This is a genomic window from Streptomyces sp. NPDC104096, from assembly GCF_055584385.1.
The window spans coordinates 113,115-160,006 of record NZ_JBVJMD010000014.1 but is presented as its reverse complement, the minus strand read 5'-3'; the positions used below and the strand labels follow the sequence as shown (position 1 = coordinate 160,006).

General features: G+C 72.4%; 40 protein-coding genes, 1 tRNA gene and 1 pseudogene (1 of these 42 only partly in view). 23 read left to right on the top strand and 19 right to left on the bottom strand.

Features of this window, described 5'->3' with window-relative positions:
- Positions 1-412: 412 nt before the first annotated feature.
- Positions 413-1,360: a RecB family exonuclease gene (locus tag ACZ60B_RS17705; protein ID WP_469387893.1), complete on the top strand. Its 948-nt coding sequence runs from the start codon at positions 413-415 to the stop codon at positions 1,358-1,360.
- A 14-nt stretch (positions 1,361-1,374) separates the two neighbouring features.
- Positions 1,375-2,046: a response regulator gene (locus ACZ60B_RS17700; RefSeq protein ID WP_469387891.1), complete on the top strand. Its 672-nt coding sequence runs from the start codon at positions 1,375-1,377 to the stop codon at positions 2,044-2,046.
- Between the two features lie 237 nt (positions 2,047-2,283).
- Here the strand turns inward: ACZ60B_RS17700 and ACZ60B_RS17695 are convergent, their stop codons facing one another.
- From ACZ60B_RS17695 to metH, 3 genes are all read right to left on the bottom strand, one after another.
- The gene (locus tag ACZ60B_RS17695) at positions 2,284-3,885 is read right to left on the bottom strand and encodes an ABC transporter substrate-binding protein (RefSeq protein WP_469387890.1); all 1,602 of its coding nucleotides are present in this window, start codon (positions 3,883-3,885) and stop codon (positions 2,284-2,286) included.
- Positions 3,886-4,328: 443 nt separating this feature from the next.
- On the bottom strand, positions 4,329-5,030 hold the full coding sequence (locus ACZ60B_RS17690; protein ID WP_469387888.1) for an HAD family hydrolase: 702 nt from the start codon (positions 5,028-5,030) through the stop codon (positions 4,329-4,331).
- A gap of 174 nt (positions 5,031-5,204) precedes the next feature.
- On the bottom strand, positions 5,205-8,717 hold the full coding sequence (gene metH, locus ACZ60B_RS17685; protein ID WP_469387887.1) for a methionine synthase: 3,513 nt from the start codon (positions 8,715-8,717) through the stop codon (positions 5,205-5,207).
- A gap of 295 nt (positions 8,718-9,012) precedes the next feature.
- Between metH and ACZ60B_RS17680 the strand changes: the two genes are divergently transcribed.
- From ACZ60B_RS17680 to ACZ60B_RS17655, 6 genes are all read left to right on the top strand, one after another.
- Positions 9,013-9,777: an IclR family transcriptional regulator gene (locus tag ACZ60B_RS17680; protein WP_469387885.1), complete on the top strand. Its 765-nt coding sequence runs from the start codon at positions 9,013-9,015 to the stop codon at positions 9,775-9,777.
- A gap of 574 nt (positions 9,778-10,351) precedes the next feature.
- A complete protein-coding gene (locus ACZ60B_RS17675; protein WP_469387882.1) occupies positions 10,352-11,146 on the top strand; it encodes an MIP/aquaporin family protein in 795 nt (264 codons plus the stop codon).
- Between the two features lie 126 nt (positions 11,147-11,272).
- A complete protein-coding gene (gene glpK, locus ACZ60B_RS17670; RefSeq protein ID WP_469387880.1) occupies positions 11,273-12,811 on the top strand; it encodes a glycerol kinase GlpK in 1,539 nt (512 codons plus the stop codon).
- Positions 12,812-12,820: 9 nt separating this feature from the next.
- Positions 12,821-14,437 (top strand): glycerol-3-phosphate dehydrogenase/oxidase, encoded by a 1,617-nt coding sequence (locus ACZ60B_RS17665; RefSeq protein WP_469387878.1) that lies wholly within the window; start codon positions 12,821-12,823, stop codon positions 14,435-14,437.
- 249 nt (positions 14,438-14,686) lie between these two features.
- Entirely contained in the window at positions 14,687-15,358 is a 672-nt protein-coding gene (locus ACZ60B_RS17660) for a FadR/GntR family transcriptional regulator (protein WP_469387876.1), read from the top strand.
- A 175-nt stretch (positions 15,359-15,533) separates the two neighbouring features.
- On the top strand, positions 15,534-16,529 hold the full coding sequence (locus tag ACZ60B_RS17655; protein ID WP_469387874.1) for a PAC2 family protein: 996 nt from the start codon (positions 15,534-15,536) through the stop codon (positions 16,527-16,529).
- An 89-nt stretch (positions 16,530-16,618) separates the two neighbouring features.
- On the opposite strand, the gene mshC is transcribed toward ACZ60B_RS17655, so the two are convergent.
- The 4 genes from mshC to ACZ60B_RS17635 form a co-directional block, all read right to left on the bottom strand.
- Positions 16,619-17,848: a cysteine--1-D-myo-inosityl 2-amino-2-deoxy-alpha-D-glucopyranoside ligase gene (mshC, locus tag ACZ60B_RS17650; RefSeq protein WP_469387873.1), complete on the bottom strand. Its 1,230-nt coding sequence runs from the start codon at positions 17,846-17,848 to the stop codon at positions 16,619-16,621.
- A gap of 225 nt (positions 17,849-18,073) precedes the next feature.
- Positions 18,074-18,904 carry an SCO1664 family protein gene (locus ACZ60B_RS17645; RefSeq protein WP_469387871.1) on the bottom strand — a complete coding sequence of 277 codons (831 nt, stop codon included), beginning with the start codon at positions 18,902-18,904 and terminating at the stop codon, positions 18,074-18,076.
- Complete coding sequence (locus tag ACZ60B_RS17640) at positions 18,868-19,458, bottom strand: DUF3090 domain-containing protein (protein ID WP_351618333.1); 591 nt, start codon at positions 19,456-19,458, stop codon at positions 18,868-18,870. The genes ACZ60B_RS17645 and ACZ60B_RS17640 overlap by 37 nt, the downstream gene beginning before the upstream one ends.
- 87 nt (positions 19,459-19,545) lie before the next feature.
- Positions 19,546-20,232 carry a histidine phosphatase family protein gene (locus ACZ60B_RS17635; RefSeq protein ID WP_469387869.1) on the bottom strand — a complete coding sequence of 229 codons (687 nt, stop codon included), beginning with the start codon at positions 20,230-20,232 and terminating at the stop codon, positions 19,546-19,548.
- A gap of 62 nt (positions 20,233-20,294) precedes the next feature.
- Here ACZ60B_RS17635 and ACZ60B_RS17630 point away from each other — a divergent pair, with 62 nt between their 5' ends.
- Complete coding sequence (locus tag ACZ60B_RS17630; protein ID WP_469387867.1) at positions 20,295-21,290, top strand: magnesium and cobalt transport protein CorA; 996 nt, start codon at positions 20,295-20,297, stop codon at positions 21,288-21,290.
- Here the strand turns inward: ACZ60B_RS17630 and ACZ60B_RS17625 are convergent.
- A complete protein-coding gene (locus ACZ60B_RS17625; RefSeq protein WP_469387865.1) occupies positions 21,268-22,044 on the bottom strand; it encodes a ferritin-like domain-containing protein in 777 nt (258 codons plus the stop codon). The two genes, ACZ60B_RS17630 and ACZ60B_RS17625, sit on opposite strands and share 23 nt — an antisense overlap.
- Before the next feature lie 276 nt (positions 22,045-22,320).
- Positions 22,321-23,376 (bottom strand): LLM class F420-dependent oxidoreductase, encoded by a 1,056-nt coding sequence (locus ACZ60B_RS17620; protein WP_152892662.1) that lies wholly within the window; start codon positions 23,374-23,376, stop codon positions 22,321-22,323.
- Positions 23,377-23,637: 261 nt separating this feature from the next.
- On the opposite strand from ACZ60B_RS17620, the gene ACZ60B_RS17615 reads away from it, so the two are divergent.
- Both ACZ60B_RS17615 and ACZ60B_RS17610 read left to right on the top strand, forming a co-directional pair.
- Entirely contained in the window at positions 23,638-24,621 is a 984-nt protein-coding gene (locus tag ACZ60B_RS17615) for an aldo/keto reductase (RefSeq protein WP_469387863.1), read from the top strand.
- Complete coding sequence (locus ACZ60B_RS17610) at positions 24,618-26,960, top strand: helix-hairpin-helix domain-containing protein (protein ID WP_469387861.1); 2,343 nt, start codon at positions 24,618-24,620, stop codon at positions 26,958-26,960. The genes ACZ60B_RS17615 and ACZ60B_RS17610 overlap by 4 nt, the downstream gene beginning before the upstream one ends.
- 132 nt (positions 26,961-27,092) lie before the next feature.
- On the opposite strand, the gene ACZ60B_RS17605 is transcribed toward ACZ60B_RS17610, so the two are convergent.
- Positions 27,093-27,836 (bottom strand): hypothetical protein, encoded by a 744-nt coding sequence (locus ACZ60B_RS17605; protein WP_469387859.1) that lies wholly within the window; start codon positions 27,834-27,836, stop codon positions 27,093-27,095.
- 47 nt (positions 27,837-27,883) lie between these two features.
- Here ACZ60B_RS17605 and ACZ60B_RS17600 point away from each other — a divergent pair, with 47 nt between their 5' ends.
- On the top strand, positions 27,884-28,072 hold the full coding sequence (locus ACZ60B_RS17600) for a DUF5703 family protein (protein WP_152892666.1): 189 nt from the start codon (positions 27,884-27,886) through the stop codon (positions 28,070-28,072).
- Positions 28,073-28,165: 93 nt separating this feature from the next.
- Here ACZ60B_RS17600 and ACZ60B_RS17595 read toward each other — a convergent pair whose 3' ends face one another.
- The 3 genes from ACZ60B_RS17595 to ACZ60B_RS17585 all read right to left on the bottom strand — a co-directional run bounded on the left by ACZ60B_RS17595 (position 28,166) and on the right by ACZ60B_RS17585 (position 31,015).
- Positions 28,166-29,188, bottom strand: a complete 1,023-nt coding sequence (locus ACZ60B_RS17595) for a chaplin (RefSeq protein WP_469387857.1) — start codon at positions 29,186-29,188, stop codon at positions 28,166-28,168.
- Positions 29,189-29,299: 111 nt separating this feature from the next.
- Complete coding sequence (chpH, locus tag ACZ60B_RS17590; protein WP_469387855.1) at positions 29,300-29,533, bottom strand: chaplin ChpH; 234 nt, start codon at positions 29,531-29,533, stop codon at positions 29,300-29,302.
- A gap of 156 nt (positions 29,534-29,689) precedes the next feature.
- Positions 29,690-31,015, bottom strand: coding sequence for a M20/M25/M40 family metallo-hydrolase (locus ACZ60B_RS17585; RefSeq protein ID WP_469387853.1), 1,326 nt, complete (start codon positions 31,013-31,015; stop codon positions 29,690-29,692).
- 201 nt (positions 31,016-31,216) lie between these two features.
- Between ACZ60B_RS17585 and ACZ60B_RS17580 the strand changes: the two genes are divergently transcribed.
- The 5 genes from ACZ60B_RS17580 (at position 31,217) to ACZ60B_RS17560 (ending at position 38,073) form a co-directional block, all read left to right on the top strand.
- Positions 31,217-31,304 (top strand) — tRNA-Leu (locus tag ACZ60B_RS17580).
- 221 nt (positions 31,305-31,525) lie between these two features.
- Complete coding sequence (locus ACZ60B_RS17575) at positions 31,526-31,954, top strand: DUF3291 domain-containing protein (protein WP_469387851.1); 429 nt, start codon at positions 31,526-31,528, stop codon at positions 31,952-31,954.
- A gap of 296 nt (positions 31,955-32,250) precedes the next feature.
- Positions 32,251-36,123: a Pls/PosA family non-ribosomal peptide synthetase gene (locus ACZ60B_RS17570; protein WP_469387849.1), complete on the top strand. Its 3,873-nt coding sequence runs from the start codon at positions 32,251-32,253 to the stop codon at positions 36,121-36,123.
- Between the two features lie 76 nt (positions 36,124-36,199).
- Positions 36,200-37,561 carry a M1 family metallopeptidase gene (locus tag ACZ60B_RS17565; protein WP_469387847.1) on the top strand — a complete coding sequence of 454 codons (1,362 nt, stop codon included), beginning with the start codon at positions 36,200-36,202 and terminating at the stop codon, positions 37,559-37,561.
- 89 nt (positions 37,562-37,650) lie between these two features.
- A complete protein-coding gene (locus ACZ60B_RS17560) occupies positions 37,651-38,073 on the top strand; it encodes a YchJ family protein (RefSeq protein ID WP_469387845.1) in 423 nt (140 codons plus the stop codon).
- Between the two features lie 124 nt (positions 38,074-38,197).
- Here ACZ60B_RS17560 and ACZ60B_RS17555 read toward each other — a convergent pair whose 3' ends face one another.
- Positions 38,198-38,899 (bottom strand): FadR/GntR family transcriptional regulator, encoded by a 702-nt coding sequence (locus ACZ60B_RS17555; protein WP_469387843.1) that lies wholly within the window; start codon positions 38,897-38,899, stop codon positions 38,198-38,200.
- A 130-nt stretch (positions 38,900-39,029) separates the two neighbouring features.
- Here ACZ60B_RS17555 and ACZ60B_RS17550 point away from each other — a divergent pair, with 130 nt between their 5' ends.
- Both ACZ60B_RS17550 and ACZ60B_RS17545 read left to right on the top strand, forming a co-directional pair.
- Positions 39,030-39,575 carry a gluconokinase gene (locus tag ACZ60B_RS17550; RefSeq protein WP_469387841.1) on the top strand — a complete coding sequence of 182 codons (546 nt, stop codon included), beginning with the start codon at positions 39,030-39,032 and terminating at the stop codon, positions 39,573-39,575.
- Positions 39,576-39,617: 42 nt separating this feature from the next.
- Positions 39,618-41,015, top strand: a complete 1,398-nt coding sequence (locus tag ACZ60B_RS17545) for a GntT/GntP/DsdX family permease (protein WP_469387839.1) — start codon at positions 39,618-39,620, stop codon at positions 41,013-41,015.
- 157 nt (positions 41,016-41,172) lie between these two features.
- On the opposite strand, the gene ACZ60B_RS17540 is transcribed toward ACZ60B_RS17545, so the two are convergent.
- The 3 genes from ACZ60B_RS17540 to ACZ60B_RS17530 all read right to left on the bottom strand — a co-directional run bounded on the left by ACZ60B_RS17540 (position 41,173) and on the right by ACZ60B_RS17530 (position 43,537).
- Positions 41,173-41,796: a cytochrome b/b6 domain-containing protein gene (locus ACZ60B_RS17540; RefSeq protein ID WP_469387837.1), complete on the bottom strand. Its 624-nt coding sequence runs from the start codon at positions 41,794-41,796 to the stop codon at positions 41,173-41,175.
- A complete protein-coding gene (locus ACZ60B_RS17535) occupies positions 41,780-42,529 on the bottom strand; it encodes a molybdopterin-dependent oxidoreductase (RefSeq protein WP_469387835.1) in 750 nt (249 codons plus the stop codon). The genes ACZ60B_RS17540 and ACZ60B_RS17535 overlap by 17 nt, the downstream gene beginning before the upstream one ends.
- Before the next feature lie 105 nt (positions 42,530-42,634).
- A complete protein-coding gene (locus ACZ60B_RS17530; protein WP_469387902.1) occupies positions 42,635-43,537 on the bottom strand; it encodes a tetratricopeptide repeat protein in 903 nt (300 codons plus the stop codon).
- A gap of 732 nt (positions 43,538-44,269) precedes the next feature.
- Here ACZ60B_RS17530 and ACZ60B_RS17525 point away from each other — a divergent pair.
- The 4 genes from ACZ60B_RS17525 (at position 44,270) to ACZ60B_RS17510 (ending at position 46,558) form a co-directional block, all read left to right on the top strand.
- Positions 44,270-45,163, top strand: a complete 894-nt coding sequence (locus ACZ60B_RS17525; protein WP_469387833.1) for a DMT family transporter — start codon at positions 44,270-44,272, stop codon at positions 45,161-45,163.
- A 41-nt stretch (positions 45,164-45,204) separates the two neighbouring features.
- Positions 45,205-45,720, top strand: coding sequence for an NUDIX hydrolase (locus ACZ60B_RS17520; protein ID WP_469387831.1), 516 nt, complete (start codon positions 45,205-45,207; stop codon positions 45,718-45,720).
- Between the two features lie 107 nt (positions 45,721-45,827).
- The gene (locus ACZ60B_RS17515; RefSeq protein WP_469387829.1) at positions 45,828-46,220 is read left to right on the top strand and encodes a YidH family protein; all 393 of its coding nucleotides are present in this window, start codon (positions 45,828-45,830) and stop codon (positions 46,218-46,220) included.
- Entirely contained in the window at positions 46,217-46,558 is a 342-nt protein-coding gene (locus ACZ60B_RS17510; protein WP_469387827.1) for a DUF202 domain-containing protein, read from the top strand. Before ACZ60B_RS17515 ends, ACZ60B_RS17510 begins: the two co-directional genes overlap by 4 nt.
- 23 nt (positions 46,559-46,581) lie before the next feature.
- On the opposite strand, the pseudogene ACZ60B_RS17505 reads toward ACZ60B_RS17510, so the two are convergent.
- Both ACZ60B_RS17505 and ACZ60B_RS17500 read right to left on the bottom strand, forming a co-directional pair.
- A pseudogene (locus tag ACZ60B_RS17505) lies at positions 46,582-46,785 on the bottom strand (zinc-binding dehydrogenase); the annotation flags it as partial.
- 48 nt (positions 46,786-46,833) lie between these two features.
- A protein-coding gene (locus ACZ60B_RS17500) for an RNA-guided endonuclease InsQ/TnpB family protein (RefSeq protein WP_469387825.1) crosses the window boundary here: on the bottom strand, positions 46,834-46,892 show its 3' end. 1,165 nt of this gene lie beyond the right edge of the window; the window shows 59 of its 1,224 coding nt (coding positions 1,166-1,224); its start codon lies beyond the right edge, outside the window — the gene reads right to left on this strand; its stop codon occupies positions 46,834-46,836.

Below are 46,892 nucleotides of genomic sequence, written 5' to 3'. Positions count from 1 at the left end.
GGGGGCGGGGGGGGGGGGGGGGGGGGGGCGCCGGGGGCCGGGGGGCCGGGGGCCGGGGGGGGGGCGGGGGGGGGGGGGGGCGCCGGGACCGGTGGGTTCCGGTCCGGTGGTCCGCTCGCGTGGGGTGGGGTCCGGGTGTGCGGAACCGCCTGCCGGGGCCGGGTGGCCCGGGTGGCGCTCGGCCGGTTCGTCGTTGCCCGACCGCGGCTGCCCGCTCCCGCCGCTCTCGTCCACGATGTCCCCTCGTTCGAAGCGTCTTCCGCGCCTGCCGGACGGAAGGTCTGTGGTCGATGGTATGCGGCCGTGGTGACGCGTTCGGCCCCGGCACCCCCCGTGTTTGCCCGGTCGCCCGTCGCGGCGGTCGCGGCGGTGGCTGGGTCGTTGTCGGTGGCTGGCCGTATGGTCTGTGGGCATGGAGACGAGTGCGCAGGGCGCCGGGCCGTCCGACGGCGGTGGTACGGCAGGGCATGACCCGCAGGCCGGGGTCGTGGGGGCGTCGGTGCCCGGGGCGCGGCCGCCCGCGTCGCTGTCTCCGTCGCGTGCGAGTGACTTCATGCAGTGTCCGTTGTTGTACCGGTTCCGGGTGATCGACCGGTTGCCGGAGCGGCCGAGTGAGGCGGCGACGCGGGGCACGCTGGTGCACGCGGTGCTTGAGCGGTTGTTCGACGCGCCGGCCGTGGAGCGGACGGCGCCGCGGGCGAGGTCGTTGGTGCCGGGTCAGTGGGAGCGGTTGCGGGAGAGCCGTCCCGAGGTGGCGGAGCTGTTCGCGGACGATCCGGGGGGCGAGCGGCTGGCGCGCTGGCTGGGTGAGGCGGAGCGGCTGGTGGAGCGCTGGTTCACGTTGGAGGATCCGACGCGGCTGGAGCCGGCCGAGCGGGAGTTGTTCGTCGAGGCGGAGCTGGAGTCGGGGCTGACGCTGCGGGGGATCATCGACCGGGTGGATGTGGCGCCCACGGGTGAGGTGCGCATCGTGGACTACAAGACGGGCAAGGCGCCGCGGCCGGAGTATGCCGAGGGCGCGTTGTTCCAGATGAAGTTCTACGCGCTGGTGGTGTGGCGGCTGAAGAGGGTGCTGCCGAGGCGGTTGCAGCTGGTGTACCTCGGCAGCGGTGATGTGGTCACCTACGATCCGGTGCCCGCGGATCTGGAGCGGGTGGAGCGCAAGCTGTTGGCGCTGTGGGAGGCGATCCGGCTGGCGACGGAGACGGGTGAGTGGCGGCCGCGGCCGACGAAGTTGTGCGGTTGGTGCGATCACCAGGCGCATTGTCCGGAGTTCGGGGGTACGCCTCCGCCGTATCCGCTGCCGGTGAGGGCGGAGGCGTCCGGGGACGGGGAGCAGGGCAGAATGGGGCCGGACTAGCGAAGGAGATCTACGTGGCCATCCGCGTCCTACTGGTCGACGACCAGCCGCTGCTGCGTACGGGCTTCCGGATGATTCTGGAGGCGGAACAGGACATCGCGGTGGTCGGCGAGGCGGGCGACGGTCTGCAGGCGCTCGATCAGGTGCGGGCCCTGCAGCCCGATGTGGTGTTGATGGACATCCGTATGCCGCGGATGGACGGTGTGGAGGCGACGCGGCAGATCACGGGTCCGGGGCGGGACGGTCCGGCGAAGGTGCTGGTGCTGACGACGTTCGATCTCGACGAGTACGTGGTGGAGGCGTTGCGGGCGGGTGCCAGCGGGTTTCTGCTGAAGGACGCGCCGGCGAACGAGTTGGTGCAGGCGATCCGGGTGGTGGCGGGTGGTGAGGCGATGCTCGCGCCGAGTATCACGCGGCGGCTGCTGGACAAGTACGCCACGCATCTGCCGTCCGGGGACGAGCCGGTGCCGAACACGCTGCACACGTTGACCGACCGTGAGGTCGAGGTGCTGAAGCTGGTGGCGCGGGGGTTGTCGAACGCGGAGATCGCGGCGGATCTGTTCGTCAGTGAGACGACGGTCAAGACGCATGTCGGTCATGTGCTGACGAAGCTGGGTCTGCGTGACCGGGTGCAGGCGGCGGTGTACGCGTACGAGAGCGGGTTGGTGCGTCCCGGCGCGCAGTAGGGACGGTCTGTCGGGCCGTGTGACGTACGGATGGAAGGGCGCCCCTTGTGCGGGGGCGCCCTTTCGTCGTGTGCGGTCGGTACTCGCCGATGCCGGTGTCGGCGGGGAAAGCCGGTGGCCGGTCCTGCCGCGGGGGCAGGACCGGCCACTGGTCGCGCGGGTCCACGTGCTGCTGACGTGTCGTTGTTCGTTCTGCTCCCGGGGCCGGTCAGGGCCTCGGGTTCCCGGGGGTGGGCGTCAGCTGCCGGCGCCTCGGCCGAGCTCCCAGAGCTGGAGCGTCGAGGAGGAGTTCAGGGCGTACGCGGTGCCCGTGACGTCGTCGCGGGCGACGACGTACTGCTTGCCCTGCCAGAGCGGCAGCACCGGGACGTCCCGGGCCACGATGTCCTGGATGTCGTTCAGGCTGGAGGCGGCGGTGAGCCGGTCGGCCTGGCGGCGGGACTCCGGGATCAGCTCGTTGATGATCTGGCTGTTGGAGTACGGCGACTTGAGGAAGTTGTCCTTGTCGACGAACGGGGCGAGGAAGTTGTCCGCGTCGGGGAAGTCGGGGAACCAACCCATGCCGTAGACGTCGTACTTGCCCTTGCGCTCGGCCGGGACGTAGGACTCCCAGGGGGTGCCCTTGATGTCGATCTTGAACAGGCCGCTGTTGTTGAGCTGCTTCTGTATGACCTCGAACTCCTGCTTGGTGACCGCGCCGTAGTGGTCGGTCGTGTAGTTCAGGGTCAGGCTCACCGGGGTGGTGACGCCGGCCTTGCTCAGCAGGGAGGCGGCCTTGGCGACGCTCGGGTCGCCGTACTTGTTGAAGAACGCGTTGGAGTGGCCGGTCACGCTGGCCGGGACCAGCGAGTACAGCGACTCGGCCTGGGAGCCGTAGACCTTGGAGACGATCTCGCTGCGGTTGATGAGCTGGGCCATCGCCTCGCGGACGGCCTTGTCCTTCACCGACGGGGCGTCGGTGTTGAAGCCGAGGTAGCGGATCTCGAGTCCGGGCAGTTCCACGACGTCGATGTCGCCGCCGGCGTTGGTGTACTTCTTGACCTGCGCCGGGGTCAGACCACGGGAGATGATGTCGACGTCGCCCTTGTCGAGCGCGGCGCCGAGGGCGTCGGAGTCGTCGTAGGAGACCATCTCGGCCTTGTCGTTGTTCACCTTGAGCGACCCCTTGTAGTTGGGGTTCTTGGTGAAGACGGCCTTGACCATCTTGTCGCCCTGGACCTCGGCCTTGAGGGTGTAGGGGCCGGAGCCGTCCACCTCGAAGCCGTCGCGCAGCTTGTCCTTCTGGTAGTCGTCGGGGTTCACGATGCCCGCGACCGGGGTGGACAGCTTGAACGGGAAGGTCGCGTCGGCGGTCTTCAGGTGGAAGATCACCTGGTCGTCGCCCTGCGTCTCGACGGTGTCGATGGTCGACAGCAGCGCGAAGACGCCCGAGTCGGACTTGATGGCGCGGGCGCGGTCGATGGAGTACTTCACATCTGCCGCGGTGACGGAGTCGCCGTTGGAGAACTTCAGGTCGCTGCGGAGCTTGCAGGCGTACCGCTCGTTGCCGGTGTCGGTGAAGCTGCAGCTCTCGGCGGCCTCGGGGACCGGGTCGCCGTCGCCCTTCGGCTGGACCATCAGCGTCTGCACGGTCTGGCGCAGGATGTTCCAGGTGCCGACGTCGTAGGCGTAGGCCGGGTCGAGCGGCGCGGGCGCGTCCTTCGTCGCGGTGAAACTGTCCGTGGTGCCGACGACGATGGCGTCGCCGCCGCTGCTCCCGCTGTCGGACCCGCCGCAGGCGGCGAGCACGGGCGCGATGAGACCGATCACGGCCGGCAGCACCAAAGTCTTGCGGTTCATGCTCGGGTTTCTCCAGCTGTTCAAGTCCGTGCACCCGGCATGCAGGGGTGTTGCGACGGGTCACGGGGGTAGGCCGATGTTTCGCGATGAGATTAGTCCGGACCGGCGGGACGGTTCACAGGCGGAGGAGCGCAGCTCCATCACGGAGTGAAACCGGGCGCGGACACACCGAAAACCCGACAGTGGAAGGATTAGTGCACGGTCTCCCCAATCAGGACACAAAGGCGCTTCGGCGCTGGGGAAAGCGGGGGGATCTGCACACGCCGCCCTACCTGTCGACCCCGTTCGGGGTGGCGAATGTCACACAGTCGACTGTTCGGGGTCGGGTAGGGATACGCGCCCGGCCGGGCGCGTGTCGCCGGCCGGTCTCCTGGCGCGTCGTGGAGGTGTCTTCCGTCCGGATTCCGGGTCCGGCGGCGGGGGTCGGCCCACCGGGTGACGGTTCAGACCGCGTGTGTCACCAGGCCCCGCAGGAAGGCCAGGTCGACTTCTTCGAGGGAGCCCACGACGGTGCGGCGAGCGGCGGGGGCGATGGGGGCGATCGACGGCACGGCCACGACATGGCAGCCCGCGGCTTCGGCCGCCGCGACGCCGGTCGCGGTGTCCTCGACGACCGCGCAGCGGGCGGGGTCGACGCCGAGTCCGGCGGCGGCGAGGAGATAGGGGTCGGGGTGGGGCTTGGTGCGGACCACCTCGTCGCCGGCGACGCTCAGGGCGAAGTGCTGGGGGCCGAGCGAGGTCAGGACGCGGTCGATGATGCGTCGGTGCGAGGCGGACACCAGGGCGGTGGGGATCTCGTACTCGGACAGTTCGGCCAGCAGCCGGGCGGCTCCCGGCATCAGCGGCAGGGTCTCGGCGATCCTGGCCTCGAACCCGCTGTTCAGCAGGAGGGTGAGTTCGGCGAGGGCGATGTTCGCGCCGGTGGCCTCGATGAGGAACCCGGCGCTGCGGGTCATCGGGCCGCCCACCACGACATGGCGCCAGGAGTCGTCGAGGGCGTGACCGAGGCCGGCGAAGACCTCGACCTCGACGTCCCACCAGAAGCCCTCGGTGTCCACGAGGGTGCCGTCCATGTCCAGGAGCACCGCCTGGAGGGCTGATCCTTCGGCCGTTCGGGTTCCGAGTGCGGGGACCGTACTGGTCATCCACGTACCTCCTTGAAGGGACGACCAGGCCGGTTCCCTCACGGGGAACCGGCCTGGAGTGGACCGACCAGTGTACGACTTGTCCGATCAATGTGCGTCGCGGTGTTCACGGCCGGGCGCGTCGCGGGTCCTCCCGCCCTGCCGCCGCAGGTCGTCGCGGCAGGGCGTCGCAGGTCAGCGGGCGTTGAAGTACGTCGCCTCCGGGTGGTGGATGACGATGGCGTCGGTGGACTGCTCGGGGTGGAGCTGGAACTCCTCCGAGAGGTGGACGCCGATCCGCTCCGGCTGGAGGAGGTCGGCGATCTTGGCGCGGTCCTCCAGGTCGGGGCAGGCGCCGTAGCCGAGCGAGAAGCGGGCGCCCCGGTACTTCAGGGCGAACATGTCCTCGACCCGGTCCGGGTCCTCTCCGGCGAAGCCCAGCTCGGAGCGGACGCGGGCGTGCCAGTACTCGGCGAGCGCCTCGGCGAGCTGTACGGACAGGCCGTGCAGCTCGAGGTAGTCGCGGTAGGAGTCGGCGGCGAACAGCTTGGCCGTCTCCTCGCCGATGCGGGAGCCGACGGTGACGACCTGGAGTCCGACGACGTCGGTCTCCCCCGACTCCTCCGGGCGGAAGTAGTCCGCCAGGCACAGGCGGCGGCCGCGGCGCTGGCGGGGGAAGGTGAAGCGGGTGCGTTCGTTGCCCTGTTCGTCCAGCAGGATCAGGTCGTCGTCCTTGGACACGCAGGGGAAGTAGCCGTAGACCACGGCGGCTTCCAGCAGGTTGTCGGTCTGGAGCCGGTCCAGCAGTCCGCGCAGTCGCGGCCGGCCCTCGGTCTCGACGAGTTCGTCGTACGTGGGGCCGTCGCCGGTGCGGGCCTGCTTCAGGCCCCACTGGCCCTTGAACAGGGCGCCCTCGTCGAGCCAGCTCGCGTACTCCTTGAGCTGGATGCCCTTGACGACCCGGGTGCCCCAGAACGGCGGGGTGGGGATCGGGTTGTCGGTGGCCACGTCGGAGCGCACGTGCCCTTCCTCGGGGTGCTCCTCGACCTGTACCGCGGGCGTCGCCCTGACCCTGCGCTGCTTGAGCTCCGGCAGCTTCGCGCCCGGCACTCCGCGCTTGACGCCGACCAGGGCGTCCATCAGGCGCAGGCCCTCGAAGGCGTCGCGGGCGTAGCGGACCTCGCCCTCGTAGATCTCGTGCAGGTCCTGCTCGACGTAGGCGCGGGTGAGGGCGGCGCCGCCGAGGATGACCGGGAAGTCGGCGGCCAGGCCGCGCTGGTTGAGCTCCTCCAGGTTCTCCTTCATGATCACGGTGGACTTCACCAGCAGGCCCGACATGCCGATGACGTCGGCCCGGTGCTCCTCCGCGGCCTCCAGGATCGCGGACACCGGCTGCTTGATGCCGAGGTTGACGACGTTGTAGCCGTTGTTCGACAGGATGATGTCGACCAGGTTCTTGCCGATGTCGTGGACGTCGCCGCGCACGGTGGCCAGCACGATGGTGCCCTTGCCCTCGGTGTCCGACTTCTCCATGTGCGGTTCGAGGTGGGCGACGGCGGCCTTCATCACCTCGGCGGACTGGAGGACGAACGGCAGTTGCATCTGGCCCGAGCCGAACAGCTCGCCGACGACCTTCATGCCGTCGAGCAGGGTCTCGTTGACGATGTCGAGGGCGGGGCGTTCGGCCAGGGCGAGGTCCAGGTCGGCTTCCAGGCCGTTGCGTTCGCCGTCGATGATCCGCCGCTTGAGGCGCTCCTCCAGCGGCAGTGCCGCCAGTTCCTCCGCCCGGCCGGCCTTGAGCGACTTGGCCGTGGCGCCCTCGAAGAGCTGCATGAGCTTCTGGAGCGGGTCGTAGCCCTCGCGGCGCCGGTCGTGGATGAGGTCGAGGGCGGTCTGCACCTGCTCGTCGTCGAAGCGGGCGATCGGCAGGATCTTGCTGGCGTGCACGATCGCCGAGTCCAGTCCGGCCTTGACGCACTCGTCGAGGAAGACCGAGTTGAGCAGGATGCGGGCGGCCGGGTTGAGGCCGAAGGAGATGTTCGACAGACCCAGCGTGGTCTGCACGTCGGGGTGGCGGCGCTTGAGCTCGCGGATCGCCTCGATGGTGGCGATGCCGTCGCCGCGGGACTCCTCCTGGCCCGTACAGATGGTGAAGGTCAGGGTGTCGATCAGGATGTCCGACTCGTGGATGCCCCAGTTCCCGGTGAGGTCCTCGATCAGCCGTTCGGCGATCTCGACCTTCTTCTCGGGGGTACGGGCCTGGCCCTCCTCGTCGATGGTCAGCGCGATCAGCGCGGCGCCGTGCTCCTGGGCGAGCTTGGTGACCTTGGCGAAGCGGGACTCGGGGCCGTCGCCGTCCTCGTAGTTCACGGAGTTGATGACCGCGCGGCCACCGAGCTTCTCCAGGCCGGCCCGGATGACCTCCACCTCGGTGGAGTCCAGGACGATCGGCAGCGTGGAGGCGGTGGCGAAACGGCCGGCCAGTTCCTCCATGTCGGCGACACCGTCGCGGCCCACGTAGTCGACGCACAGGTCGAGCATGTGCGCGCCCTCGCGGATCTGGTCGCGGGCCATCTCCACGCAGTCGTCCCAGCGGCCCTCCAGCATCGCCTCGCGGAACTTCTTCGAGCCGTTGGCGTTCGTCCGCTCGCCGATCGCCAGGTAGGAGGTGTCCTGACGGAAGGGGACGGTCTGGTAGAGGGAGGCGGCGCCCGGCTCCGGGCGCGGCCGGCGCTCGCCCGGGGCGAGGCCGCGGACGCGCTCGACGACCTGGCGCAGGTGCTCGGGGGTGGTGCCGCAGCAGCCGCCGACGAGCGAGAGGCCGTACTCGCGTACGAAGGTCTCCTGGGCGTCGGCGAGCTCGGGCGCGCTCAGCGGGTAGTGGGCGCCGTCCTTGCCGAGGACCGGCAGGCCCGCGTTGGGCATGCAGGCGAGCGGGATGCGGGAGGTGCGGGCGAGGTAGCGCAGGTGCTCGCTCATCTCGGCCGGGCCGGTGGCGCAGTTCAGACCGATCATGTCGATGCCGAGCGGTTCCAGCGCGGTGAGGGCGGCGCCGATCTCCGAGCCCAGCAGCATGGTGCCGGTGGTCTCGACGGTCACCGAGACGATCAGCGGCAGGTCGAGGCCGAGGGCGTCGAGCGCGCGGCGGGTGCCGAGGACCGCGGACTTGGTCTGGAGCAGGTCCTGGGTGGTCTCGACGAGCAGTGCGTCGGCGCCGCCCGCGAGCAGTCCCTCGGCGTTGCGCTGGTAGGCGTCGCGCAGGGTGGTGTAGGGGGCGTGGCCCAGGGTGGGCAGCTTGGTGCCGGGGCCCATGGAGCCCAGGATCCAGCGCTGTCGGCCGTCGCGGGCGGTGAAGTCGTCCGCGACCTCGCGGGCGACGCGGGCGCCCGCCTCGGACAGCTCGTACACGCGGTCGGCGATGTCGTACTCGCCGAGCGCGGAGTGGTTGGCTCCGAACGTGTTCGTCTCGACGCAGTCCACGCCCACGGAGAAGTAGGCCTCATGGACCGAACGGACGATGTCGGGCCGGGTCACATTGAGGATCTCGTTGCAGCCCTCGAGGTTCTGGAAGTCCTCGAGTGTGGGCTCCTGGGCCTGGAGCATGGTGCCCATGGCTCCGTCGGCGACCACCACACGGGTGGCGAGGGCCTCTCGGAGCGCGGACACGCGGGTCCGGCTGTCGGCAAGGGTCGGCGGCACAGAGGCCATGAAGGGGCTCCCTTTTGGTGCGACGGCTGTCGGCTTTGCGCCGCCCGGGGAGTACCGGGAAGGGTCCCTGGGCGGGCGCACCCCGTCAGGGTATCCGGGACCGGGGGCTTATGGTCGGGGCGTCCACGAGGCGGACGAGGACGGCGCGCGGGTCTCTGCCGGGGGACGCGTGGCGCAACAGGTACCGACGGACCATTGGCGGGACGTCCACCTGGACCGGTAGTGTTCGGCATTGCCGAACGTTGGCAGTTTAAGGCCGCGCATTGTCGGTCATGGGGACGGAGGCAGGACGGCGATGGCACGGAACATCCAGTCGCTCGAACGGGCGGCCGCGATGCTGCGGCTGCTCGCGGGCGGCGAGCGGCGGCTCGGCCTGTCGGACATCGCCTCGGCGCTCGGCCTCGCCAAGGGCACCGCGCACGGCATTCTGCGCACCCTTCAGCTGGAGGGTTTCGTGGAGCAGGAGGACACCTCCGGGCGTTACCAGCTGGGCGCCGAGCTGCTGCGGCTGGGCACCACGTATCTCGACGTGCACGAACTGCGCGCCCGGGCCCTGGTGTGGACGGACGACCTGGCGCGTTCCAGCGGGGAGAGCGTGCACCTGGGGGTCCTGCACCAGCAGGGCGTGCTGATCGTGCATCACGTCTTCCGGCCGGACGACAGCCGGCAGGTGCTGGAGATCGGGGCCATGCAGCCCCTGCACTCCACCGCGCTCGGCAAGGTGCTGTCGGCGTACGACCCGGTGGCGCACAGCGAGGTCATGGAAGCCGACCGCAAGCCGTTCACGGACCGGACCGTGTGCGAGTCGGCGGCGTTCGAGCAGGTCCTCGACCTCACGCGGGCGCGGGGGTACGCGGCCGACGTCGAGGAGACCTGGGAGGGCGTCGCGTCGATCGCCGCGCCCATCCACGACCGGCGGCGCATGCCGGTCGGCGCGGTCTGCATCACCGGGGCCGTGGAGCGGCTCGGCCGGGACGGGGAGTTGCGTCCCGAGCTGATCGCGGCGGTGCGGGACTGCGCCCGCGCGGTGTCGCGGGACCTGGGCGCCGCCCGCTTCTAGCGGCCTGCCCGGCGGATCGGCCCGCTTCCGGGGCGTGTTTCGAAAGTCCCGTCCGCCCGGCGACGCCCGGCGCGCACGCTCGCCGCGTTGCCGGGATCATGCCGCAGACGCGGGGTCGGTACGGCACCGCCGCTTTCCTGCGACTCGATCCGCCGGACAGGCCCTGAGCCGGCGCGGCCCCGCGCACCTTCGGCCTCACGGACCGGACCGCCCGGTGGCGCTCCGGTCCTCGCCATGTCCCAAGGTGTACAAAGTGGGACAAACGCCAGGTCGTGTGCGCGTCGTGGCCGCATCGCCGTCGCCCGGCCCGCCGGCCCCCGGCCAGGCCCGCCATCCCCCGCCCATCAGTGACGATCGCGAATAACGATCGCGCTTTCGACAACAGAACCCTTGACGCACGCGTGACGCCGGAGCAAGACTCCCGTCCACCGGTCGACATTGTCGAACACCTGACGGCAATACGCGCTAAGGTGTGGCAACGTCCACGGCCGGCATCGCTCTCACCCCCGAGGGCGTCGAACTCCCGGCGGGACCCGGGATTCGGCTTCCTGGACGAAGGACAAAGGAGTCGCGGGTGTCCAGCTCCGACATCTTCATCGGCGAGACCATCGGTACCGCCATACTCATCCTGCTCGGCGGTGGCGTCTGCGCCGCCGTCACGCTGAAGGCCTCCAAGGCCCGCAACGCCGGCTGGCTCGCCATCACCTTCGGGTGGGGCTTCGCCGTTCTCACGGCCGTCTACACCTCCGGCCCGCTGTCCGGCGCGCATCTCAACCCGGCGGTCACGCTCGCACTCGCGATCAAGGACGGCGACTGGAGCAACGTTCCGGTCTACTGGGGCGGCCAGCTCCTGGGCGCCATGATCGGCGCGACGCTGGTCTGGGTCGCCTACTACGGCCAGTTCCAGGCGCACCTGACGGACGAGGAGATCGTCGGCGACCTCGGCGGGCAGCCCGCCGAGGTGAAGTCCGTCGAGGCCCGGGAGAGAGGCGCCGGCCCGGTGCTGGGCGTCTTCTCCACCGGTCCCGAGATCCGTGTGGTCTGGCAGAACCTGGCCACGGAGATCATCGGCACCTTCGTGCTCGTCATCGCCGTCCTCACCCAGGGCCTGAACGACGCGGGCAACGGCCTCGGCACGCTGGGCGCGCTGATCACCGCCCTCGTCGTCGTCTCGATCGGTCTGTCCCTCGGCGGCCCGACCGGCTACGCGATCAACCCGGCCCGTGACCTCGGACCGCGCATCGTGCACGCGCTCCTGCCGCTGCCCAACAAGGGCGGCTCCGACTGGCGCTACGCCTGGATACCGGTGGCCGGCCCGCTGATCGGCGGGGCGATCGCCGCGGGCATATACAACGTCGCCTTCGCCTGAGAACGCCGGTCCTCCGGACTCCCGCTCCGTGCACCGCACGCACCGGGAGTCCGGGCCCGAAGCACCGAACCTCACCGCACGCGCCGTACGTACCGCCCCCAACCACGGAACTCCCAGGAGCAGACAGTGACCGACGCGCACACCGCCGGCCCGTTCATCGCCGCCATCGACCAGGGCACCACCTCCAGCCGCTGCATCGTCTTCGACCGCGACGGCCGGATCGTCTCCGTCGACCAGAAGGAGCACGAGCAGATCTTCCCCAAGCCGGGCTGGGTGGAGCACGACGCCACCGAGATCTGGACCAACGTCGAGGAGGTCGTCGCCGGAGCCATCGCGAAGGCCGGCATCACCCGCGACGACATCAAGGCCATCGGCATCACCAACCAGCGCGAGACCACGCTGCTGTGGGACAAGAACACCGGTGAGCCCGTCCACAACGCCCTCGTCTGGCAGGACACCCGCACCGACGCGCTCTGCAAGGAGCTCGGCCGCAACGTCGGCCAGGACCGCTTCCGCCGCGAGACCGGCCTGCCGCTCGCGTCGTACTTCGCCGGCCCCAAGGCGCGCTGGCTGCTCGACAACGTCGAGGGCCTGCGCGAGCGCGCCGAGGCGGGCGACATCCTCTTCGGCACCATGGACACCTGGGTCATCTGGAACCTGACCGGCGGTGCGAACGGCGGCAAGCACGTCACCGACGTCACCAACGCCTCGCGCACCATGCTGATGAACCTGCACACCCTGGAGTGGGACGAGAAGATCGCCGAGTCCATCGGCGTCCCGCTGTCGATGCTGCCCGAGATCCGCTCCTCCGCCGAGGTGTACGGCGAGGTCACCGGCGGCCGGCTGGGCGAGCTGCTCGGCGGCATCCCGGTCGCCTCCGCGCTCGGCGACCAGCAGGCGGCCCTGTTCGGCCAGACCTGCTTCTCCGAGGGCGAGGCCAAGTCCACGTACGGCACCGGCACGTTCATGCTGATGAACACCGGCGAGAAGATCATCAACTCCTACTCGGGCCTGCTGACCACGGTCGGCTACCGCATCGGCGACCAGAAGCCGGTGTACGCCCTGGAGGGTTCGATCGCCGTCACCGGTTCGCTGGTGCAGTGGATGCGCGACCAGATGGGCCTGATCTCCACCGCCGCCGAGATCGAGACGCTCGCGCTGACCGTCGAGGACAACGGCGGCGCCTACTTCGTGCCGGCCTTCTCCGGCCTGTTCGCCCCGTACTGGCGCTCCGACGCCCGCGGTGTGATCGCCGGTCTGACCCGGTACGTCACCAAGGCGCACCTCGCGCGCGCCGTCCTGGAGGCCACGGCCTGGCAGACCCGTGAGATCACCGACGCCATGACGAAGGACTCGGGCGTCGAGCTCTCGGCCCTCAAGGTCGACGGCGGCATGACCTCCAACAACCTGCTGATGCAGACCCTCTCGGACTTCCTGGACGCCCCCGTGGTGCGTCCGATGGTCGCCGAGACGACCTGCCTCGGCGCCGCCTACGCCGCCGGTCTCGCCGTCGGCTTCTGGAACAACACCGACGACCTGCGCGCCAACTGGCGCCGGGCCGCCGAATGGACCCCCCGCATGGACGCGGAGCACCGCGACCGTGAGTACAAGAGCTGGCTCAAGGCCGTCGAGCGGACCATGGGCTGGCTCGAGGACGAGGAGTAAGAACCACCGATGACCAGTCAGCCCACCCTGCAGTCCGTGCCTGCCCTCGGTACGCGCCCGGCCGCCGGCTCGAACCCGAGTCGTGCCGAGACCCGAGAGCAGCTCTCCAAGGCGTCGTACGACCTCCTCGTGATCGGCGGCGGCATCCTGGGCATCTCCACCGCCTGGCACGCCGCGCAGTCCGGTCTGCGGGTGGCTCTGGTCGACTCCGGCGACTTCGCCGGTGCCACCTCCTCCGCCTCCTCCAAGCTGCTCCACGGCGGTCTGCGCTACCTCCAGACCGGCGCGGTGAAACTGGTGGCGGAGAACCACTTCGAGCGCCGTGCGGTCTCCCGCCAGGTGGCCCCCCACCTGGCGAACCCGCTCACGTTCTACCTCCCCGTGTACAAGGGCGGGCCGCACGGCGCGGCGAAGCTCGGGGCGGGCGTCTTCGCCTACTCCGCGCTCTCCGCGTTCGGTGACGGCGTCGGTCACCTGCTCAGCCCGGCCAAGGCCGCGCAGGACGTGCCCGAGCTGCGCACCGACAACCTCAAGGCCGTCGCCGTCTACGGCGACGACCAGATGAACGACTCCCGGATGGCGTTGATGACGGTCCGCGCGGCCGTCGAGTCGGGCGCCGTCGTCCTCAACCACGCCGAGGTCACCGGACTGCGCTTCACCCGGGGCCGGGTGACGGGCGCCGAGCTGCGCGACCGCCTCTCCGGTGACGAGTTCGGCGTGAACGCGCGGCTGGTGCTGAACGCGACCGGCCCGTGGGTGGACCACCTGCGCCGGATGGAGGACGCCGGCGCCGCGCCGTCGATACGGCTGTCGAAGGGCGCGCATCTGGTCCTGAAGCGGACCGCGCCGTGGAAGGCCGCGCTGGCCACCCCCATCGACAAGTACCGCATCACCTTCGCCCTGCCCTGGGAGGACATGCTGCTGCTGGGCACGACCGACGAGGAGTACGAGGGCGACCCGGCGGACGTCGCGGTCAACGACAAGGACACGGCCCAGATCCTCGACGAGGCCGCGTTCTCCATCCGGGACCAGCAGCTCGACCGTGACCTCATCACGTACGCCTTCGCCGGTCTGCGGGTGCTGCCAGGCGGCCCCGGCGACACCGCCAAGGCCAAGCGCGAGACGGTGGTGACCGAGGGCCGGGGCGGGATGCTGTCCGTCGCGGGCGGCAAGTGGACCACCTTCCGGCACATCGGCCGTACGGTTATGCGCAAGCTCCAGGAACTGCCGGGGCATCCGCTCGGCGACGACTTCGAGCCGGTCGCCGCGCTGCCGAAGAAGCTGCCGCTGCCGGGGGTCGCGAACCCGCGCGCGGTCGCCCACCGGCTGCTCACCGACCGTCCGGCGCCGGGGCCGCGGATGGCGGCGGACACCGCCCGGCACCTGGCCACCCACTACGGTTCGCTGGCCTTCGACATCGCCCGGCTGGCGAACGAGGACCCGCGGCTGGGCGAGCGCGTCCACCAGGACGCGCCGGAGATCTGGGCGCAGGTCGTCTACGCCCGGGACCACGAGTGGGCCCAGACGCCGGACGACGTGCTGCGCCGTCGTACGACGCTGACGATCCGGGGTCTGGCCACGGACGAGGTCCGGGCGAAGGTCCAGGACGTGCTCGACGGGCAGTAGGCCCGGCGCCGGCCCCGCCTGACCGGGTCCTGCGCCGGGTCCTGCGCCCGCCGCCGGGAGGGGGGCGGCTCCACGTCACCGGAGCCGCCCCTCTCGACGTCTCCGCCCGGGCGCAGGCGTTCTCGGGCGCGGACCGGGCTCGACGGGCGGGCCGTGATCGGCGACTTGGCCGCGTCGGGCGGGCCGGGCCTCCATAATGCCCCTGAGACATCGGATGTCTCGGATGCCTGAGCGACAGGGGGCCCTCCCATGGCAGTCACCGACGAGGCGATCGAGAAGATCAAGGACATGATCGTCTCCGGTGCGCTGCGCCCGGGCGACCGCCTGCCGAAGGAGAGCGAACTCGCCGCCGGGCTGGGGCTGTCGCGCAACTCGCTGCGGGAGGCGGTGCGCGCGCTGTCGCTGATCCGGATCCTGGACGTACGGCAGGGCGACGGCACCTATGTGACCAGTCTGGACCCGCAGTTGCTGCTGGAGGCGATGAGTTTCGTCGTCGACTTCCACCGCGACGACACGGTGCTGGAGTTCCTCTCCGTGCGCCGCATCCTGGAGCCGGCCGCCACGGCGATGGCGGCCTCGCGGATCGGCGAGCGGCAACTGGACGCGCTCTCGGCCCGGTTGGACGCGCTCGGCGCGGCGCCCTCGGTGGAGGAACTCGTCGCCTGCGACCTGGAGTTCCACCGGGACATCGTGCGCAGCGCGGGCAACTCGGTGCTGTGCTCGCTGCTCGACGGGCTGTCAGGGCCCACCACCCGGGCCCGGATCTGGCGCGGGCTGACCCAGGAGGACGCGGTCGCCCGCACGCTGCGCGAGCACCGGGCGATCCTGGCCGCGCTGCGCGACCGGGACGCGGAGGCGGCGCGTTCCTGGGCGACGGTGCACATCGCGAGTGTGGAGCAGTGGCTGCGCAGCACGCTGTGAATCTCCTGTGGATCCGGGGTGCGGGAGGTGGGCGGCCGTCGCCCGTCGAGGGTGTTCGGGGGTGGTGATCGGGGCAGTGATCCGTTCACTCCCCCGTGCAAGGGGGCTGCGGGCGCCCCCGCCGCACGCCGTAAGGTTGGGACGTACGCGAGGGCACGTCGGAAGGAGGCGCTGGGTGATCGAGCTCGAGGGGGTTCCCGAGCTGATCGACCCGGTCATGGTGGCCGCGTTCGAGGGCTGGAACGATGCCGGCGACGCCGCTTCCACCGCGGTCGCGCATCTGGAGAGGGAGTGGAAGGGCGAGGTGTTCGCGGCGCTCGACGCCGAGGACTACTACGACTTCCAGGTGAACCGGCCCACGGTGTGGATGGATGCCGGCGTGCGCAAGATCACTTGGCCGACGACGAGGCTGTCGGTGGTCCGGGTCGGCGGCGAGAAGCCGCGCGACCTGGTGCTGGTCCGCGGCATCGAACCGTCCATGCGCTGGCGCTCGTTCTGCAACGAGCTGCTCGGCTTCGCGCACGAGCTGGGCGTGGAGCTGGTGGTGATCCTGGGCGCCCTGCTCGGCGACACCCCGCACACGCGTCCGGTCCCGATCAGCGGGACCACGTCCGACCCGGATCTGGCGCAGCGCATGGACCTGGAGGAGACCAAGTACGAGGGCCCGACGGGCATCGTCGGCGTCCTGCAGGAGGCGTGCACGCACGCCGGTGTGCCGGCGGTGTCGCTGTGGGCGGCCGTCCCGCACTACGTGTCGCAGCCGCCCAACCCGAAGGCCACGATGGCTCTCCTCAACCGGCTGGAGGACCTCATCGACGTGCGCATCCCGCTGGGCGAACTGCCCGAGGACGCGCGCGCCTGGCAGGTGGGGGTGGACCAGCTGGCCGCCGAGGACAGCGAGGTCGCCGAGTACGTGCAGACGCTGGAGGAGGCCCGGGACACCGCGGAGCTGCCGGAGGCGTCCGGCGAGGCGATCGCCCGTGAGTTCGAGCGGTATCTGCGGCGGCGGGACGGCGGCGGACCGCCCGGGGCACCCGGGGGGCACGCCACGGAGGGCGGCGACGGGCCGTCGTCGCCGGGTTCCTATCTGCGCGACAGCCCCAGTGAGCGGACCCGGCCGCCGAAGCCCCCGAAGCCGAGCGCGGACGACGAGGATTCGTCGGAGGACTGACCGCGCGGGCCTCGACCGCGTACGCAAGAGGGGCGCTTCCTCCGCGGGGAGGAAGCGCCCCTCTCGTGCGTCCGGTAGGTCCGCGACCGCTACAGGGCGACGCCCAGCAGCGCGTCGACGGCCCGGGACACCAGACCGGGGGCGCTGATGTCCGTACCGCCCCGCTCCTGCTGCGCGGCGGCCCAGCGGTCCACGGCCAGCAGCGCGGCCGGGGCGTCGAGGTCGTTCGCGAGGGCCTCGCGGATCTCCTCGACGAGGGTGTCCGCGGGCGGTCCGTCGGGACGGGACACGGCGGCGCGCCAGCGTCCGAGCCGTGCCTCGGCGGCCGGCAGCACCTCGTCGGTCCACTCCCAGTCGCGGCGGTAGTGGTGGGCGAGGAGGGCGAGGCGGATGGCGGCCGGGTCGACGCCGTCGCGCCGCAGGCGCGAGACGAAGACGAGGTTGCCCCGCGACTTCGACATCTTCTCGCCGTCCAGGGCGACCATGCCGGCGTGGACGTACGCCTTGGCCATGGGGAACTCGCCGGTCAGCACCTGGGCGTGCGAGGCGCCCATCTCGTGGTGCGGGAAGACGAGGTCGGAGCCGCCGCCCTGGACGTCGAAGCCCATGCCTAGGTGATCGAGGGCGATGGCGACGCACTCGATGTGCCAGCCGGGCCGCCCGCGCCCCAGCGAACCGCCGTCCCAGCTCGGCTCGCCGTCCCGGGCGGCCATCCACAGCATCGGGTCGAGGGGGTTCTTCTTGCCGGACCGGTCGGGGTCGCCGCCGCGTTCGGCGGACAGCAGCCGCATGGCGGCGGCGTCGAGGTGGGACACCTTGCCGAAGTCGGGGTCGGACTCCACGGAGAAGTAGACGTCGCCTTCGAGCTCGTAGGCGGCGCCCTGGTCCCGCAGCCGCTCGACGAGCGGCACGATGCCGGGTATCGCCTCGACGGCGCCTATGTAGTGCCGCGGCGGGAGCATCCGCAGCGCGGTCATGTCCTCGCGGAAGAGCGACGTCTCCTGTTCGGCGAGGGCGACCCAGTCGACGCCGTCCCGCTGCGCGCGCTCCAGCAGCGGATCGTCGACGTCGGTGACGTTCTGGACGTAGTGAACCTGCCGCTTGGTGTCGAGCCACACGCGCTGCACCAGGTCGAACGCGTTGTAGGTCGCCGCGTGACCCATGTGGGTGGCGTCGTAGGGCGTGATGCCGCAGACGTAGATACGGGCGACGGGACCGGGGGCGAGGGTGACCGAGCCGCCGGTCGCGGAGTCGTGGATCCTCAGGTCGCGGCCCTGACCAGGCAGGGCGGGGACCTCGGAAGCGGGCCAGGCATGCATGTCATGAGCCTAACCGGACGGAAGTTCCGCATACGAACCGGAGCGGGCCGTATGGCCGGGAAGGCGTCCTTGCGCGCCCGCGGCCCGGTGTGCTTGAGCGCCCGTCTGTGCTCAAGCACACATCCGGGCCGCCCGTACCGGCGGACCGGGCGGCTCGGGAGGGGCCGGGGCGGCAGGAGCCGGGGCGGGACGCCCGGCAGGGGGCCGGGGCCGCCCGGCCGGGGGTCAGACCGGGGGCCAGGGGATGGCCGGCCACTCGCCGCTCGGCTCCGGGTGGGTCCCGGAACGCAGCAGCGCGTCGACCCGCGCCCGGGTGGCGTCGACCTCGGCGGCGGTGAGCAGCTCGGCGAGCCGGACCGCGAGCGCGCCGTCCGGCTCCAGGGCCGCTCCGAGCCCCTTGAGCGCCGTCACGGCCTCCCCGGTCAGCGGCTCCCCCGCCCAGCCCCACAGCAGCGTCCGCAGCTTGTTCTCGACGTTGAAGGTGACCCCGTGGTCGATGCCGTAGAGGCGCTCGTCCGCCGTGGGCAGCAGATGGCCGCCCTTGCGGTCCGCGTTGTTGATCACGGCGTCCAGGACGGCGAGGCGGCGCAGCCGTTCGTCGTCGGCGTGCACCAGCAGCGCGGTCCTGCCCTCACCGACCTCGGCGAAGCCGATCGCCTTCCAGCCGGGGGCGGGCTCCTCCTCGTCCACCAGGGCGAGCAGTTCCGCGTCCGGGAGCGCCTCGATCCACAGCTGGCACATCCCCTCGCCGTACGGCCCGTCCCGCAGCACGGTGGGCGGTACGAGACCCCAGCCGGTCGCCTCGGAGACCTCGTAGGCCGCCACCTCGCGCTCGGCGAGCGTGCCGTCGGGGAAGTCCCACAGGGGCCGCTCCCCGGCGACGGGCTTGTAGACGCAGGCCGCTTCCCGGCCGTCGTACGTCACCGTGCAGTACAGCGCCGCGTTGGACGCGTCGCGAATGCGTCCGCGCACGGTCAGCTCGCCGCGCGCGAGCAGCTCGGCGGGCGTCACCTCGGTGCTCACGCCCCGCGGCGGTATCCGTTCTGGCGCGGACATACGTGTCCTTCCGGGTCGAGCGGCAGGCTGCACAGCGGGCAGGGCGGCCGGCCTGCGTTGACGACGTCGAGGGCTCGTTTGGCGAAGGCCCGCGCCTGCGCGCCGGTCAGCCGGACCCGCAGCATCGGGGGCCCGTTCTCCTCGTCCTGGAGGAGCCGCTCCTCGGCCTCGGCGAGGTCCTCGTCGGACTCGGCGTCGAGTTCCACCAGGGCCTGCGCCTCGACGATCATGCGCTGTTCCTCGCCGTCCCAGGCCAGCGCCATGGTGCCGACCCGGAACTCCTCCTCGACCGGGGTGTCGAGAGGGGCGGTGTCGGAGATCTCGGTGGGCGCCATGGCGGGCACGGCGGCGCTGCCGCCGCTACGGCGTACGACCTCGTCGAGCAGTTCGTCCATGCGCTCGGCGAGTGCCGCGACCTGGGTCTTCTCCAGGGCCACGCTGGTCACCCGGGATCCGGCGGTGGCCTGGAGGAAGAACGTACGGCGCCCGGGCAGACCGACCGTGCCGGCCACGAAGCGCTCCGGCGGGTCGTAGAGGTACACCTGACGGGACACGTCCTGTCTCCATTGGATTCGTGAGTGCGTGAACGTCCGTGCGTGAACGTGACTGCGTGAACCGCTTCACCCTACTGCGGCCGACGATCACGGTGCGCCCGCGCCGCCGCCGACCGGGGCTTCGCCGCCGGCCGGCTCCTCGTGCGGTACGAGGGAGGCGAGGTCGCCGGTGTCCCCGAGGCGCACGAGAAACGGCCGGAGCCTGGTGTAGCGGATCACGGTGAGGGAACAGGGTTCTACGGAAATCCTCTGGAACAGGTCGAGATGAAGTCCGAGTGCGTCCGCCACCAGCGACTTGATGATGTCGCCGTGCGAGCACATGAGGTACACGGCCTGGGCTCCGTGGTCGCGCTCCACGCGCGCGTTCCACTCGCGGACCGCCTCGGCGGCCCTGGTCTGCATGGCGCGCATGGACTCGCCGCCGGGGAAGACGGCGGCGGACGGGTGGTTCTGGACGACCTCCATCAGGGGTTCGTCCTTCAGTTCGGCGAGCTTGCGCCCGGACCAGTCGCCGTAGTGGCACTCGCCGATCCGCTCGTCGGTGTGCGCGGTCAGTTCCGGGCGGGCGTCGAGCAGCGGCCGCAGGGTCTCCTGGCAGCGCTGCAAGGGGCTGGTGACGACCTCGGAGACCGGGATGCCGGCGAGCCGCTCCGGCAGTGCGGCGGCCTGCGCGGCGCCGCGCTCGTCGAGGGCGACGCCGGGCGTCCAGCCGGCGAGCAGGCCCTCGGTGTTGGCGGTGGAACGTCCGTGCCGGACGAGGATCAGCGTGGGCATGCGGACCAGGGTAGGCGCACCGGAGGGTGGGCAGAGGGCCGACGGAAAGGAGAACGCACACCGTGATCGTGGACTGTGCCGTCTACCGCGACGGGCACCGGATGGAGCGTCCCGGGGACTTGTCCGAGGCCTTGGACGAGGCGCGCGCCGCGGGCGGATTCGTCTGGATCGGGCTGCACCAGCCGTCCCAGGACGAGTTCGAGCTGGTCACCCGGGAGTTCGGGCTGCATCCGCTGGCGGTCGAGGACGCCCTGAAGGCACACCAGCGGCCCAAACTGGAGGTGTACGACGACTCGCTGTTCCTGGTGCTGAAACCGGTCGTGTACGAGCCGCGCAGCGATGCCGTCTCCAGCGGCGAGGTCATGGTCTTCCTCGGCGACTCCTTCGTGGTGACCGTGCGGCACGGCGAGGGCTCGTCCCTGGCGGGTGTGCGGCACCGGCTGGAACAGGAGCCGGAGTTGCTGCGCAAGGGCCCCACGGCCGTGCTGTACGCGATCTCCGACACGACCGTCGACCACTATCTGGAGGTGGCGGCCGAGCTCCAGACGGACCTGGAGGAGGTGGAGGCGGAGGTGTTCTCGCCCGACGGGGGCGGTTCGCGGCACACCGCGTCCCGTATCTACACCTTCAAGCGGCAGGTCCTGGAGTTCCGGCGGGCGACCGGGCCGCTGGCGCCGCCGCTGGGCCGGCTCTCGGGCACCGTTCAGTCCGGCACGTCGGTGCCGTTCGTGCACGAGGGGTCGCGGCCCTTCTTCCGTGACGTCAACGATCACCTCACGCGCGTGAACGAGTCGGTGGAGGGTCTGGACCGGCTGGTCTCGGACGTCCTGTCGGCGCATCTGGCGCAGACGGGCGTGCGGCAGAACGACGACATGCGGAAGATCTCGGCGTGGGCCGCCATGGCGGCGGTGCCGACGATGCTCGCGGGGATCTACGGGATGAACTTCGACCACATGCCGGAGCTGCACTGGCTGTGGTCGTATCCGGCGGTGATCGCGGCGATGGCCATTCTGGAGGTGCTGCTGTACCGGACGTTCAAGGCGCGGGGCTGGCTGTAGCGAGCGCGCCGCGCCGCGGGGGCGTCTCCAGGGAGACCATCCGCCGCCAGCCGGCGAAGCGCTCCCAGGCGTAGACGGTGTGGATGCCGGCCGCCAGCGCCGCCGACTTGGCGGTCGGCCAGCGCAGGATGCGTCCCATGTGGGTCATGACGGCGAGGCTGACGTCCCGGTAGACGCGGATCTCGGCGAGCGCGCAGTCGCGCAGGGTCCGCTGGATGGCCGGGCCGTGGCCGGCGCGGGCGTACCGCAGCAGTTCCTCGTGGCAGTAGGCGAGGTGGTTGTCCTCGTCGTGGGAGATCAGCTTGACCGCGTGGCCGATGTCGGGGTGGTCGGCGAAGTGTCTGAGCAGCAGCTCCATCTGTTCGGAGGCGCGCTGCTCGGTGACCCGGCTGTGGGCGAGGTAGACGACGACGTCGCCCACGGTCAGGGGCTCGTCGCTCCTGAGCCGGTCGTGGGCGAGGCCGATGCCGTGCCGCTCCAGGAGCATGGTGTAGTCGCTGTCGGGCGGTACGGGGACGGGTTCGAGGCCCCGCCTGCGCATCAGGGCGTTGAAGATCCGTCCGTGTTTGTCCTCGTCGGCGCCGTGGCGGGTGATCTTGGGGGCCATCCCTCGTTCGCTCTCCGGGACGAGTGCGGCGATCCGCGCGTTCTCCCAGCCGCCCTGGGCCTCGCCGCCGGCCGCGATGGAGCAGAAGAGCCGGAAGGACTCGTCGTCGTCGAGGATCTCCTGGAACAGGCTCTTGGCCGACAGCATGGCGCGCACCTCTCTGCCCGACTCGCACAACTCCGCAGAATTCATACAGATTCTGCAAAATTCCGCAGAGAACGATTTAAATCCGGCGGGCAAGGAGGCGCAACAGCTGCGTCCGCGGACCCGGCCGAAAGAAGGACCACGGCGGTCACCGCAAAGGCGTAACCGCGCGGGCGGCCGGCGCGTTGTTCCCTGTGACGGCCGTGGCGGGGAAGACCCCCGAGCCCCCACCACGGCCGTGGTGACTTCCGGCGCCGCACGGGCGCCGACGGACGGGGCTCAGGCGAGCCCGGCGCGCTCCATGGCCTCGGTGCCGGCCCGCAGCGAGGCCAGCCGCTCGTCCAGGGTGAAGCCGGCCGGGGCGAGGGTCAGGGTGGTGACGCCGGCCGCCGCGTAGGCCTTCATCCGGTCCGCGATCCGCTCCACCGAGCCGAGCAGCGTGGTCCGGTCGATCAGGTCGTGCGGTACGGCGGCCGCGGCGCCCTGCTTGTCGCCGGACAGGTACTTGTCCTGGATCTCGGCCGCGGCCTGCTCGTATCCCATGCGCTGGGCGAGCTGGTTGTAGAAGTTCTGCTTCCGGCTGCCCATGCCGCCGACGTACAGGGCGGTGTAGGGGCGGAAGGTGTCGGCGAGCCGCTCCACGTCCTTGTCGTCGCCGACGGCCAGCGGGAGGGTCGGGCAGACGTCGAACCCGTCGAGGGTCTTGCCGGCCTTCTCGCGCCCGGCGCGCAGATAGGTGATCGCGGTGTCCTCGATGTGGTCGGCCGAGGGGAAGATCAGCAGGGCGCCGTCCGCGATCTCGCCGGTCTGTTCGAGGTTCTTCGGCCCGATGGCCGCGATGTACAGCGGGATGTGCTCGCGCTCCGGGTGCACGGTCAGCTTGATGGGCTTGCCCGGGCCGCCGGGCAGCGGCAGCGTCCAGTGCTCGCCCTCGTACGACAGCCGCTCCCGGGTCATCGCCTTGCGCACGATCTCGACGTACTCGCGGGTGCGGGCCAGCGGCTTGTCGAACTTGACGCCGTACCAGCCCTCGGAGACCTGTGGTCCGGACACGCCGAGGCCGAGCCGGAAGCGGCCGCCCGACAGCGAGTCGAGCGTCGCCGCGGTCATCGCGGTCATGGCGGGCTGGCGGGCCGGGATCTGGAAGATCGCCGAGCCCACGTCGATGCGCTCGGTCTGGGCGGCGACCCAGGTGAGCACGGTGGCCGCGTCGGAGCCATAGGCCTCGGCGGCCCAGCACACGGCGTAGCCGAGCCGGTCGGCCTCCTGTGCCACGGCGAGATTGTCCGCGTCCATCCCGGCGCCCCAGTAGCCGAGGTTGATCCCGAGCTGCATGCCAGATCCCCTTACCGCTCAGTAACGTCCCTTGTGCGGAGACCTTAGCGCGGAGCCCTTCGACGAGGCGGGCGGGTGGGGCCGGGTGGTGGGTGAGGTGAGGGGTGGGTGGTGCGCGTGGACGGGGGCGGTGGGGCGGGCCGGGGCGGGCATATGGCCGGATCGATGGCCCGGACGGGGCCCCCGAAGTGCTCCGTCCCCATGAAATCGGTTATCCACAGGCAACCCACGCACCACCCCTGGCCAGTAATCTCGGCGTTCATGGAGCAGAGGCATCTCGGCCGGACCGGCCTGCGCGTGTCCCGCATCGGACTGGGCACCCTCACCTGGGGCAGGGACACCGACGAGCATGACGCCGCGGACCTCTTGAAGACGTTCTGGGAGGCCGGCGGCAGCCTGGTCGACACCGCGGACGTGTACGGCGACGGAGAGGCCGAATACCTGCTCGGGCGGCTGATGGAGGGCCTGGTGCCGCGCCGCGACCTGGTCATCTCGACCAAGGCGGGCAGCGTGCCCGACCCCGACCGCCGGTTCGACGGCTCACGCGGCCATCTGCTCGCCGCCCTGGACGCCTCGCTGGCCCGTCTCGGCACGGACTACGTCGACGTGTGGCACATCCACGCCTACGACCCCCACACCCCGCTGGAGGAGACGCTCCAGGCGCTCGACCTGGCGGTCGGCAGCGGCCGGGCGCGCTACGCGGGCGTCTCGAACTTCTGCGGCTGGCAGCTCGCCAAGGCGGGGACCTGGCAGCTCGCGGCGCCCGGCACCCGCACCCGGCTGGCGAGCACGCAGCTGGAGTACTCGCTGCTCCAGCGGGGCGTGGAGCGTGAGGTGCTGCCGGCCGCCATGGATCTCGGGATAGGACTGTTGCCGTCCTCGCCGCTCGGCCGCGGAGTCCTCACCGGCAAGTACCGCCACTCCACTCCCGCGGACTCGCGCGGCGCCTCGGAGCACCTGGCGCCCTTCGTCGCGCCCTACCTCGACGACACCGCGAGCCGCATCGTCGACGCCGTGACGACCGCGGCGGACGGGCTCGCCGTGACCCCGCTCCAGATCGCCCTCGCCTGGATCCGCGACCGCCCCGGAGTGACCGCCCCCATCATCGGCGCGCGCAACGCGCAGCAGCTCACGGCGGCACTGTCAGTGGAGGCCCTTACTCTTCCTGACGAGATCTGCCGGGCGCTCGACGACGTGTCGGCGCCCGTGCACCGCTATCCCGATCACGACTGGAGCACGCTGTGAGCACGGAACCGGAGACCACCAGGGACGCCGGGGCACCGACCACCGCAGCCCCCGGGACCCAGGACGCCGGCGAGCCGTCGCCGGGCACCGCGCAGGGCCGGGGCGACGGCGCGGAGGTGGCCGGAGGCGACTCCTCCGCGGCCACCGGGGCCGACGGTGACGGCGGTGACGGCGGTGACGGCGGTGACGGCGGTGACGGCGGTGACGGCGGTGACGTGACGGACTCGGGCGGCGCGGGCGCGGAGGGCGAAGGGGAGGCCGCACAGCGGTCGGAGGCCGAGGCCGAGCTCGCGGCGCAACGGCTGGAGCGGGAGCGGATCGAGCGGCGGAAGGCCGAGAAGCAGGGGCCCATCGCCAGCGGGGGCAAGCTGAGCGGGACGGCCGCCGACCTGCTGGCGGCCGTGCGGGCGGTGGAGAGCGGCGAGAAGCCGGCCGCCGCCGTGTTCGCCGGTCCCGAGCCCACCCCGCGCCGCACCGCTCCGGAACCCGTCAGGCGCCCGCAGCCGGTGGCCGCCCCGGGCGCCGGTCCCGCCGCCGGCCCGGCTCCGGAGACCGTCGAGGCCGTACGGCGGGTGCTGGCCGAGGGCGGCGCGCCCGAGGCGCTGGCGCCCCAGGTCGGCGCGGCCCTCGGCGAGGGCGCGCAGGACGAGCTGCGCGCCGATCCCTGGCAGCTGCTGCGGGTCGCGGGCGTGCGGCCCGAGCAGGCCGACGGGTTCGCGCGGGCGCTGCTCGGCGCGGACTGCCGTCCGGACGACGAACGGCGGGGCCGCGCGGTCACCGGCTGGCTGCTGGAGCAGGCGGCGCTGGCCGGACACACCGCCCTGGAGCTCACGGCGCTCACCGCGGCACTGGCCCAGCGGGGCGTGCCCGACGGCGACGCGGCCGTGCAGAGCGCGCTCGCGGAGGGCGAGGCGCTCGTCTTCCAGGACGCGCTGGAGGAGCCCGCGGCCGCGGGCGGGCGCCGGGAGGAAACGGCGGAGGACGGCGAGGAGGCGCAGCCCCGCCCGGTCCGGGTCCTGGTCGGCCTGGAGCGGTACGCGCTCGCCGAGGAGAGCCTCGCCGACGGTCTGGCCCGCGTGGTCAACGCCCTGCCCAAGGAAGCCGCCGCGGAGTGGGAGGCGGCCGCGGCCTCGGTGCCCGGCAGCGCCGCCGAGCTGATCCGCGCCGTCGCCGGACACGGTCTGGTGCTGCACACGGGCGGCGAGGCGGCCCGCGCCGAACCGGCGGCCCTGATCGCCGCCGCCCGCGCCCTGGGCCTGCGTGCCGTCGCGGCCTGTCACACGGCCGACGGCCGTCGTCGGCTCGGCGCCGCGCTCGCTGCGGCCGAGGGCGGTTCCGGGGCCGTCGGCGACGCGGGCGCCGATGCCGGTGCGCCGGCCGCCCCCGACGTCGTCACCGTCGCCGGGCTGCTCTCCGGCGCCGAGGGCCCCGGGCGGGACCCGGAAGGGGCCCTGGAGCTCGATCTCCTGGTCCTGCCGGACGCGCCGCAGCTCGATGTGGAGAGCGCCGCGATGGTGGTGGAGTCGCTGCCCGACGGCGCCCGGCTGGTGCTCAGCGGTGATCCGGCGGTGCTCTGGTCGGCCGGCCCCGGCCGGGTCTTCGCCGATCTGCTCGCCGCCCGCGTCTGTCCCCAGATCGCCTCGCGCACCCCGGACCCGGGTCCGCTCGGCGAGCTGGTCTCCGGCGTCGGCGTCGGCGAGCTGAACCAGGTGGACGCGCCCGGCAAGGAGATCGTGATCGTGCCGGTGCGGGACGCGGGCGAGGCCGTGCACCGGACCGTGCAACTGGTCGCCGACTCGGTGCCGCGCGCCTTCGGCGTCCCCGCCGAGCAGACGGTGGTGATCACTCCCGGGCACGGCGGCGCGGCGGGCACCCGCGCCCTCAACGCCGCGCTCAAGGAACGGCTCAACCCCGGCCCCGGGCGGTTCGGCGGCTTCGACCCCGGTGACCGGGTCGTCCACTCCCCCGTGCCGGGGCGTGCGCTGCCGGGCCTGGTGGTGAAGGCCGACGCGGACGGGCTGCACCTGGAGTGCGCGGGCGAGCCCGTCGTCGTACCGAAGGACCTGGTGGAGCGGTCCGTGCGGCACGGGTGGGCGCTGACCGCGCACCAGGCGGTGGGCAGCCGGTGGCCCGCGGCGGTCGTGGTGCTGCCCGGCGATGCCGCGCAGGCCCTCAGCCGTCCGTGGATCCACACGGCGTTCGGCCGGGCGGAGCGCCATCTGTCGGTGGTCCACGGCGTGGAGCAGGCGCTGCCGAGGGCGGTCGCGGAGGTCCTGGCCAAGCCCCGCACCACGCGGCTGCCCACCCTGCTGCGCGCCCAGGTGCCCACGGCGGACTGACCCGACCCGGACCGACACGAGTTCGCGGGACGGAGACGACGGACGGCGGCGGCCGGGAGGTGATGCCTCCCGGCCGCCGCCGTCTCCACAGCCGTGCTCCCGGCCGTCGCCGGGCGACCCACGCGCGTGGGACTACCGGTCCTGGCGGTCGGCCTCCAGCCGCCCCAGGTCCAGGTCCTCGTCCTCGTCGTCGGCCGGATCCGCGTCGGGGTCGTCGTCGGTCACGTCCTCGTCCTCCGCCTCGTCCTCGACGTCGATGTCGATGTCGTCGTCGAAGACCGCGCTGACGTCGAAGCGGCAGACCACCCGCTCCGGGTCCGCCTGCTCGAACGGGGCCTCCAGCCACTCTCCGGGGTCGGCCTGATCGTCCGCGGCCGTCACCCAGAGCGTGGAGTCGCCCTCCTCCAGCCCGAACTCCTTGTGCCGGGAAGCGATCTCGTCCGGCTCGAACTCGCCGAACAGGATGCCGAGCGCCCCGTGGACGGTGCCCGCGGCGTCCTCGCCCGTGCCCTCGCCGTCCTCGTACTCCACCGCCTCGACCCGCTGGGCCTGCGCCAGCAGGCGCTGGGGCTCCGCCACGGCGTAGTCGCGGCGGATCAGCACGCTGATCGCGTTGGGCTCCGCGGGGCCCGTGTACGGCGGCAGTGAGTCGTCCGCACCGGGGATCTCGAAAGGCGTGACCTCGTCGTAGCGGTCGTAGAGCAGTTCGTCGTAGACCTCGGCGGCCGCGGCCAGCTCGTTGAACGCCTCGTAGACGGCCGGGTCGTCCTCCCCCGACCTGCGTTCGACCGCGGCCAGGTGGCGGTCGAGCGCGGTCTTGACCGCCTCGGCGGCGGCTCGTACCTCGGCAGCGGTGGGCTGCGCAGCATCAGACATAGTGCAGACGCTATCCGTACCGGGCCCCAGCCCGCACAATAGATGCGATGCCGGAATACGAATTTGTCGACGTGTACGTACCTCGCGGGGTCTCCCGCAAGGACGCCACGCGTCTGCTGACGGACCATGCCGAGTACGGAAACTGGGAGTTGGACCGCCTGAGTCTGTTGCGCGACGGCAGCCGCAGGGTGCGGTTGCGCCGACGGATCATCCGCCAGGTGCGCGCCACCTGGTGAGCTGAAGCGGCGGAAAATCGGAGCGGGCCCCGCCTGAGGCGGGGCCCGCTCCGTTGGGTCGGCCGTCGGCCGCCGGGCTTCTGCCCCGGGCCGTCACGCCCAGGCACGCGCCTTGCGGTAGAGGACGGCACCGGCCAGCAGCGCGCCCGCGCCGACCGGCAGGACGAGGCCCATCGGCAGCTCGGAGCCGGTGTGCGCGAGCTGTGCCGTGTCGGCGACCGGGGTCACGGACCGGGTGCCCTGCTCGTCGACGTGGGTGCCGGACCCGGTGGTCCGGCCCGGGCCGGACGGGGTGGTCGGGTGCACCGGCCGGTCCGGCGTCCGGGGCGGCGTCGTACGGCCCGTGTCGCGCGGGGGCGTGGTGTGGTGGTGCCCGCCGTAGCCGTAGCCGTTGTCGCAGTCGTTGCCGAAGACGGGGTTCAGCAGTCCGATGACGTCCGCGCTGTTGCCGCAGAGGTTGACCGGCACGTCGATCGGCACCTGGACGTCGTTTCCGGAGCCCACGCCGGGCGAACCGCCGGTGTGACCGCCGGCGTACGCGCCATCGTGGCCACCGTAGCCGTCGTGCCCGCCGTAGCCACCGCGACCGTCGTGACCGCCGTAGCCACCGTGCCCGCCGTAGCCACCGCGACCGTCATGGCCGCCGTAGCCGCCCTTGCCGCCGGAGTCGCCGTAGCCGCCGTGACCACCGGAGTCACCGTAGCCGCCGTGACCACCGGAGTCACCGTAGCCGCCCTTGCCGCCGTGACCACCGGAGTCACCGTAGCCGCCGGAGTCGCCGTAGCCACCGCGACCGCCTCGGCCGTCGTCGTCGTGGCCGCCGTAGCCGCCGTAGCCGCCCCGGTCATGTCCACCGGAGCGGAAGGTGCCCCCGCCCTCGTTGGCGCATTTGTTGCCCATGGCCGGATTGAGGAGCCCGATCACGTCGACCGTGTTCCCGCACACGTTCACCGGAATGTCCACCGGTGCCTGGATCGTATTGCCGGACAGGACGCCCGGAGAATTCGTACTCGCGCCGCTCGCTCCCGAGTCGGCGTGGGCATAACCGCCGGCGGCCGCGATCGCTCCCGTCGCCGCCATCACGGTCATGAGGCCTTTACGCGTGACCTCTCGCATGCTGAATCCCTGCCTTTGTCCTTGGACCTTGCCTGGAAAGGCCGAGCGGCCCCGGAGCGCATGGCGCGTGCTCCGGGACCGACGGCATGGACGACCCTCAGAAAGGCGACGTCAGTCGCTGACGCAGGTGTTGCCGAAGGCGGGGTTCAGCAGCCCGATCACCGAGATCGTGTCGCCGCAGACGTTCACCGGCACGTGAACGGGCACCTCGAGGACGTTGCCGGACAGGACGCCCGGGGAGTGCGCAGCCGCACCCTGAGCGCCGGAGTCGGCCACGGCCAGGCCCGCGCCCGCGAGAACCAGCCCACCGGTGGCAGCCGCAGCAGCGACGACCTTCTTGATCATTGTTCCTCCTTGTTGGCAATGCGATCCAAAACCACGGATCACACCACCAACAACGAGGAGGCTCCGGCGAGGCTACGAGCTAATGGGACCATTCACTCTTCTCAGTGCTCACCGCACGCGTTGACGAATTCCGCCGCGCTGTCCAGGCGGGCGCGGTCAGGACGCGTCGATGAAGCGGTCGAGCACCCGTACGCCGAACTTCAGGCCGTCCACGGGGACCCGTTCGTCGACGCCGTGGAACATGCCGGCGAAGTCCAGCTCCGGCGGCAGCTTCAGCGGCGCGAAACCGAAGCCCCGGATGCCCAGGTCGTCGAAGGACTTGGCGTCCGTGCCCCCGGAGAGCATGTACGGGATCGCCTTGGCGGCCGGGTCCTCGGCCAACAGCGCGGACTGCATGGCGTCCACCAGCGCCCCGTCGAAGGTGGTCTCGACCGCCTTGTCGGAGTGCACGTCCGTGCGCCGGACGTTCGGCCCGAGGATCCGGTCGAGGTCGGCGAGGAACTCCTCCTCGAAGCCGGGCAGGAAACGCCCGTCGACGTGCGCCGTCGCCTCGCCCGGGATCACGTTGACCTTGTAGCCGGCGTTCAGCTGGGTGGGGTTGGCGGTGTTGCTCAGGGTCGCGCCGATGAGCTTGGCGATGCCGCCGAGCCGGGCGAGGGTGCCCTCCATGTCCTCCGGGTCGAGCTCGGTGCCGAGCGCGTCCCCGAGTTCGTCGAGGAAGGCCCGGGTGGTCTTGGTGACCCGCACCGGGAACTTGTGCCGGCCGAGCCGGGCGACGGCCTCGGACAGCTCGGTGATCGCGTTGTCCCGGTGGATCATCGAGCCGTGCCCGGCCGTGCCGGCCACGGTCAGCTTCATCCAGTGCATGCCCTTCTCGGCCGTCTGGATGAGGTAGAGGCGCCGCTGCTCGCTGACGGTGAACGAGAACCCGCCCACCTCGCTGATCGCCTCGGTGACGCCGTCGAAGAGGTCACGGTGGTGGTCGACGAGGTACCGGGCGCCGTACGTGCCGCCCGCCTCCTCGTCGGCGAGGAAGGCCAGGACGATGTCGCGGGGCGGTCTGCGCCCGCTGCGCAGCCGGTCCCGCACGACCGCGAGGGTCATCGCGTCCATGTCCTTCATGTCGACGGCCCCGCGGCCCCAGACGCACCCGTCCGCGACCTCGCCGGAGAAGGGGTGGTGGGTCCAGTCGGCCGCGTTGGCCGGCACGACGTCGGTGTGGCCGTGGATGAGCAGTGCGGGCCGCGTGGGGTCCTCGCCCTCGATGCGGGCCACGGTGGAGGCGCGTCCCGGATGCGACTCGAAGATCCGCGGTTCGAGGCCGACCTCCGCGAGCTTCTCGGCGACGTACTCGGCCGCCCTGCGCTCACCCGGGCCCGAGTGGTCGCCGTAGTTGCTGGTGTCGATCCGGATCAGCTCGCGGCAGAGGTCGACGACCTCGTCCTCGCCGGTGACACCCTTGGCCGTGTCCGTCTGGCTCACGCTGCTTCCTCCCGCTGACACTGCTGGTGGTTGCCCTCATCCTCCCCCTCCCGGGTCCGGGGCCCAAGGCCGGTCCCGGACCGACACATGCCGTTCACGCACAGGAGCGTGGCCGCCCGACCACCTGTGATCGGCCACCCCCGAAAGCCTGGTAATGTTTACGACGTCGCCGCGGGGAGAACCCCGCACGACAGACACCTTGTCCGGGTGGCGGAATGGCAGACGCGCTAGCTTGAGGTGCTAGTGCCCTTTATCGGGCGTGGGGGTTCAAGTCCCCCCTCGGACACCAGCCGAATCCCCCGGCCGCTCAGCGGCCGGGGGATTCGTCGTTGCGGCTCCACCGGCGTCGACGGCCCTGCGCGGCAGCGGGATCGCACCTCCACACCACGGTCCGGAATTCACCCCTGCGGGGGTGTTCGCGAGTACGGCCGCGTGGACTCTTACCGGGTGGCGGGCGACCCCGCCGCGACGGCGGTCCGTGCCGTCACCGACGAGCGGAGGAGAGCCCCGATGCCCACGATTCCCTGGCTGCCCGGCACCGACCAGAACGCGGCGGCTCCCGAGGGCGCCACGGACCCGCCCCTGGTCATGGCCTCCCGGCCGGAACTGCGGTCGCTGTGGTCCGTGCCCAGGTTCTTCCTGCTGTCGCTCGTCGTCCTCCAGCAGGTCAGGCGTTCTCCGGGGCCGATCGGCACCTCGCTCCGGGCGGAGCCGCTGAAGCGGACGTTCTGGACGCTGTCGGCATGGCGGGACCAGGACGCCCTGAACACCTTCGACCGCACCGACCCGCACGCCAAGCACGTGCGCCGCCCGCGTCCGGGGACGAAGAGCTCGGTGTTCGCGTTCCGGGGCACCGAGCGGGACCGGCTCCCGGTCACCCGGGACGAGGCGAGGCGGCGGCTGGACGAGCAGGTGAACAAGGAGACACAGGGGACATGAGTCCGGTTTCGGACGAGTTCGGGCGCCGCTCGCCCCGACAGCCGGGGTCCGCTGGGCAGTTGTGTGGGCCATCTCTCCCTGCCCTGGAAAACCACCAGGTCAGATAGGGTCCCCATACTCTGCGTACCTTCTCGATCGCCCCCCGTTCGGCCCTCCCCGGTGGCTGGAGCAGGGCCGCGATCCTAGCGTCGTACTAGCATTTCCGGCTTGTTACGGTGCCGAGCTGGACAACCCCAGGCACACCTGCGGGCCCGTCGGCGCCCCGGATGCTTCCGGGATTCGAGACGCGAGGACCGATGGCAGCCACACACGAGAGCAGTGCTCTCGGCCTGCTCGACGACGAGATCCACGCGCGATTCGGCGACAGGGCACGCTTCTCCGGGGGCCCGGCCGCCGCCGCGCGCACCCTCGTCGACATCTTCGACGCCACAGTGCGCTCCCACCCGGACGAGCTCGCCCTGGACGACGGCACGACCCGCCTGACCTACCGGGCGCTCGCCGGCGAGGTGGAGCGGCTGCGCCGCCGGCTCGCCGACGCCGGTGTCGGCCTCGGTGACCGCGTCGGTGTCCGCGTGCCCTCCGGCACCAACGACCTGTACGTCGCGATCCTCGCCGTCCTCGCGGCCGGCGCCGCCTATGTGCCGGTGGACTTCGAGGACCCGGACGAGCGGGCCGAGCTGGTCTTCGGCGAGGCACGGGTGCGGGCGGTCGTCGGCGCCGGTCACGATCTCACCCTGGACGGCGGTTCCCGCACCCCGGCGGCCCGTCCCGGCACCGGGCAGGACGCGTGGATCATCTTCACCTCCGGCTCCACCGGCAAGCCCAAGGGGGTCGCCGTCAGTCACCGCAGCGCCGCCGCCTTCGTGGACGCGGAGGCCGCGCTCTTCCTCACCGACGAGCCGATCGGGCCCGGTGACCGGGTCATGGCGGGCCTGTCGGTCGCGTTCGACGCGTCGTGCGAGGAGATGTGGCTGGCCTGGCGGTACGGCGCCTGCCTGGTGCCGGTCCCCCGCTCCCAGGTCCGCAGTGGCGCCGACCTCGGCCCCTGGCTGGTCGAGCAGGAGATCACGGTGGTCTCCACGGTGCCGACGCTGGCCGCGCTGTGGGAGCCGGAGACCCTCAACGACGTACGGCTGCTGATCTTCGGCGGGGAGGCCTGCCCGCCCGAGCTGGTGCAGCGGCTGGTGACGGAGGGCCGCGAGGTCTGGAACACCTACGGGCCGACCGAGGCGACCGTGGTGGCCTGCGCGGCCCTGATGTCCGGTTCCCCCGAGGAGCCGGTGCGGATCGGGCTGCCGCTGCGCGGCTGGGAGCTGGCCGTCGTCGACGAGGCCGGTGATCCGGTGCCGATGGGCGGCAGCGGGCAGCTGGTGATCGGCGGGATCGGGCTCGCCCGGTACCTCGACGCCGACAAGGACGCGGAGAAGTACGCGCCGCTGCCGTCGCTGGGCTGGGAACGGGCGTACCGCAGCGGCGACCTGGTGCGGGCCGACCCGGAGGGGCTGGTGTTCCTGGGGCGGGCCGACGAGCAGATCAAGCTCGGCGGGCGCCGGATCGAGCTCGGCGAGGTCGACGCGGCCCTCCAGGCCCTGCCCGGGGTCGCGGGCGCGGCCGCCGCCGTGCGCACCGCCCGCAGCGGCAACCAGCTGCTGGTCGGCTATGTCGTCACCCAGGACGGCTGGGACAGGGCGGCGGCCGTCGAGCGGCTGCGCGCCGAGCTGCCGGCCGCGCTGGTGCCGCTGCTCGCCCCGGTCGCCGACCTGCCGACGCGTACCTCGGGCAAGGTGGACCGCAACGCTCTGCCGTGGCCTCTGGAGGGTCTGGAGACCGGCGGCGCGGCCGAGCTGCTGCACGGTACCGAGGCCTGGCTCGCCGAGCAGTGGACGGCCGTGCTCGGCATCCCGGTGACCGGGCCCGCCGACGACTTCTTCGCGATCGGCGGCGGCAGTCTCGCCGCCGCCCAGCTCACCACCCGGCTGCGCGAGCGCTATCCGGAGGCCGCGGTCCTCGACATCTACCAGCGGCCGACGCTGCGCAAACTGGCCCAGCGGCTGGAGACCTCCGCGCAGCGGGCCGGCGAGAGCCGTACGGTCGCCCCGGTGCCGGTGCGCGCCCGGCTGGTCCAGCTGCTGCTGCTGGTTCCGCTGTTCACGCTGCTCGGGCTGCGCTGGACGGTGGTGCTGGCCGCGTTCGGCAATGTGCTGAGCGGCTACGCCTGGCTGCCGACCGCGCCGTGGTGGCTGGTGGTGGCCGGCGCCGTGCTGTTCTTCAGTCCGCCGGGCCGCCTCGCGCTCGCCGCGGGCGGGGCCCGGCTGCTGCTGCGGGGGGTGAGGCCCGGCCGTCATCCGCGTGGCGGCAGCGTCCATCTGCGGTTGTGGACCGCCGAGCGGCTGGCCGAGTACACCGGGGCGACCTCGCTGACCGGGTCCTGGCTGGAGCGCTACGCCCGGGCGCTGGGCGCCAGGATCGGCCCGGACGTCGACCTGCACTCGCTGCCGCCGGTGACCGGTCTGCTCAAGCTGGGCCGGGGCGCGGCCGTGGAGTCCGAGGTCGACCTGTCGGGGTACTGGCTGGACGGCGACCGGCTGGAGATCGGTCCCGTGAAGGTGGGCGCGCACGCCGTGGTCGGCACGCGCAGCGTGCTGTTCCCCGGGGCCCGGGTGGGCAAGCGGGCCGAGGTCGCCCCCGGTTCGGCCGTCACCGGGCAGGTCCCGACCGGTCAGCGCTGGGCGGGCGCGCCCGCGGTCAAGCTCGGCAAGGCCAAGCGCAACTGGCCCAAGGACCGTCCGTCGCGAGGGCGTCGCTGGCGGGCGATGTACGGGATGTCGGGCGCCGGGCTCACCCTGCTGCCGGTGGTGTCGGCGGGGGCCGCGCTGCTGGTCGCGCGGCGGTTCGTCGAGCCCGGCGCGGGTCTCGGCGCGGCGCTGCGGGGTGCCGCGCTCGCGCTGGTGCCGGCCACGCTCGCCTACGGCCTGGCGTACGCGCTGCTGCTCCTGGTCGCCGTGCGGCTGCTGAGCCTGGGGCTGCGCGAGGGCACGCATCCGACGCACAGCAGGGTCGGCTGGCAGGCCTGGACCGTCACCCAGCTGATGGACCGCTCCCGCGAGACGCTCTTCCCGCTGTACGCCGGGCTGGCGACGCCGGTGTGGCTGCGGATACTGGGGATGCGCGTCGGCCGGGGTGCCGAGGTGTCCACGGTGCTGGCGCTGCCCAGTCTGACCACGGTCGGGGAGGGCGCGTTCCTCGCCGACGACACGCTGACGGCGCCGTACGAGCTGGGCGGCGGCTGGGTGCGGATCGGGCGCGCGGAGATCGGGCGGCGGGCCTTCCTCGGCAACTCGGGGATGACCGCGCCGGGCCGGTCGGTGCCGGACGGCGGTCTGGTCGGTGTGCTGTCGGCGACCCCGAAGAAGGCGAAGAAGGGCAGCTCGTACCTGGGGCTGCCGCCGGTGAGGCTGCCGCGTTCGGTGGCCGATTTCGACCAGGACCGGACCTACGACCCGCCGGCCCGGCTGCTGTGGGCGCGCGGTCTGGTGGAGCTGTGCCGGCTGGTGCCGGTGTTCTGTTCGGCCGCGCTGGCCGTGGGCACGGTGGCGGCGCTGTGCGTGCTGGGCCCTTGGGCCGCGCCGTTGTCGGGGCTGGTGCTGCTGGCCACGGGGGCGGTCGCGGCGGTGGTGTCGCTGGTCGCGAAGTGGCTGCTGGTGGGCCGGCACCGCAGCGGGGAGCATCCGCTGTGGAGCGGGTTCGTCTGGCGCAACGAGCTGGCGGACACGTTCGTCGAGGTCGTGGCCGTGCCTTGGCTGGTGGGCGCCGTTCCGGGCACGCCGGTGACGACGGCGTGGCTGCGCGGGCTGGGCGCGCGCATCGGCCGCGGGGTCTGGGTGGAGAGCTACTGGCTGCCCGAGACCGACCTGGTGACCTTGGAGGATGCGGTGACCGTGAACCGTGGCTGTGTGCTCCAGACCCACCTTTTTCACGATCGGATCTTGCGCACGGGTACGGTGGTCCTCCGTCAGGGCGCCACCCTGGGTCCTGGCGGGATCGTGCTGCCCGGCAGCACGATCGGGGCCCGCACCACCCTGGGTCCCGCGTCGCTCGTGATGGCCGCGGAGTCCGTCCCGGACGACACCCGCTGGCTGGGCAACCCGATCGAGGCTTGGCGTACCTGAGCGCCGGCCGTTCGGACCCGGTGGGCGGTGCAGCACCGGCACGGCGGACAGTACAGCGCAGGGAGCGGACACGGCAGTGGCAGTACAGCAGTCAGTGGGCCCGGACCCGTACTTCCCGGCCAACGGCGACCCCCGCTACCGGGTGCACCGCTACGAGCTCGCCCTGGACTACCGTCCCGGGCCGAACCGGCTGGCGGGCACGGCCCGGATCAACGCCATAGCCGGGCGGGCGTCGTTGTCGGAGTTCCAGCTCAACCTGGCCGACTTCAGGATCGGCCGGGTGCGGGTGGACGGGCGGCAGCCGCACTACACCCACCGGGGCGACCGGCTGCGCATCCGTCCCGCCAAGCCGATCCGGCCGGGCGCCGCCTTCACGGTGGAGGTGCAGTGGTCCGGCAACCCCAAGCCGGTGGCCAGCCCGTGGGGCGGGCTCGGCTGGGAGGAGCTGACGGACGGGGCGCTGGTGGCCAGCCAGCCGATCGGGGCGCCGTCCTGGTACCCGTGCAACGACCGCCCCGCCGACAAGGCCTCGTACCAGATCTCCGTGACCACGCCGTCCTCGTACGCGGTGGTGGCGGGCGGGCGGTTGCTCACCCGCACCACGAAGGCGTCGACGACCACCTGGGTCTACGAGCAGTCCGCGCCGACCTCCAGCTATCTGGTCGGGCTGGCGATCGGCAAGTACCAGACGGTGCTGCTGGGCGACCCGGGGCTCGGCGGTGTGCCGCAGCACGGGCACATCCCGGCGCATCTGCTGCCCGCGTTCTCCCGGGACTTCGCGCGCCAGCCGATGATGATGGAGCTGTTCCAGCGGCTGTTCGGGCCGTATCCGTTCGACGAGTACGCGGTCGTCGTGACGGAGGAGGAACTCGATGTGCCGGTCGAGGCGCAGGGGTTGTCGCTGTTCGGGGCCAACCATGTGGACGGGGCGCGGGGTTCGGAGCGGCTGGTGGCGCACGAGCTGGCGCACCAGTGGTTCGGCAACAGCGTGTCCATCGCCGACTGGCGGCACATCTGGCTGAACGAGGGCTTCGCGAAGTACGCGGAGTGGCTGTGGTCGGAGCGCTCGGGCGGCCGCAGCGCGCAGCAACTCGCGGCGGCGGCCCACCGGTTGGTGTCGTCGCTGCCGCAGGATCTGCGGCTGGCCGATCCTGGTCGCAAGTCGATGTTCGACGACCGGCTCTACGAGCGTGGCGGGCTCGCCGTGCACGCCGTGCGGTGCGCGCTGGGCGACGACGCGTTCTTCCGGATGCTGCGCGGCTGGACCCTGCTGCACCGGGGCGGGGCGGTGACGACGGCGACGTTCGCCGCGCACGCGGCGCGCTTCGCGTCGGAGCCGCTGGACGAGGTCCTGGACGCCTGGGTGTACGGGACGGAGCTGCCGCCGCTGCCCACGCAGTCCATGCCTCCGATGCCGCTGGCACCGCCCAATCCGTAGCAGGGTGCCGGCTCCGTCCGGCGTGGTCCGCGGGGGCCCGGCGGGGCGGGTCGGGGCAGGGTGGCGAGGGGTGCAGCAGAATGGGTGTCATGTCCCGACGCACCTCGCACCCGCGGCGGCCGAGCGCCGCCGGTCCGGCCTCCCGGCCCTCCTGTCCCTGCGGCACGGCGAAGCCGTACGAGGAGTGCTGCGGCCGGTTCCACCGGGGTGAGGCCGCGGCCCCCACCGCCGAGGCGCTGATGCGCTCGCGCTACTGCGCCTTCGTGCGGCTCGACGCGCCCTACCTGCTGCGGACCTGGCATCCGCGGACGCGGCCGGAGCGGGTCGACTTCGACCCGGGGATGCGGTGGAGCGGGCTGGAGATCCTGGAGACCGGCGGCGGTACGGGCTTCCACGCCACCGGGACCGTGACCTTCCGGGCCTCCTACCGGGGCGGCTCGCTGCACGAGCGCAGCCGGTTCGAGCGGGTCGACGGGGCGTGGGTCTATGTGGACGGGGACTTCCTGGGCTGAACGCCCGGTCCCGCAGGGGCCGTTGGCCGAACGCCCGGACCGGTGGTGGCCGTTGGCCGAACACCCGGTTTCCGCAGGAGCCGTTGACCGAACGCCCGGACCGGCAGGGGCCGTTCGGGTGGGTTCAGGGTGCCAGGATGTCCAGTTCCTGGAGCGCGCCCTCCGCGATCTGCCGGGTCAGTTCCTGCGCGCGGGCCGCGTCGCCCTCGCGGACGGCCTCGGCGACCTGGACGTGCAGGGTGACGGCGGCCGGGTCGGGGTCCTCGAACATGACCTCGTGGTGGGTGCGGCCGGCCAGGACCTCGGCGACGACGTCGCCGAGCCGGGCGAACATCTCGTTGCCGGAGGCGGTCAGGATCACCCGGTGGAAGGCGACGTCGTGGACGAGGTAGCCCTCCAGCCGGTGGCCGCGCGAGTTGGCCACCATGCCCAGCGCGCACTCGGTGAGCTCGGCGCACTGCTCGGCCGTGGCGTTCCGCGCCGCCAGGCCCGCCGCGATCGGCTCGACCGCCGAGCGCAGCACGGTCAGCGAGCGCAGCTGGCGCGGCCGGTCGGCGCCCGCCAGACGCCAGCGGATGACCTGCGGGTCGTAGACGTTCCAGGCGGCCATGGGCAGCACGGTCACGCCCACCCGGCGACGGGACTCGACCAGGTGCATGGACTCCAGCACCCGGACCGCCTCGCGCATCACCGACCGTGACACCTCGAAGCGCTGCGCGAGCTCGTCGGTGCGCAGAACGCTGCCCGGCGGGTACTCGCCCGCGGTGATCGCGGGGCCGAGGGATTCCAGTACGCGGCCGTGCAGCCCCCGGTCCGAAGTGGTCATGCACTCAGCGTACGGGGTGGATCACAGAGCCAAAAAGTCAGACTTATACGTCACAGACTCTTGAATTTGTCGTACCTAATCGGTTTCAGTGTGGTCGACACCAGGTGTCGACGAAGACAGTGAGGCAGTCATGAGTACCCCGCAGGTCGTCGTGGTCATGGGGGTGGCCGGTACCGGCAAGACCACCATCGGCCCCCTGCTAGCGGCCCGACTCGGCGTTCCGTACGCCGAGGGCGACGACTTCCACCCGCAGGCCAACATCGCCAAGATGTCGGCCGGCACCCCGCTCACCGACGAGGACCGGTGGCCCTGGCTGGACGCCATCGGCGGCTGGGCCCACGGCCGCGCCGGTCTCGGCGGGGTGGTCAGCTGCTCGGCTCTGAAGCGGTCCTACCGCGACCGGCTGCGGGCCTCGGCGCCCGACCTCGTCTTCGTGCACCTCGCGGGCGACCGCGCCCTCATCGAGGACCGGATGTCGCACCGGCAGGGTCACTTCATGCCGACGGCACTGCTGGACTCCCAGTTCGCCACGCTCCAGCCGCTTCAGGCGGACGAGGCGGGAGTCACCGTGGACGTCGTCGGCGGCCCCGAGGACATCGCCGCGCGCGCCACGGCCGCGCTGGACGCCCTCGGCCGGACCGCTCCGTCACCCACCGGGCCGTCACCCCTCGCGTAACCCCTTTTCCTTCCCCGTCCCCACCCTTCACAAGGAACAACCGTGACCAGACTCAGCGTCGAGATGCTGGCAGCGGACGTCGTCGGGCCGATCACCTCGGCCGGCCACGCCCGGCTGGGCCTCGCCGTGCTGGCGGGTATCGCCGTCATCGTCCTGCTCATCACCAAGTTCAAGCTCCACGCCTTCCTGGCGCTGACCATCGGGTCGCTCGCGCTGGGGGCGTTCGCCGGAGCGCCGCTCGACAAGGCCATATCCAGCTTCACCACCGGACTCGGCTCGACCGTGGCCGGGGTGGGTGTCCTGATCGCGCTCGGGGCGATCCTGGGCAGGCTGCTGGCCGACTCCGGCGGCGCCGACCAGATCGTCGACACGATCCTCGCCAAGGCGGGCGGCCGGGCCATGCCGTGGGCGATGGTGCTGATCGCCTCGGTGATCGGTCTGCCGCTGTTCTTCGAGGTCGGCATCGTGCTGCTGATCCCGGTGGTGCTGATGGTCGCCAAGCGCGGCAACTACTCCGTGATGCGGATCGGCATCCCCGCGCTGGCCGGCCTGTCGGTGATGCACGGACTCATCCCGCCGCACCCCGGCCCGCTGGTCGCCATCGACGCGGTCAAGGCCAACCTGGGCGTCACCCTGGCCCTGGGCATAGTCGTCGCGATCCCGACGGTGATCATCGCCGGTCCGCTGTTCTCGAAGGTCGCCGCGCGCTGGGTGGACGTCCCGGCCCCGGAGCGGATGCTCCCGCCGCGCGCCTCGGAGGAGCTGGAGCGGCGCCCGAGCTTCGGCGCCACGCTGGCCACCGTGCTGCTGCCGGTCTTCCTGATGCTGTCCAAGGCCCTGGTCGACATCGTCGTGGACGACCCCACGCACCAGGTGCAGCGTGTCTTCGACGTCATCGGCTCGCCGCTGATCGCGCTGCTCACGGCCGTCATAGTGGGCATGTTCACGCTGGGCCGGGCCGCGGGCTTCACCAAGGACCGGCTGTCGACGACCGTCGAGAAGTCCCTCGCGCCGATCGCGGGCATCCTGCTGATCGTCGGTGCGGGCGGCGGCTTCAAGCAGACCCTGATCGACTGCGGGGTGGGCCAGATGATCCTGGACATCTCCAAGGACTGGTCGATCCCGGCGCTGCTGCTGGCCTGGCTGATCGCGGTGGCGATCCGGCTGGCCACCGGTTCGGCGACCGTCGCGACCATCTCCGCGGCCGGACTGGTCGCCCCGCTGGCGGCCGACATGTCCACCACCCACACGGCGCTGCTGGTCCTCGCCATCGGCGCGGGCTCGCTCTTCTTCAGCCATGTCAACGACGCCGGCTTCTGGCTGGTGAAGGAGTACTTCGGACTGAGCGTCGGCCAGACGGTCAAGACGTGGTCCGTCATGGAGACGATCATCTCCGTGGTCGGCGGCGGCCTGGTGCTGCTGCTGTCCTTGGTGATCTAGGGCGTGTTCCGAAAGTCCCGTCTGCCCGGCGACGCCCGGCACGCGCCCTGGGCGGTACGGCGACCACGGCCCACCCGCTCCCCGGCACCGGCGTCACAGCGCCCGGCCGGGGAGCGGGTGGGCCTCCTTGCATGCCGTACCCCCTGCGGGCCCGTCCTCAGGGCCGCCACAGCGGATGTTCCCGCTCCGCCCACTCCGGGCTCACCGAGCCCGTGCGCATGCCCCGGCGGGCCTCCGGATCGCCCAGCGCCATGCCGATGTGGCCGGCCAGCACGACACCGACGGTGAGGGCGAGCCAGTCGTGCACGAAGGTCGCGCCGGTCCGCCAGGCCAACGGCGTGAGGTGGGTGAACCACATCAGCAGGCCCGTGCCCAGCATCACCAGCACCGCCCCGGCGATCCAGGCCGCGTAGATCTTCTGGCCGGCGTTGAACTTGCCCGCCGGACGCGACGCGCGGCGCCGGTCCCGGACCAGCGCCGCGCGCAGCCAGACCCGGTCGTGCGGCCCGAACCGGTTCAGCCGGCCCAGGTCCGCCCGGAAGGCCCGGGAGGCCAGCGCGGCCAGGACGGGCACCGGCAGGGCGAGCCCGGCCCACTCGTGGACCCGCACCACCAGCTCGCGGCGGCCGACCAGCTCGGCGAACTCGGGGACGTACAGGAAGGACGCCGTCACGACGCAGACGCCCATCAGCACGGCGGTGGCGCGGTGCGTCCACCGCTCGGCGCGGGTGAAACGGTGGTGGCGGCCCGTGGCGGGGGCCGGGTCAGCTCGTAGGGGCATCGTCGCGTCCGTTCGAACGGCCCACCCAGGCGTCGACGTCGTAGCCGCGGTCCTCCCAGTAGCCGGGGTGGACGTCCTCGGTGACGGTGATGCCGGAGAGCCACTTGGCCGACTTGTAGAAGTACATCGGCGCGACATAGAGGCGCACCGGGCCGCCGTGCGCGTGACCCAGGTCCTCGTCCTGCATGCGCAGCGCCACCAGGACGTCGGCGCGGCGGGCCTGGTCGAGGGTGAGGCTCTCGGTGTACGTGCCGTCGAAGCAGCTGAAGCGCACGGCCCCGGCCTTCGCGCGCACCCCGGCCGCGTCCAGCAGCCGGGACAGCCGTACGCCCTCGAAGGGCGTCCCGGGGACCCGCCAGCCGGTGACGCACTGGACGTCCTTGACCATCCGGGTCTGGGGCATGGCGCGCAGGTCGGCGAGGGTGTACTCGGCCGGGTGGTCGACCAGGCCGTCGACGGTGAGGCGGTAGTCGGTGGCGCTCCTGTGCGGGACGGACGCGGCGACCGAGTAGTAGCGGAACCCGCCGCCGTTGGGGAGCAGGCCGGTCAGGCCCGTGGGGTCCTTGTCGGCCGCGCCGCCGAGGAAGGCCTCCAGACCGCGTTGCAGCTTCGGTGCCGCGAGCACGCCGAGGGCGCCCAGGCCCAGGGTGCCGAGGAAGACCCGGCGGCCCACCGGTGCGCCGCGTTCGGGTTCCCCGCGGGGTTCGGGTGGTCCGGGTGGTTCGGAAGTCACCCCTTCATTCGAACACCCGCGACCCCGGCGGGGCCAGGATTCTCCGGAGCGGTCAGATTTCCGTAACCACTTCTCACCCTGTCCTCAGGGACGGCCGGCCGGGCCTCACCCCGTGCCGAACGCACGGTCGCGGGCGGCCCGGAAGGCCGCGCGCGGGTCGCGGTCCGGGTACGTCCAGGGTGCGGGGGTGGCGTACGTCCCGATCCGCTGGAACAGGGCGGCCGCCTCGGCGGCATGGCCCGCGTGGTGCTGGGCGTGGGCGAGGAAGTTGAGGTCGACCAGGCAGCGCGGGTGGCCGTCGTGCTCCCACTCCAGCCACCACTCGAAGGCGGCCCGCGCCACCTGCCGGGCCCGGAGCCCGGTCCAGTGGTCCGAGGCGGCCGGGTCGGCGGGCTCGGCCCCGGTGGCGGCCAGCACGCGGTAGCGCTCGGCGCGCGCGACCACCGGCAGGACGGCCAGCGGGGAGTCGGCGGGGGCCCGGCGGGCGGACGTCTCGGCGAAGTCGTGGACCGCGTGCCGCGGGTCTGGGCCCGCGTCGGCGTGGCGCTCGGCGAGCCGGGCGACCATCAGATGGTGGGCGTGGTGGTGCTCGGGGCAGCGCTTGCGCACCTCCTCGAAGGCGGCGGCCGTGTCCGCCTCGCCGCCGCGGGACCGCTCCAGCATCAGCAGGCCGAGCCAGGGGGTGGGGTCGGCGGGCGCGAGTCCGGCGGCGGTGTGACAGGCGTCGCGCACCCGGTCCTGCCGCTCCCGGCCGCGTACCGCACGCCTGACCAGGGCCAGCGCGAGCAGGACCGAGGCGTCGGCGGAGCCGGGTTCGGCGCTCAGCCAGTCGCGGGCCCGGGCGGCGCTGCGGGGGTGCCGGGCGAGCACGGCGACGCGATGGCCCCGGCGCTCCCAGTCGTCACCCGTGCGGACCAGCAGCGAGCGGGCGGCCTGCCAGCGCCCCTCGGCCAGCGCGGCACGGGCGGCCGCGAGGTCGGTGTCGTCGAGGGCCGCGTCGAGGGCCAGGCGCGGATGCCCGGCACGGCGGCCCCCGCCGGTGCTCGGGCCGGGGCCATGGAGGCCGGGATCGTGACCGGGTCCGGCGCCGGAAGCGGGTAAGCGGCCGGTATCAGCGCCTGGTCCGGGATCGGCCCCGGGGGCGGGGGCGGGGTCGCGGCCGGGATCGGCGCCGGGTTCACGGCCGGGTTCGCGGCCGGAGTCGTCATCGGGAGGAGGCGTGGATAAGGGTGATAAAGGGGACACCGCGCGTCGTACCTCGTGCTCCTCTGGTCGCTCGCACGCCTCTGTGCAGCCTCGCACGCCGTCGTGCCGCCTCGCGCCGCCGCGCCCGCTTCCTCGCGCGGCACGGCCGGGTACCGGCACACCATCGGCCGATCGGGACAGCAAACCCCCAGCCGACGCGCACCGTCAAGCCGCGTGATCACACGGATCCGTCAACCGGACCCGGCGCGGCGGCACTTGGGGTGCGGGCCGACGGGCGGGGCGGCGGGCGGCCGGTGGACTCCGGCCCGCCCGACGTGGCGCACGCCATGGCGTCACGGCGCCCGGCGGCGCACGATGACGCTACGGCCGCGCCACCGCCCGTGATCGACCGGGCGGCGCGGCCGCGTCCACCGCCCCGGTTCCGGGTCTCGCCCCAGGCGATGTTCCGGGCGCTTCCGGGGCGCCGACCGCCCCGGACCGCTAGAGTCGGCCATCGACGACCCGTGGCCCGGCCGGATGATCGAGGTACACAGCGTGTCGGTTCTGGTTCTCGTTCTCGCCGTGGGCGCCGCCTGCTGCCTGGGTTTCGGGTTCGTGCTCCAGCAGAACGCCGCCGCGCGGGCACCGCTCAGCGACTTCCTCTCCCCGCGGCTGCTCCTGGACCTGATGCGGGTACCGCGCTGGCTGGGCGGGATCGCGCTGATGGCGGCCGGCATGGTGCTGGGCGCGATAGCCCTCGGCAAGGGTGAGATCTCCCTGGTCGAGCCGCTGCTCGCGACCAATCTGCTGTTCGCCCTCGCGCTCTCCCGCCATCAGACCCGGCAGCCGCTGGGCCGCCAGGGCTGGGCGGGCCTCGGGCTGCTCGCGGGCGGGGTGACCGCGTTCATCGTGGCCGGTGAGCCACGCGGCGGCAACGCGGTCACCGATCCGGTACGGCACTGGCTGATCATCGGCGCCATGGTCGGTGCCGCGCTGCTGCTCACGACGTACGCGAAGCGGTCCAGGCTCAGCGTGGGCCCGGTGCTGCTGGCGGTGGCGGCCGGGCTGCTGTACGGGGTGCAGGACGCGCTGACGCGGGTCAGCGGGCAGCGCTTCTCCGCGGGGGGCCTGGCCGGGGTGCTGTCCGGCTGGCAGCCCTACGCCGTGCTGGTGATCGGGGTGACCGGCCTCGTGCTGGTCCAGAGCGCCTTCGAGACGGCGCCGCTGCGGATGTCCCTGCCCGCCCTGACCGCGGCCCAGCCGCTGGCCGGCATCCTCTGCGGGGTGGGCTTCCTCGGCGACCGGCTGCGCACCGACACGGGAGCGCTGGCCTGGGAGGCCGCGGGGCTCGCGGCGATCGTCGTGGGCATCGTGCTGCTGGGGCTGCACCCGGCGATGCCCGACGGCACCGGGAAACCGGAGCAGATGCGGGACCTGCAACCGCGCTGACCCTTCTCCCCCCTCACCCCGGGCCCTGCTTGGATGGGCCCATGAGCGCTGCTGACGAAATCCTCGACATCGTCGACGAGAACGACCGGGTGGTCGGACAGTCCCCGCGCGGCGAGGCCTACGCACAGGGCCTGCGCCACCGCTGCGTCTTCGTCCAGGCGCGCGACGCGGCCGGCCGTCTCTTCGTCCACCGCCGCACCCCGACCAAGCTGGTCTTCCCCTCCCTCTACGACATGTTCGTCGGCGGGGTCGTCGGCGCGGGCGAGGCGTACGACGACGCCGCCCTGCGCGAGGCCGAGGAGGAGCTCGGGGTGAGCGGACTGCCGAGCCCCGAGTTCCGCTTCAAGTTCCTGTACACCGACGGCTCCGGCCACAGCTGGTGGTCGGCCGTCTACGAGGTCCGCTGCGAGCTGCCGGTGCACCCCCAGGTTGAGGAGGTGGCCTGGCACGACTTCCTGCCCGAGGAGGAGGTCGAGGCGCGCCTGGACAGCTGGGAGTGGGTACCGGACGGACTGGCCGCGTACGAGCGGCTCAGGGCGTACCGCGCCGAGGGCTGACCGGGCCCGGACGGGCCGGGACCGGGGCGGCGGCGCCGGAGCGGCCGGGAGCGGGGCCGTCCGGCCCGGAGGGCGCCTCCCGGACGGCCCCCGGTAGTGTCCTGCGCGTGATCGAGTTCGTGCGGAACGTCCGTTTGTGGTTCGCGCCCCAGCAGGTCCGCGAGGAGGGCGGCACGCCCGACTACCGGTTCTCGCTGGCCAACGAGCGCACGTTCCTGGCCTGGCTGCGCACCTCCCTGGCGCTGATCGGCGGCGGGTTCGCGGTCGACCAGTTCCTGCCGGACCTGCGCTGGGCCTGGCGGGTCGGGCTCGCGCTGGCGCTGCTCGCGGCGGGCGTGCTGTGCGCGCTGCGCGCGGTCAACCACTGGGTGCGGTGCGAGCAGGCGATGCGCCGGGGCGAGGACCTGCCGGTCTCCCGCTTCCCGGCCCTGCTCGCCGTCCTCGTCGCGGTGGTGGCCGTCGCGATGGTGATCGTCGTCCTGGTCGGCTGGGACGGATGACCGGCGACGCGTCGCCGCCCGTCCCGGTCCGCCGGCCGGTGCGCGACCCCGGGCTCCAGCCCGAGCGCACCCGGCTGGCCTGGCGGCGTACGACGCTGGCCGGCACCGTCGCGACCGTGCTCGCCGTGAAGACCTCCCTGCACCACGGCCGGACCGCCGCCGCGATCACCGTCTGCACCCTGTGCTGCGTCCTCTGGCTGGCGTTCCTGACGGTAGCCCACCGGCGCATCCGCGCCCTGGCGAGTCACCGCCCGAGGACGCTCGCCCCCCGGCACGCCACGGCGGCGGTCCTGTGCGCGGTCGCGATGGCCGTGTGCGCCGCGGCACTGATCGTCTAGGGCAGGGCTCGTCCGGGCGCCGCTCAGTCCTCCGTCGGCTCCTCCTGGTCCACCGTCACCACGATCTTGCCGCGGGTCCGGCCCTCCTGGTTGAGCCGGTACGCCTGCGCCGCCCGCTCCAGCGGGAACGTACGCGAGACATGGACCGAGATCACGCCCTGCTCGGCCAGTTCCGCCAGGTGCCGCAGGTCCTCGGCGTCGGGGCGGACGAAGCATTGACTTGCTCCTCGGGCTGACGCCCGAGGATTCTGGCCTTCTCGGCCGCTGCTGTGCCGCTACACCGCACAGGATTTGGCCGGGAGTCCGTGGCTTCCTGTTTCTTGGCGCTGTGCCG

Excerpts from the sequence above, each read along its gene's own strand:
- ACZ60B_RS17520 (WP_469387831.1), top strand. The coding sequence starts at position 45,205 with ATGAGCGCTGCTGACGAAATCCTCGACATCGTCGACGAGAACGACCGG.
- mshC (WP_469387873.1), bottom strand. The coding sequence starts at position 17,848 with ATGCATGCCTGGCCCGCTTCCGAGGTCCCCGCCCTGCCTGGTCAGGGC.
- ACZ60B_RS17540 (WP_469387837.1), bottom strand. The coding sequence starts at position 41,796 with ATGCCCCTACGAGCTGACCCGGCCCCCGCCACGGGCCGCCACCACCGT.
- ACZ60B_RS17690 (WP_469387888.1), bottom strand. The coding sequence starts at position 5,030 with ATGACCAGTACGGTCCCCGCACTCGGAACCCGAACGGCCGAAGGATCA.
- ACZ60B_RS17645 (WP_469387871.1), bottom strand. The coding sequence starts at position 18,904 with ATGTCCGCGCCAGAACGGATACCGCCGCGGGGCGTGAGCACCGAGGTG.
- ACZ60B_RS17695 (WP_469387890.1), bottom strand. The coding sequence starts at position 3,885 with ATGAACCGCAAGACTTTGGTGCTGCCGGCCGTGATCGGTCTCATCGCG.
- ACZ60B_RS17705 (WP_469387893.1), top strand. The coding sequence starts at position 413 with ATGGAGACGAGTGCGCAGGGCGCCGGGCCGTCCGACGGCGGTGGTACG.
- ACZ60B_RS17660 (WP_469387876.1), top strand. The coding sequence starts at position 14,687 with ATGGCAGTCACCGACGAGGCGATCGAGAAGATCAAGGACATGATCGTC.
- ACZ60B_RS17600 (WP_152892666.1), top strand. The coding sequence starts at position 27,884 with ATGCCGGAATACGAATTTGTCGACGTGTACGTACCTCGCGGGGTCTCC.
- ACZ60B_RS17595 (WP_469387857.1), bottom strand. The coding sequence starts at position 29,188 with ATGCGAGAGGTCACGCGTAAAGGCCTCATGACCGTGATGGCGGCGACG.
- ACZ60B_RS17560 (WP_469387845.1), top strand. The coding sequence starts at position 37,651 with ATGTCCCGACGCACCTCGCACCCGCGGCGGCCGAGCGCCGCCGGTCCG.
- ACZ60B_RS17615 (WP_469387863.1), top strand. The coding sequence starts at position 23,638 with ATGGAGCAGAGGCATCTCGGCCGGACCGGCCTGCGCGTGTCCCGCATC.
- chpH (WP_469387855.1), bottom strand. The coding sequence starts at position 29,533 with ATGATCAAGAAGGTCGTCGCTGCTGCGGCTGCCACCGGTGGGCTGGTT.
- ACZ60B_RS17635 (WP_469387869.1), bottom strand. The coding sequence starts at position 20,232 with ATGCCCACGCTGATCCTCGTCCGGCACGGACGTTCCACCGCCAACACC.
- ACZ60B_RS17510 (WP_469387827.1), top strand. The coding sequence starts at position 46,217 with ATGACCGGCGACGCGTCGCCGCCCGTCCCGGTCCGCCGGCCGGTGCGC.
- ACZ60B_RS17550 (WP_469387841.1), top strand. The coding sequence starts at position 39,030 with ATGAGTACCCCGCAGGTCGTCGTGGTCATGGGGGTGGCCGGTACCGGC.
- ACZ60B_RS17665 (WP_469387878.1), top strand. The coding sequence starts at position 12,821 with ATGACCAGTCAGCCCACCCTGCAGTCCGTGCCTGCCCTCGGTACGCGC.
- ACZ60B_RS17555 (WP_469387843.1), bottom strand. The coding sequence starts at position 38,899 with ATGACCACTTCGGACCGGGGGCTGCACGGCCGCGTACTGGAATCCCTC.
- ACZ60B_RS17605 (WP_469387859.1), bottom strand. The coding sequence starts at position 27,836 with ATGTCTGATGCTGCGCAGCCCACCGCTGCCGAGGTACGAGCCGCCGCC.
- ACZ60B_RS17570 (WP_469387849.1), top strand. The coding sequence starts at position 32,251 with ATGGCAGCCACACACGAGAGCAGTGCTCTCGGCCTGCTCGACGACGAG.
- metH (WP_469387887.1), bottom strand. The coding sequence starts at position 8,717 with ATGGCCTCTGTGCCGCCGACCCTTGCCGACAGCCGGACCCGCGTGTCC.
- ACZ60B_RS17680 (WP_469387885.1), top strand. The coding sequence starts at position 9,013 with ATGGCACGGAACATCCAGTCGCTCGAACGGGCGGCCGCGATGCTGCGG.
- ACZ60B_RS17575 (WP_469387851.1), top strand. The coding sequence starts at position 31,526 with ATGCCCACGATTCCCTGGCTGCCCGGCACCGACCAGAACGCGGCGGCT.
- ACZ60B_RS17620 (WP_152892662.1), bottom strand. The coding sequence starts at position 23,376 with ATGCAGCTCGGGATCAACCTCGGCTACTGGGGCGCCGGGATGGACGCG.
- ACZ60B_RS17625 (WP_469387865.1), bottom strand. The coding sequence starts at position 22,044 with ATGCTGTCGGCCAAGAGCCTGTTCCAGGAGATCCTCGACGACGACGAG.